General features: G+C 60.6%; 56 protein-coding genes (2 of these 56 running past the window's edge). 25 read left to right on the top strand and 31 right to left on the bottom strand.

Going from position 1 to position 57,305, the window contains the following annotated elements; all coding sequences use genetic code 11:
• Window positions 1-556, top strand: the 3' portion of a protein-coding gene (locus tag EL18_RS16415; RefSeq protein ID WP_280113670.1) for a LacI family DNA-binding transcriptional regulator. The gene continues 503 nt to the left of window position 1, outside the view; only the last 556 of its 1,059 coding nucleotides appear in the window; its start codon lies beyond the left edge, outside the window; it ends in the stop codon at window positions 554-556.
• Window positions 557-559: 3 nt separating this feature from the next.
• Here the strand turns inward: EL18_RS16415 and EL18_RS16410 are convergent, their stop codons facing one another.
• From EL18_RS16410 to EL18_RS16400, 3 genes are all read right to left on the bottom strand, one after another.
• On the bottom strand, window positions 560-1,162 hold the full coding sequence (locus tag EL18_RS16410; protein WP_036486792.1) for a pyridoxamine 5'-phosphate oxidase family protein: 603 nt from the start codon (window positions 1,160-1,162) through the stop codon (window positions 560-562).
• Between the two features lie 62 nt (window positions 1,163-1,224).
• Window positions 1,225-2,226, bottom strand: a complete 1,002-nt coding sequence (locus tag EL18_RS16405) for an NAD(P)H-dependent flavin oxidoreductase (protein WP_036486789.1) — start codon at window positions 2,224-2,226, stop codon at window positions 1,225-1,227.
• Between the two features lie 174 nt (window positions 2,227-2,400).
• Entirely contained in the window at window positions 2,401-3,102 is a 702-nt protein-coding gene (locus EL18_RS16400; RefSeq protein WP_036486786.1) for a GntR family transcriptional regulator, read from the bottom strand.
• Between the two features lie 87 nt (window positions 3,103-3,189).
• Here EL18_RS16400 and uxaC point away from each other — a divergent pair, with 87 nt between their 5' ends.
• The 7 genes from uxaC (at window position 3,190) to kduD (ending at window position 9,396) form a co-directional block, all read left to right on the top strand.
• On the top strand, window positions 3,190-4,596 hold the full coding sequence (gene uxaC, locus EL18_RS16395) for a glucuronate isomerase (protein WP_036486784.1): 1,407 nt from the start codon (window positions 3,190-3,192) through the stop codon (window positions 4,594-4,596).
• Between the two features lie 23 nt (window positions 4,597-4,619).
• Window positions 4,620-5,600 carry a TRAP transporter substrate-binding protein gene (locus EL18_RS16390; RefSeq protein WP_036486782.1) on the top strand — a complete coding sequence of 327 codons (981 nt, stop codon included), beginning with the start codon at window positions 4,620-4,622 and terminating at the stop codon, window positions 5,598-5,600.
• Between the two features lie 64 nt (window positions 5,601-5,664).
• The gene (locus EL18_RS16385; protein ID WP_036486779.1) at window positions 5,665-6,192 is read left to right on the top strand and encodes a TRAP transporter small permease; all 528 of its coding nucleotides are present in this window, start codon (window positions 5,665-5,667) and stop codon (window positions 6,190-6,192) included.
• A 3-nt stretch (window positions 6,193-6,195) separates the two neighbouring features.
• On the top strand, window positions 6,196-7,476 hold the full coding sequence (locus EL18_RS16380) for a TRAP transporter large permease (protein ID WP_036486777.1): 1,281 nt from the start codon (window positions 6,196-6,198) through the stop codon (window positions 7,474-7,476).
• A gap of 11 nt (window positions 7,477-7,487) precedes the next feature.
• The gene (locus tag EL18_RS16375) at window positions 7,488-7,808 is read left to right on the top strand and encodes a cupin domain-containing protein (RefSeq protein ID WP_036486775.1); all 321 of its coding nucleotides are present in this window, start codon (window positions 7,488-7,490) and stop codon (window positions 7,806-7,808) included.
• Window positions 7,809-7,831: 23 nt separating this feature from the next.
• On the top strand, window positions 7,832-8,653 hold the full coding sequence (kduI, locus tag EL18_RS16370) for a 5-dehydro-4-deoxy-D-glucuronate isomerase (RefSeq protein WP_036486774.1): 822 nt from the start codon (window positions 7,832-7,834) through the stop codon (window positions 8,651-8,653).
• The gene (gene kduD / locus EL18_RS16365; RefSeq protein ID WP_200875556.1) at window positions 8,650-9,396 is read left to right on the top strand and encodes a 2-dehydro-3-deoxy-D-gluconate 5-dehydrogenase KduD; all 747 of its coding nucleotides are present in this window, start codon (window positions 8,650-8,652) and stop codon (window positions 9,394-9,396) included. The genes kduI and kduD overlap by 4 nt, the downstream gene beginning before the upstream one ends.
• On the opposite strand, the gene EL18_RS16360 is transcribed toward kduD, so the two are convergent.
• Window positions 9,393-10,049, bottom strand: coding sequence for a TetR/AcrR family transcriptional regulator (locus EL18_RS16360; RefSeq protein WP_051914423.1), 657 nt, complete (start codon window positions 10,047-10,049; stop codon window positions 9,393-9,395). The two genes, kduD and EL18_RS16360, sit on opposite strands and share 4 nt — an antisense overlap.
• A gap of 75 nt (window positions 10,050-10,124) precedes the next feature.
• Between EL18_RS16360 and EL18_RS16355 the strand changes: the two genes are divergently transcribed.
• The 4 genes from EL18_RS16355 (at window position 10,125) to EL18_RS16340 (ending at window position 13,648) form a co-directional block, all read left to right on the top strand.
• Window positions 10,125-10,868, top strand: a complete 744-nt coding sequence (locus EL18_RS16355; RefSeq protein WP_036486772.1) for an SDR family NAD(P)-dependent oxidoreductase — start codon at window positions 10,125-10,127, stop codon at window positions 10,866-10,868.
• Window positions 10,869-10,877: 9 nt separating this feature from the next.
• Window positions 10,878-11,471, top strand: coding sequence for a class I SAM-dependent methyltransferase (locus EL18_RS16350; protein WP_036486770.1), 594 nt, complete (start codon window positions 10,878-10,880; stop codon window positions 11,469-11,471).
• A 43-nt stretch (window positions 11,472-11,514) separates the two neighbouring features.
• Window positions 11,515-12,717: a phospholipase D-like domain-containing protein gene (locus tag EL18_RS16345; protein ID WP_036486768.1), complete on the top strand. Its 1,203-nt coding sequence runs from the start codon at window positions 11,515-11,517 to the stop codon at window positions 12,715-12,717.
• Between the two features lie 94 nt (window positions 12,718-12,811).
• Complete coding sequence (locus EL18_RS16340) at window positions 12,812-13,648, top strand: lytic transglycosylase domain-containing protein (RefSeq protein WP_244444632.1); 837 nt, start codon at window positions 12,812-12,814, stop codon at window positions 13,646-13,648.
• 14 nt (window positions 13,649-13,662) lie between these two features.
• On the opposite strand, the gene EL18_RS16335 is transcribed toward EL18_RS16340, so the two are convergent.
• Together EL18_RS16335 and EL18_RS16330 are read right to left on the bottom strand one after the other, a co-directional pair.
• A complete protein-coding gene (locus EL18_RS16335) occupies window positions 13,663-14,451 on the bottom strand; it encodes a heparan-alpha-glucosaminide N-acetyltransferase (RefSeq protein WP_081871284.1) in 789 nt (262 codons plus the stop codon).
• A gap of 73 nt (window positions 14,452-14,524) precedes the next feature.
• Window positions 14,525-15,262 carry a DeoR/GlpR family DNA-binding transcription regulator gene (locus tag EL18_RS16330; RefSeq protein ID WP_051914419.1) on the bottom strand — a complete coding sequence of 246 codons (738 nt, stop codon included), beginning with the start codon at window positions 15,260-15,262 and terminating at the stop codon, window positions 14,525-14,527.
• A 221-nt stretch (window positions 15,263-15,483) separates the two neighbouring features.
• Here EL18_RS16330 and EL18_RS16325 point away from each other — a divergent pair, with 221 nt between their 5' ends.
• From EL18_RS16325 to EL18_RS16275, 11 genes are all read left to right on the top strand, one after another.
• Complete coding sequence (locus tag EL18_RS16325) at window positions 15,484-16,530, top strand: autoinducer 2 ABC transporter substrate-binding protein (protein ID WP_036486766.1); 1,047 nt, start codon at window positions 15,484-15,486, stop codon at window positions 16,528-16,530.
• Between the two features lie 107 nt (window positions 16,531-16,637).
• Window positions 16,638-18,134 carry a sugar ABC transporter ATP-binding protein gene (locus EL18_RS16320; protein WP_036487081.1) on the top strand — a complete coding sequence of 499 codons (1,497 nt, stop codon included), beginning with the start codon at window positions 16,638-16,640 and terminating at the stop codon, window positions 18,132-18,134.
• Between the two features lie 9 nt (window positions 18,135-18,143).
• Window positions 18,144-19,121 carry an ABC transporter permease gene (locus EL18_RS16315; protein ID WP_036486764.1) on the top strand — a complete coding sequence of 326 codons (978 nt, stop codon included), beginning with the start codon at window positions 18,144-18,146 and terminating at the stop codon, window positions 19,119-19,121.
• Window positions 19,122-19,135: 14 nt separating this feature from the next.
• A complete protein-coding gene (locus EL18_RS16310) occupies window positions 19,136-20,146 on the top strand; it encodes an ABC transporter permease (RefSeq protein WP_036486762.1) in 1,011 nt (336 codons plus the stop codon).
• Window positions 20,143-21,249, top strand: a complete 1,107-nt coding sequence (locus EL18_RS16305; RefSeq protein WP_036486761.1) for an aldose 1-epimerase family protein — start codon at window positions 20,143-20,145, stop codon at window positions 21,247-21,249. The genes EL18_RS16310 and EL18_RS16305 overlap by 4 nt, the downstream gene beginning before the upstream one ends.
• A 3-nt stretch (window positions 21,250-21,252) precedes the next feature.
• A complete protein-coding gene (gene rbsK, locus EL18_RS16300; RefSeq protein WP_036486760.1) occupies window positions 21,253-22,206 on the top strand; it encodes a ribokinase in 954 nt (317 codons plus the stop codon).
• 10 nt (window positions 22,207-22,216) lie between these two features.
• Window positions 22,217-23,176, top strand: a complete 960-nt coding sequence (deoC, locus tag EL18_RS16295; RefSeq protein ID WP_036486758.1) for a deoxyribose-phosphate aldolase — start codon at window positions 22,217-22,219, stop codon at window positions 23,174-23,176.
• Window positions 23,177-23,186: 10 nt separating this feature from the next.
• On the top strand, window positions 23,187-25,568 hold the full coding sequence (locus EL18_RS16290; RefSeq protein WP_036486756.1) for an aldehyde dehydrogenase family protein: 2,382 nt from the start codon (window positions 23,187-23,189) through the stop codon (window positions 25,566-25,568).
• Window positions 25,569-25,597: 29 nt separating this feature from the next.
• A complete protein-coding gene (locus tag EL18_RS16285; protein WP_036486754.1) occupies window positions 25,598-27,205 on the top strand; it encodes an FGGY-family carbohydrate kinase in 1,608 nt (535 codons plus the stop codon).
• An 89-nt stretch (window positions 27,206-27,294) separates the two neighbouring features.
• On the top strand, window positions 27,295-28,401 hold the full coding sequence (locus EL18_RS16280; RefSeq protein ID WP_036486752.1) for a mannitol dehydrogenase family protein: 1,107 nt from the start codon (window positions 27,295-27,297) through the stop codon (window positions 28,399-28,401).
• Window positions 28,398-29,378, top strand: a complete 981-nt coding sequence (locus EL18_RS16275) for an aldo/keto reductase (protein WP_036486750.1) — start codon at window positions 28,398-28,400, stop codon at window positions 29,376-29,378. Before EL18_RS16280 ends, EL18_RS16275 begins: the two co-directional genes overlap by 4 nt.
• Window positions 29,379-29,400: 22 nt before the next feature.
• On the opposite strand, the gene EL18_RS16270 is transcribed toward EL18_RS16275, so the two are convergent.
• Complete coding sequence (locus EL18_RS16270) at window positions 29,401-30,303, bottom strand: GntR family transcriptional regulator (protein WP_036486748.1); 903 nt, start codon at window positions 30,301-30,303, stop codon at window positions 29,401-29,403.
• A gap of 157 nt (window positions 30,304-30,460) precedes the next feature.
• Between EL18_RS16270 and EL18_RS16265 the strand changes: the two genes are divergently transcribed.
• Entirely contained in the window at window positions 30,461-31,471 is a 1,011-nt protein-coding gene (locus tag EL18_RS16265) for a zinc-binding alcohol dehydrogenase family protein (RefSeq protein ID WP_244444631.1), read from the top strand.
• 12 nt (window positions 31,472-31,483) lie between these two features.
• On the opposite strand, the gene EL18_RS16260 is transcribed toward EL18_RS16265, so the two are convergent.
• Window positions 31,484-32,278, bottom strand: a complete 795-nt coding sequence (locus EL18_RS16260; protein WP_036486746.1) for a glutathione S-transferase family protein — start codon at window positions 32,276-32,278, stop codon at window positions 31,484-31,486.
• Between the two features lie 7 nt (window positions 32,279-32,285).
• Window positions 32,286-32,735, bottom strand: coding sequence for a cupin domain-containing protein (locus EL18_RS16255; RefSeq protein ID WP_036486744.1), 450 nt, complete (start codon window positions 32,733-32,735; stop codon window positions 32,286-32,288).
• A gap of 116 nt (window positions 32,736-32,851) precedes the next feature.
• On the opposite strand from EL18_RS16255, the gene EL18_RS16250 reads away from it, so the two are divergent.
• Window positions 32,852-33,805 (top strand): LysR family transcriptional regulator, encoded by a 954-nt coding sequence (locus EL18_RS16250; protein WP_036486742.1) that lies wholly within the window; start codon window positions 32,852-32,854, stop codon window positions 33,803-33,805.
• A 234-nt stretch (window positions 33,806-34,039) separates the two neighbouring features.
• On the opposite strand, the gene EL18_RS16245 is transcribed toward EL18_RS16250, so the two are convergent.
• From EL18_RS16245 to EL18_RS16140, 22 genes are all read right to left on the bottom strand, one after another.
• Window positions 34,040-35,185: a M20 aminoacylase family protein gene (locus tag EL18_RS16245; protein WP_036486740.1), complete on the bottom strand. Its 1,146-nt coding sequence runs from the start codon at window positions 35,183-35,185 to the stop codon at window positions 34,040-34,042.
• 36 nt (window positions 35,186-35,221) lie between these two features.
• Window positions 35,222-36,220, bottom strand: a complete 999-nt coding sequence (locus tag EL18_RS16240; protein WP_036486738.1) for an ABC transporter ATP-binding protein — start codon at window positions 36,218-36,220, stop codon at window positions 35,222-35,224.
• A complete protein-coding gene (locus tag EL18_RS16235; RefSeq protein ID WP_152553079.1) occupies window positions 36,217-37,215 on the bottom strand; it encodes an ABC transporter ATP-binding protein in 999 nt (332 codons plus the stop codon). Before EL18_RS16235 ends, EL18_RS16240 begins: the two co-directional genes overlap by 4 nt.
• Complete coding sequence (locus tag EL18_RS16230; RefSeq protein WP_036486735.1) at window positions 37,199-38,761, bottom strand: gamma-glutamyltransferase; 1,563 nt, start codon at window positions 38,759-38,761, stop codon at window positions 37,199-37,201. The genes EL18_RS16235 and EL18_RS16230 overlap by 17 nt, the downstream gene beginning before the upstream one ends.
• Complete coding sequence (locus EL18_RS16225; RefSeq protein WP_036486733.1) at window positions 38,758-39,642, bottom strand: polysaccharide deacetylase family protein; 885 nt, start codon at window positions 39,640-39,642, stop codon at window positions 38,758-38,760. Before EL18_RS16225 ends, EL18_RS16230 begins: the two co-directional genes overlap by 4 nt.
• Before the next feature lie 2 nt (window positions 39,643-39,644).
• Entirely contained in the window at window positions 39,645-40,436 is a 792-nt protein-coding gene (locus EL18_RS16220) for an SDR family NAD(P)-dependent oxidoreductase (RefSeq protein WP_036486729.1), read from the bottom strand.
• A 5-nt stretch (window positions 40,437-40,441) separates the two neighbouring features.
• Window positions 40,442-41,305: an ABC transporter permease gene (locus EL18_RS16215; RefSeq protein ID WP_051914416.1), complete on the bottom strand. Its 864-nt coding sequence runs from the start codon at window positions 41,303-41,305 to the stop codon at window positions 40,442-40,444.
• Entirely contained in the window at window positions 41,302-42,231 is a 930-nt protein-coding gene (locus tag EL18_RS16210) for an ABC transporter permease (protein WP_036486728.1), read from the bottom strand. The genes EL18_RS16215 and EL18_RS16210 overlap by 4 nt, the downstream gene beginning before the upstream one ends.
• A gap of 3 nt (window positions 42,232-42,234) precedes the next feature.
• Entirely contained in the window at window positions 42,235-43,734 is a 1,500-nt protein-coding gene (locus EL18_RS16205) for an ABC transporter substrate-binding protein (RefSeq protein WP_036486720.1), read from the bottom strand.
• 69 nt (window positions 43,735-43,803) lie between these two features.
• Complete coding sequence (locus tag EL18_RS16200) at window positions 43,804-45,315, bottom strand: ABC transporter substrate-binding protein (protein ID WP_036486718.1); 1,512 nt, start codon at window positions 45,313-45,315, stop codon at window positions 43,804-43,806.
• Entirely contained in the window at window positions 45,296-46,102 is an 807-nt protein-coding gene (locus tag EL18_RS17410; protein WP_051914413.1) for a GntR family transcriptional regulator, read from the bottom strand. The genes EL18_RS16200 and EL18_RS17410 overlap by 20 nt, the downstream gene beginning before the upstream one ends.
• Before the next feature lie 192 nt (window positions 46,103-46,294).
• Window positions 46,295-47,083: an SDR family NAD(P)-dependent oxidoreductase gene (locus tag EL18_RS16190; RefSeq protein ID WP_036486716.1), complete on the bottom strand. Its 789-nt coding sequence runs from the start codon at window positions 47,081-47,083 to the stop codon at window positions 46,295-46,297.
• Window positions 47,084-47,114: 31 nt separating this feature from the next.
• On the bottom strand, window positions 47,115-48,596 hold the full coding sequence (locus EL18_RS16185; protein ID WP_036486714.1) for a mannitol dehydrogenase family protein: 1,482 nt from the start codon (window positions 48,594-48,596) through the stop codon (window positions 47,115-47,117).
• Window positions 48,584-49,357, bottom strand: coding sequence for an L-iditol 2-dehydrogenase (locus EL18_RS16180; protein WP_036486712.1), 774 nt, complete (start codon window positions 49,355-49,357; stop codon window positions 48,584-48,586). The genes EL18_RS16185 and EL18_RS16180 overlap by 13 nt, the downstream gene beginning before the upstream one ends.
• The gene (locus EL18_RS16175; protein ID WP_036486710.1) at window positions 49,354-50,358 is read right to left on the bottom strand and encodes an ABC transporter ATP-binding protein; all 1,005 of its coding nucleotides are present in this window, start codon (window positions 50,356-50,358) and stop codon (window positions 49,354-49,356) included. Before EL18_RS16175 ends, EL18_RS16180 begins: the two co-directional genes overlap by 4 nt.
• An 11-nt stretch (window positions 50,359-50,369) precedes the next feature.
• The gene (locus EL18_RS16170) at window positions 50,370-51,200 is read right to left on the bottom strand and encodes a carbohydrate ABC transporter permease (RefSeq protein ID WP_036486708.1); all 831 of its coding nucleotides are present in this window, start codon (window positions 51,198-51,200) and stop codon (window positions 50,370-50,372) included.
• Window positions 51,201-51,215: 15 nt separating this feature from the next.
• Complete coding sequence (locus EL18_RS16165) at window positions 51,216-52,082, bottom strand: carbohydrate ABC transporter permease (RefSeq protein ID WP_036486706.1); 867 nt, start codon at window positions 52,080-52,082, stop codon at window positions 51,216-51,218.
• Window positions 52,083-52,192: 110 nt separating this feature from the next.
• Window positions 52,193-53,497, bottom strand: coding sequence for an ABC transporter substrate-binding protein (locus EL18_RS16160; protein WP_036486703.1), 1,305 nt, complete (start codon window positions 53,495-53,497; stop codon window positions 52,193-52,195).
• 100 nt (window positions 53,498-53,597) lie between these two features.
• Window positions 53,598-54,602, bottom strand: coding sequence for a LacI family DNA-binding transcriptional regulator (locus EL18_RS16155; RefSeq protein WP_244444630.1), 1,005 nt, complete (start codon window positions 54,600-54,602; stop codon window positions 53,598-53,600).
• 152 nt (window positions 54,603-54,754) lie between these two features.
• Complete coding sequence (locus EL18_RS16150) at window positions 54,755-55,885, bottom strand: M20/M25/M40 family metallo-hydrolase (RefSeq protein ID WP_036486699.1); 1,131 nt, start codon at window positions 55,883-55,885, stop codon at window positions 54,755-54,757.
• A gap of 36 nt (window positions 55,886-55,921) precedes the next feature.
• Window positions 55,922-57,082 carry a M20 aminoacylase family protein gene (locus tag EL18_RS16145; RefSeq protein ID WP_036486697.1) on the bottom strand — a complete coding sequence of 387 codons (1,161 nt, stop codon included), beginning with the start codon at window positions 57,080-57,082 and terminating at the stop codon, window positions 55,922-55,924.
• Window positions 57,083-57,119: 37 nt separating this feature from the next.
• Window positions 57,120-57,305, bottom strand: partial view of an ABC transporter ATP-binding protein gene (locus EL18_RS16140; protein WP_036486695.1) — the final stretch only. Its footprint extends 1,476 nt past the window's final position; the window shows 186 of its 1,662 coding nt (coding positions 1,477-1,662); the start codon falls outside the window, past its right edge; it ends in the stop codon at window positions 57,120-57,122.

Raw genomic sequence — 57,305 nt, 5'->3', positions numbered from 1 at the left:
GGGCGCGCGGGTGGCGACCGAACATCTGATTGCGCAAGGGCATCGCCGCATTGCATTCATCGGTCGCTCCGCCTCGCGGTCCATCAATCAGATGCGCGAGGAGGGCTATCGCAAGGCATTGGCAGGGGCGGGGCTGGAGGTTGATCCAGCACTGATCATCGATTGCGACGGTTCAACCGAAAGCGGGCGGGCGGCGGCGGAACTTCTTTTCGTGCGCGACAGGCTGCCCACTGCCTTCATGTGCATCAATGATGCCGCGGCGCTTGGCGTGACGATAGCGTTGAACGCCCGTCGCTATGATCTGCCCCGTGACTTCTCTGTCATGGGCTTTGACGACATTTCCTTTGCCAGCTTCGTCACGCCCTCGCTGACCACCATGAAGCAGCCGCGCCTGAAGATCGGGGAGCGGGCGATGGATACGCTGCTCGCTCTTCTGGAAGGCCGCGATCCGCCGGAAAGGAAAGTTCTGTTGCGCGCGGAACTGATCGTGCGCAACTCGGTGGCTCCGCCGCTTCATCCCGCTTCAAGAGTGAAGCCCGGTCCCAGCCGGGGATAACGGCTACCACGTCAACGGCTTGGCATATTCGGGATAGTTGCGGTCATAGGCCTCGCCATCGAAAGTGGCATTCATCTCCTTGATGAAATCTCCGGCAGTGGGAAGCTGTGCACTCATGTCTTCACCCGACCAGAGGCGAGAGCGCATGATGGCCTTGGCGCATTGGAAATAGACTTCGCCGATGGTGACGACGGTGACCGTGGCAGGCGTCTTGCCGTTGCGTTCGAAGCCTTGGCGTGTTGCCTCATCGGCGGTGACGATGGCCGTGCCGTTCACCCGCACCACATTGTTGGAGCCCGGCACCATGAAGAGCAAGCTGACACGACCGTCAGCCACGATGTTGCGGAGGGAGTCGAGCCGGTTGTTGCCGCGCCAGTCCGGCAAAAGCAGGGTCTGGTCGTCGGCAATACGCACGACCGGCCCGTCATCGCCGCGCGGGCTTCCATCAGTGCCTTCCGGACCCACGGTGGCGAGGATCAGGAAGCGGGATGCGTCGATCCACTGGCGATAAAGGGGCGTGAGACGTGGCGTGACCTTGTCGCGGGCTGGCTGGCTGATGGTGCCATAGTGCGCTTCGAGTTCGGCTATATCCGCAATTGGCTGCATGTGCCCCATCCACCGGCAAGAGAGAGTTCGGGCGCGATCCTAGCGCTCGCGCCCGCAACCTTCTAGCTGGCAGATTCAAGCGCGTCGGCAATGATCTTGCGCTGCAACTCGCTCTGCGCCTCGCGATATTCGCGTTCAAGCTTGGCGACGTAGTCGCCGACCGAGAGCACCTCATCAACTGCGCCTATGCCCTGGCCCGATCCCCAGATCTCCTTCCAGCTCTTGGGCTTCTCGCCCTTGTCGGAAAAGTTCATGGTCGTGGGATCGCTCGAAGGCAGATTGTCCGGGTCCATGCCCGAAGCGGCGATGGACGGCTTGAGATAGTTGCCGTGAACCCCGGTGAAGTAGTTGGAATAGACGATATCGTCGGACGTGCCGTCGACGATCATCTGCTTGTAGGGCTCGACCGCATGGGCTTCCTTCGTGGCGATGAAGGCCGAGCCGATATAGGCAAGATCGGCGCCCATGGCCTGGGAAGCCAGAATGGCCTTGCCATTAGCGATGGAGCCGGAAAGTGCGAGCGGGCCGTCGAACCAGGAGCGGATTTCCTGCACCAGCGCAAAAGGCGAAATCGCGCCCGCATGGCCGCCCGCACCGGCTGCAACGGCAATCAACCCGTCCGCGCCCTTTTCGATCGCCTTCTTCGCAAATCGGTTGTTGATCACGTCATGGAGCGCGATACCACCACCGGCATGAGCAGCCTCGTTCAACTCAGGACGCGCGCCAAGTGAGGTGATCCAGATCGGCACCTTCCAGCGCATGCAGATCTCGATGTCGCGTTCCAGCCTTGCATTGGAGCGGTGGACGATCTGGTTGACCGCGAAGGGGGCTGCCGGTTGGTCGGGGTTCTCCTGATTGTGCCGGTCGAGTTCCTCGGTGATCCGTTTCAGCCACGCTTCGAGTTGTACCGGTTCGCCTTCCTTCTCGCGCGCATTGAGTGCGGGAAACGAGCCCACCACACCCGCCTTGCACTGGGCAATGACAAGCTCGGGACCGGAGACGATGAACATGGGTGAAGCAATCACCGGCAAGCGGAGATTGTTGAAGACTGCTGGTAGCGCCAAAGGTACCTCCCGTTTACGTTCACGTCAAAATACTGGTCCCGCGATCATTTGCAATGGAAGTTTTGGGCAGCGTGACATGCAGCAACGGGCAATTCCAGTCCGCAAGCGGAGGGAAGTTCCAATCCGCCAACGCCGCAACTGCGCTACCCTTGAGGGCAGCGCGGGAGGACCGGTCTACTCGTCATCATCGACGAAATAGTCGCGATGTTCGTCCTTCAGTCTTTCGATGACTGTCGCGATACGCGAGAGATGCTCGCGAATGATCTCCTGGATGGCGGTTTCGTCCTTGCGCTTCATCGCCTCCATCAGCGCGATATGATCATTGAGTGCGCGGTCGGCGCTGAAGGCAAGGCTGAGATAGCGCACACGGTCCATATGGGCCTTGAAGTCGCGGATCAGTTTCCAGGCATAGCCATGTCCCGCAACTTCGCAGATCTGCTTGTGGAACCGGTCGTCAAGTTCATGGAAGAGCACGCGGTTGCCGTCTTTTATGGCTTCGATCTGTTCGGCTACGAGCGCTTCCAGCTTAGCGCATTGTTTGCTGTCCATCGCAAGGGCAGCCGCCCGAACAGTCTCCAGCTCGATCGCGGTGCGCATGAAGGCTGCCTCACGCACGGCCTGCGGCGAGATATGAGTGACAACGGTTGCACGTTGCGGCCGGACCAGAAGAAAGCCGAGCTGTGACAGTCGGTAGAAGGCGTCGCGAACGGGTTGCCGGGAAACGCCCATCAGCTTCGAGACTTCCGCCTCGGAAATCTTTGTACCCGGCTCGATCCTCAACTCCACCACCTGCCGGTAAAGGGCGTCGAAAACAAGATCCGTGACCGATGGGCCGCGTGCTTCTTCTATGGGCCTCAAGGGCAGTTGGTCGAGCAACACACTCTCCGTTGACAGCATTCGCATACTAACATATTAGTTTATCAGAACAGCGCAAGTCTGGTGCACCTGGGGAGGAGCAGACAGTTGGCACTTCTGGATGAGGATAGGCTTTTTCCTGCGGAAGCGCGCAGCAGAGACATTGCGCGCAGCCTTTACTCGCATGTGCAGGACTTGCCGATCATCAGCCCTCACGGCCATACGGATCCGCGCTGGTATGCGGAAAACAAACCGTTTCCAGATCCCGCTGAATTGTTCGTGACACCTGATCACTACGTCTTCCGGATGTTGTTCTCGCAGGGGATCAACCTCGATGATCTTGGGGTACGGCGGGTGGACGGAACTGCTGGCGAGACCGATCCCCGTGCGGTCTGGCGCCTGTTTGCCCAGAACTATCACCTGTTTCGCGGAACGCCCAGCCGCTTGTGGCTGGATCACTCCTTTCAGGAGGTTTTCGGGCTTGAGGTTCCGCTGTCGGCAGCAACGGCGGATCACTACTATGATCATATCGCCGATTGTCTGAACAAACCGGAATTCCTGCCTCGCGCCCTGTTCGAGCGTTTCAATATCGAGGCCATCGCGACGACTGAAAGTCCACTCGACAATCTTGGATGGCATGAAATGATCGGCCAGTCCGGCTGGTCCGGCAAGGTTGTCACGACCTACCGGCCCGACGCGGTTGTCGATCCGGAATTCGAAAATTTTGCAGGCAATGTGACGGCGTTCGGCGAACTGACCGGATGCGACACGCAAAGCTGGAGCGGCTATCTCGAGGCGCACCGTCAGCGGCGCATCTTCTTCCGTCAGCACGGGGCGACGGCCAGCGACCATGGACATCCGACCGCTCGCACGGAAAATCTGCCTCCCAAGCAGGCCGAGCAGCTCTTCCTCAAGGCGCTTGCAGGCAACTGCAGCGCCGGGGAAGCTGACGCATTTCGTGGTCACATGCTGACCGAAATGGCACGAATGAGCCTTGATGACGGGCTCGTCATGCAGATCCATCCGGGCGCCCATCGCAATCATTCCATGCGGATGATGGCCCTTTATGGCCGGGACAAAGGCTTCGACATCCCCACCCGGACCGATTACGTGCAGGCACTCAAGCCGCTGCTTGACGCGGTGGGCACAGAGCCGAAGCTTTCGATCATCCTCTTTACCCTGGACGAGACCGCCTATGCGCGTGAACTGGCCCCGCTTGCCGGTGTCTATCCGGCGCTGAAGCTCGGCCCTGCCTGGTGGTTTCATGACAGTCCCGAAGGGATGATGCGCTTTCGCGAGATGACCACCGAAACCGCCGGTTTCTACAACACGGTCGGCTTCAATGACGACACACGTGCTTTTTGCTCGATTCCCGCCCGCCATGACGTGGCGCGGCGGGTGGATTGTGCCTTTCTGGCCAGGCTCGTCGCGGAGGGACGACTGGCGGAAGAAGAGGCGCATGAGGTCGCCCACGACCTCGCTTACCGGCTTGCCAAGCAGGCCTATCGGCTTTGATGCCAACTCAACGGGAGGAATCCATGAAGAATCTCAAGACATTCACCACCACGCTCCTTGCAGGTGTCGCCTTTGCAGGTGCTGCCGCGGCCTGTGAGATCACCCTGCGCTCGTCCGACACCCATCCCGAAGGCTATCCAACGGTGGCGGCCGTGGAGCATCTGGGCGAATTGGTGAAGGAGCGGACCGACGGTCGCGTATGCGTCGAGGTCTATCATTCCGCGCAGCTCGGCGAGGAAAAGGATACGATCGAGCAGACACAGTTCGGCGTGATCGACATGAACCGTGTCAGCATGGGGCCGTTCAACAACATCATCGAAGAGACGAAGGTCTTCTCGCTGCCCTATATCTTCCGCTCCACCGAACACATGCATCAGGTGCTTGATGGCGAGATCGGCCAGGATGTGCTGGCTGCGTTCGAGGATCACGATCTGATCGGTCTTGCCTATTACGATGCAGGCGCACGCTCCTTCTACAATTCGCAGAAGCCGGTGAAGACGCTGGAAGACCTCAAGGGCATGAAATTCCGCGTCATGCAGTCCGACGTTTTCGTGGACATGGTCAGTGCCCTTGGCGGCAACGCGACGCCCATGCCTTATGGCGAGGTCTACTCCTCGATCCAGACCGGCGTGATCGACGGCGCAGAGAACAACTGGCCGTCCTATGAGAGCTCCGGTCACTTCGAGGTGGCGAAATACTACACGCTCGACCAGCATCTGATGGTGCCGGAAGTGCTCGTCATGTCGAAGAAGAGCTGGGAAAAGCTGAGCGCCGAAGATCAGGAAGCACTGCGTGAAGCAGCACGCGAATCCGTGCCCTTCATGCGCAAGATGTGGGCCGAACGCGAGGAGGCTTCACGCGAGCAGGTGCTGAAGGCCGGTGCTGAGATCGTTGAAGAGGTCGACAAGACCGCATTCATCGACGCCATGAAGCCTGTCTACGAGAAGCACGTCACCTCCGACAATCTTAAGCAGATTGTCGAGCGCATCCAGGCGGTCAAGTAACGACCGGAAAAGGCGGGGGCGGAAGCCCCCGCCCATCCTTTCCTTCTTTCTCGGGAGACGCGCGTTGCGGTCCACCATGTTGCGTGCGGCGCATTTCACAGGTGCGCTGGCTACATTTTCACTCTGGGCATCCGGGATCGGTCTCGTCTTGATGACCGTTTTCATCACCTGGCAGGTCTTTGGCCGCTTCGTTTTGAACGACACGCCGACCTGGACCGAAAGCGTTTCGGTCATCATCATGGGATGGTTCATCTTTCTGGGTGCCGCAGTCGGCATCAGGGAAGGATATCACCTCAGCTTCGATGTGATGCTCCACATATTGCCGCGTCGCGTCCGAAAGATCCTGCACACGGTTTCGGACACGGTCGTGATTGCCTTTGGCGGCGGAATGGCGGGCTTTGGCCTGCAGCTTGCGCAACAGACATGGTCGAGCACGATCCCGAATGTCGGGTGGCCGGTGGGCGTGACCTATCTCGCGCTGGTTTTCGGCGGCTTCCTGATGGTTCTCTTCTCGATCGAGCGCGTCCTGCGCAGATTTGCAGGCCTTTCCACCGTCCGCTTTGCAGACATCGACAACACCGACGGCGACTGATCCATGGAACTCTATGTCCTTTTTGGCACCTTTACGGTGCTTCTGCTCATCGGCACGCCGGTCGCCTTCTGTCTCGGCACGGCTTCCTTCGCCACAATCGTCTATCTGGGCCTGCCGCCGGTGGTTGTGTTCCAACGCCTGAATTCCGGCGTCTCGGTCTTCGCGCTGATGGCCATCCCGTTCTTCATCTATGCCGGCGTCCTGATGGTGCGCGGCGACATCGCGCGCAGGCTTGTCGCACTGGCTGGAACCTGGGTCGGCAGTTTCCGCGGCGGGCTTGGACAGGTGAACATCGTCGCCTCCGTGCTTTTCGGAGGCGTGTCGGGTTCCGCAGCCGCTGACGCATCGGCCATCGGCGGTCTGATGATCCCGCAGATGCGCGACAAGGGATATGACGTCGACTATGCGGTGAATGTCACCGTGGTATCCTCGATCATCGCGCTGATGCTGCCGCCTTCACACAATCTCATCATCTATTCCATCTCCGGCGGCGGGCGCATCTCGATCGCCGATCTGTTCACCGCCGGCATCATTCCGGGCATCATCCTGGCCCTGTCGCTGATGACGGCAGCCTGGTTCGTCGCGAAGAAACACAATTATCCGACAGAGCCTTTCCCCGGCTTCCGGATCATGGGCTCGCTCTTCATCGGCGCGGTGCCGGGGCTGATCCTGATCGCGATCATTTTCGGTGGTGTGCGTTCGGGCGTATTTACCGCGTCGGAAAGCTCGTGCATCGCGGTTGTCTACGCCTTCCTCATCACTGCACTCGCCTATCGCACGCTGAGCTGGGAAGCCTTCACCGATGCGACTTTCGCGGCAGTGCGCACCACTGCGATGGTGCTGCTCGTCATCGGCTGTGCGGCGTCCTTCGGCTGGCTTCTGGCCTATCTGCGCGTGCCGGCGGAACTGGTGGTCTTCCTGCAGGGTCTCTCGGAAAACCCCTTCGTCATCCTGCTGATGATCAATATCGCGCTTCTGGTGCTGGGCACCTTCATGGACATGTCGCCGCTGATCGTCATCACGACGCCGATCTTCCTGCCGGTTGCCGTGGCCTTTGGCGTCGACCCGGTTCATTTCGGGATCATCATGATCCTCAATCTGGGGATCGGCCTTTGCACACCGCCTGTCGGTGCGGTGCTGTTCGTTGGCTGTGCGGTGGGCAATGTGCCTGTGTGGCAGGCCGTGCGCAGCATCTGGCCGTTCTACTTCGCTGCACTCGCCACGCTTCTGCTCGTCACCTACATCCCCGCGCTTTCGCTGTGGCTGCCCGCGCTCTTCCGTTGATGGAGAAAAGAATGCCCGAATATCTGAAAAGCTTTCCGGCGGTGGATGCCGGAAACAACGTCACCCGTCAGGTCCTCAGCGAGAATGAAGCGATGATGGTTGTCGCATTCACCTTCGCCGAAGGCGGCGTCGGTGCACTTCACTCTCATCCCCACATCCAGGCGACCTATGTCAAATCCGGACGCTTCGCCTTCACCATCGAAGGCGAGGAATTCGAAGTAGGCCCCGGCGACAGCTTCGTCATTCCTTCCAATGCCGAACATGGCTGCAAGGCGCTTGAACCGGGTGTCCTGATCGACAGCTTCACGCCGCGCCGCGACGACTTTCTCTGAAATTCATACCCAAGGAGTACCCCATGCTTTCCATCGAGAACCGCTATGCCATCGATCCGATGACCGCGCGCCGCTTCGACTCCGACGAGCTGCGCAAGAATTTCCATGTCGGCGGCATCTTTGCCGATGGTGAGATCAAGCTGATCTACACCCATTACGACCGGATGATTGTGGGCGGCGCGGTTCCTGCAGGTGGTGAACTTGTGCTGGACGAGGTCAAGCATTGCGGCACCGCAAGCATTTTGGACCGCCGCGAAATGGTTGTGGTCAATATCGGGGCTGAGGGCACCGTGAAAGCGGGCGAGACCTACGCCATGGCCAAGGGCGACATGCTATATCTGGGACGGGGAAGCGGACCGGTCACCTTCGCGGGCAATGGTCGCTTCTACATCCTGTCTGCACCGGCCCACAAAGAGCTGCCCTCGCGCCTGGTCAGGATCGAAGATGCCGCGCGTGTGGATCTCGGTTCCCAAGAAACCTCCAACGAGCGCACCATCCACCAGTTCGTGCATCCGGACGTGATGGAATCCTGCCAGCTCGTCGTGGGCATGACGAAGCTTCACAACGGCTCGGTCTGGAACACCATGCCCGCCCATGTGCACGACCGCCGCATGGAAGCCTATCTTTACATCGACCTGCCGGAAGACCAGATGGCGGTGCATCTGATGGGTGAACCAACGGAAACGCGCCACCTGATCGTGCGCAATGAGGAAGGGGCGATTTCTCCGCCCTGGTCCATTCACTCCGGTGCCGGCTCTGCCTCATATACATTCATCTGGGCGATGGCCGGTGACAATGTGAACTACAAGGATGTCGAGATGGTCGGCATGGGAGAAATCCGCTGATGAAAATGTTCTCGCTTGAAGGCAAGAGCGCGCTGGTGACGGGTGCCAATACCGGCATCGGCCGGGCGATCGCGCGGTGCATGGCAGAAGCCGGTGCCAGCGTGATTGCCGCAGGGCGCTCGCCCTGCGACGAAACCGTAGCCGAGATCAAGGCTGGCGGTGGTGATGCCCGGTACCTTCATCTGGATCTGTCGGAGCGTGATGCCCCCCGCAAGCTTTTCGCAGCCGAGAAGCACGTCGACATCCTCGTCAACAATGCCGGTATCATCCGGCGCGCGGATGCCGTCGATTATTCCGAGGAAGACTGGGACGCCGTGATCGATGTCAATCAGCGCGCCCTGTTCTTCATGTGCCAGGAATTTGCCAAGGCGGCTTTCGCGCGCGGGGCAGGGGGCGCAATCGTCAACATCGCCTCGCTTCTGTCCTTCCAGGGTGGAATACGCGTTCCGGCCTATACGGCGTCGAAGCACGCCGTCGCCGGGCTTACGAAACTTTTCGCCAATGAATGGGCGGCCAGGGGCATCAATGTGAATGCCATCGCGCCGGGCTATATCGCCACCAACAACACGCAGGCGCTGCGCGAAGATCCCGACCGCTCGAAAGCCATTCTCGACCGTATTCCGGCGGGACGCTGGGGTGATCCGGACGATATCGGCGGCACCGCCGTCTATCTGGCCTCGCCTGCGGCCAAATATGTCCATGGCGCAATTCTCAACGTGGATGGCGGCTGGTTGGCACGCTAGGTGCCGCAAATGGAAGGCTGGTCAGTCCCAGCCTTCTTTCGCACCTCGTTCAGATAGCCTTTGACGGCCATGAACACCCGTTCGGCAAGCGCATCCTCGTCCACTGCCGTTCCACCGCGCAGGGCCTGAAGCATGATGCCACGTGCCATGCCCGTGATGTCCTGTGCTGCAATCATCTGGGCATTGGCCGGCACATCAAGAGCGGTCAGAAAGCGCCCCACGCATGCGACGATGGACTTGTTGATCTCATGGGTCTGCTCGTGGAGCGGCAAGACCGCAGAGGCGTAATCGAGTGCCTGGGCGAGCGACAAGGTTCGCGGCTGATGAAGCAAGCCGGCATGCGCCAGATCCCGCAATGCCTGATCGGCACGCTTCTTCTCGACATCCGTGAAAGCCGCTTCAAGCGCGCTCAACACGTTCTTCTGCTTGCGCCGGAGCATCTCCGCCAGGATCGCCTCCTTTGAGGGGAAATACTGGTATAGAGAGCCGACGCTCACGCCGGCCACGCGGGCAACGCTGTTGGTGTTGAATCCCATCAGGCCCTCGGCGCTCAAAATGCGAGCAGCCGCTTCGAGAATGGCATCCACCGTTGCTTCCGCACGTGCCTGACGCGGCTTTTTTCTCGGGCGCACGCTGTCGGATTTCGGCGGCATGAAATGCGAGTTTCCCAATACGAGCAATTGCTCGATTATGCTCCTGAAAGCTTGAAACGGCAAGGGCATTGCAGGGTGAAACTTCTCGGACACACGATATTGGTAACGGGTGCCACGCGCGGCATTGGCAGTCGCTTCGCGCGTCTTGCCGGGGCACGCGGCGCGAAGGTGCTGTTGGTTGGACGCGATGAGCAGCGGCTGCGCGGGCAGGCGCGATTTATCGGCGAAAATGCAATTCCGATTACCTGTGATCTGGCTGATCCGGCTGCCCTGTCGGCTCTGATGGAAAGGATCGAGCAGGATCATCCACGCCTCTCCGTCATCGTGAACAACGCGGCCCTCCAGCAGGAGATGAATTTCATTCTAGATGATCGCGATGCGCTGATGACTGGCCTGCACAACGAGATCGCGACCAATCTTCTGGCGCCCATGATGCTGACGACGCGGCTGTTGCCTGTGCTTCTACGGCAGCCCGAGAGTGCCGTTTTGAATGTCACGAGCGCGCTTGTGCTCTCTCCCAAGGCCGCAGCACCGGTTTATTGTGCAAGCAAGGCCGCGCTTTCCAGTTTCAGCGCCGCATTGGCCAAGCAATGCGCAAGCGAAGCGCCGCATCTGCATATTCTCGAAGCTGTCATGCCGCTGGTTGAAACGGATATGACGCGCGGCCGTGGGAGAGGGAAGATTTCCGCCGAAAGGGCAGCCAAGGGGTTGCTGTCCGCCATAGAGGCTGAAAGGCCGCGTTACTGGATCGGCAAGTCCAGATTTCTTCCGATCATCAACCGCATTTCGCCTGCGCTTGTGCAGCGTATCCTGAGCTAGGAGCTTTTCATGACCTTCATCGAAGAACAATTGGGCACGCCGCCGCGGGGGCGTGACTGGATACGCTTTCTCAAGAGTTGGCTTCGCGCGCCGCTTCGCACCGGGGCGATAGCACCAAGCGGAGCAATGCTTTGCGATGCAATGGCCTTCAGCGCGGCGATCAAGCCGGGCGAGACCGTGATCGAACTCGGCCCTGGCACGGGCGTGGTCACGCAGGAGCTTCTGATGCGTGGCGTGTGGGAAGGCAATCTGGTTCTCGTTGAAGCCGATCCCGATCTCGCGCGCCTTCTCAGGCAACGCTTTCCTGAGGCCAGTGTCATCGAGGCCGATGCCTTTGCAATCATGTCGCGTTGGGCAGATAGCGGCATGACCGCCGGTGCCGTTGTGTCCAGTCTGCCCTTGTTCGTCTATCCCAGGCAGAAACGTCAGGAGCTTGCGAGAGCCGCGCTGCGCATAACCGGTCCTGCCGGACGCATGGTGCAGTTCACCTATGGGCCTGTTTCTCCGATCTCCCGACAGCCAGGCATGAGAGCCTATGCCTCGCGCCGTATCTGGCAGAACCTGCCGCCTGCGGTCGTATGGACTTATCAGGGGGAACCGTGAGAGTTCTGCTGGAACTGCTCTGTCCTTTGCGCATTGCATCTTCATGGCAACATCAAGCGTCAAGAAGTGCCAGATCGCCGAAGGGACGAGCGCGGCCACGCTCGACCGCTACAGGCATGGGCTTGAGACGGCGCTAGGCATCCCGTTTACCGCAGGCAACGCCATAGATGTCTACCGCAATGGCGATGAGATCTTTCCGCCAATGCTTGATGCCATCTCACGTTCCGAGGAAATGGTCGAGCTTCTGACCTTCATCTACTGGAAGGGCGACATTGCGGAGAAATTTGTGGAGGTTTTGTCCGAGCGCGCTCGCGCGGGCGTAACCGTCCGGGTGTTGCTCGACGGGTTCGGTGCACGCCCCATGCCGCAGCGGCTTGTCGAGCGGATGGAGGATGCCGGCGTGCAAGTGCGCTGGTTCCGGCCATTGCCGCAATGGAAGGTCTGGAATGTCGACAACCGCACCCATCGCAAGATCCTCGTTTGTGATGGTCAGACCGGCTTTACCGGCGGTGTCGGGATCGCGGCTGAGTGGGAAGGTCATGCACAGGATTCAGACCACTGGCGCGAAACGCATTTCCGTGTGCGCGGCCCTTCGGTCCCTGCCTTGCGTGCAGCCTTTTACCAAGACTGGGTGGAGGCCGAATATCGGGTGGATTGTGCGTTGGAGAGGGTCTGGCCCTCGCAGGAGGCAGGCGACACGCTTGTCCAGGTGCTGGCGTCCACCGCTTCTGTCGGCTTCACCGACATAGCAATCCTGCATGAGGCGTTGGTACTCCTGGCAAGGAAGCGCCTGCGGATCACCACACCCTATTTTGCTCCGCATGAACGTGACGTCGAGGTAATCGTGGACGCTGCCAGGCGCGGGGTGGATATCGAGATCATCCTGCCGGGTCCGCATATCGACAAGCGGGTATCCGAACTTGCGGCTTCGGATGATTTCGAGCCCTTGTTCGAAGCGGGCGTGAAGATCTGGCGCTACCAGCCCACCATGATCCACACGAAGCTCGTGACGGTGGATGGTATGCTTTCCTGCATCGGTTCGGCCAATTTCAATCAGCGTTCATCCAGCAAGGATGACGAGATCGCTCTGTGTGTGCTTGACCCGGCCTTTACCCAGACGATGGACAGCCACTTCGACGAAGACCGGCAAAACAGCGTCCTGACGACACTTGAAGACTGGAAAAGGCGCGGCATGGGCCGCAGGGCGCGCGAAACCGTGGCGCGCCTGATGAAGGGCGAGACCTGAGCGCCATCACCGTGCCATCTTTATGCTACAGTTCCTGAAGAGCGGGCGTGGGACAGCGCCCGGTTTGCAGGCGATATATGTGGACGGATACGGCATGAGCCCTTGGCGCAGCGCGCTACTAGCGGGCATCTTCCTGATGTTGGTTCCAAGCGCTCACGCGGCCAAGACCGCTCGCGACATGCTCCCACGCATCTGCCAACTCCTCGAGGAGCATGCGGATGCAAACGGCATCTCCCCCCATTTCTTTGCGCGGCTTATCTGGAAGGAAAGCCTGTTCAGGCCCGATGCGGTAAGCCACAAGGGCGCGCAGGGCATTGCACAATTCATACCCTCCACGGCCAGGTTGCGCGGCTTGAAGAATGCGTTCGACATTGAACAGGCAATACCTGCATCCGCCTCCTATCTCGCCGATCTCAAGCGCCAGTTCGGCAACAGCGCGCTAGCCGCCGCGGCCTATAATTCGGGTGAAAATCGGGTGGCGCGATGGATTCTGCGCGGCGGCAATCTTCCAGCGGAAACCGAGGATTATGTCTATTCGATCTTCGGCAAGCCCGCTGAGAGCTTCCGCAAACTGGAAGGCAGTGTCGATATCCCGCCCCTGAAGCCCGATCTGCCCTTCCAGAAAGCCTGCATGTTGATGCCGGTTTCCTCTGGCGCATTGCATGTGCAGGCGCCGCGCAAGCCGTGGGGCGTGCAAGTGGCCGGCCATTTCAATCGCGGCGTGGCGCTGAGGCTGTGGGAACAGACGCGGCGAAAGCTGCCCGCCAATCTGCGGAACATCTCGCCCAATGTCGATCGGGTGAAGTCGACGCGAGGCAGCAAGCGCATCTACGCAGTCCGGCTGGGCGCGGACAGCAGGGCAGAAGCGGAGCGCATGTGCACGCGCATGCGCCAGTCCGGTGGCGCCTGCATTGTCGTTCGAAACCGCTGATCCCTTCGGGGTCTCTAACGCAGCAGGTTTCCCAGCGGGATGAGCAGCCCCAGCAGAACCGGTTGATGGAGAAGATAGATCGCCAGACTGTGCCTGCCCATGAAGGTGAAGGCGCGCGAGAGCGGACTTGTGCCGGAAAAGCGCGACAGGGTCCGGTCCCAACTCTTTGCGAGTGCAGCCTTGGTCACGCCCATGCCAAGCAGCGTTACGCCCACCCAGGGGAAAACCGGCACAAGGTCGTTGCTCGGCGGGGAGATGGTGGAAAAGCCGATCCAGGCGAGCCACCGGCTGTTGAACATGTCGGCTGCATAAAGCTCCGGCGCGATGACGATGACGGTACCGGCGAGCGTGAGGAGAAGGGCCGGCAATGGCAGAAGCAGCGCGCCGAGCAAGCTTGCGAACACGATCGCATGCAGAATGCCGAAAAAGATGAAGGCTTGGGGAAAGGTGAAATAGGTCGCGACGGTGATCACAAGGGCCGCCAGACCGATCATGGCGATGCGCTTGCCAAAGGCCTTCCAGCGCACGCCGTTCGGGTGTGCCAGAACCAGGCTGACGCCGACCAGAAACATGAAGCTGGTGGCAAGCGAGCGACCGAAGAGAATCCACCAGGGATTGGAATTTGCGCCCTGCAGCGCAAGCCCCGTCAGTTCGAGATCCCAGACCAGATGAAAGATGACCACGCCTGCAATGGCCAGGCCCCGCACCAGATCGACGATCTGGAGCCGCGGCGCGCCTGCGCGTGCATGGGTTTGAGGATGGGCGCCGTCATCTCGTGAAGCCGCTGGGGCAAGGGTTGCCATGATACAGTCCTGAGTGATCTCGTGTCATGGCAATTCATCATAATTGTCTGGTCAGTACCAGTTCAGCAGTGACTTATGATCCGTGGTCCTGCGAAACCTGCTCCTGATCGCGACCTATCCAGAGTTCAAAATCCTGCAGATGTCCGAAGGTGGCGGGCCGCAGCTTGCCCCATTTGGTGGGGTCAGAGACGAGGAAGCGGCGCTGTGAACGCACGATTGCCGCCTTTTTCACCGCGATCTCGTGGAAATGGAAACAGGTTACGCCTTCGCTCTCGTGAATGCCGGCGGCGGAGAAGAAACCCTTTGTAATGTTAACTTCCTGCAGCATCTGCAGCGCGGTGTCGGACGAGAAACTGCCGCTTTCGGGATGATAGATGCCCGAGACCATCATCAGCGTCACGCCTTCCAGGCGCACGATCGATTCGGCGATATTCATGGCCTGCGTCACGACAGTGATGTTGGCGTTCTGCGGTACCAGCGGTGCCAGATGATGGAGCGTCGAGCCGGCATCGATGAAGACCGTGTCTTCCGGTTCGATCAGTTTTGCGGCTTCGGCGGCAATGCGTCGCTTGGCGGCGATGTTCGTGCTTTGCGCATGGGTGAGCGAGTAGCGCTCGCCCTTTTCCTCGGCCAGCATGATGTAGCCGCCAAGGCACAGGATCCCGCTTTCCCCGTCTCCCAGATCGCGGCGAATCGTGATCTCGGACGTCTCCAACTGCTGCGCAGCTTCCGTGATGTGGAGGATCGCTCCGCCTTCACAAAGCTTCTTCAGCGCCTTGATGCGCAATTCTCGTCCAGAGGGTCTGGCCACGTGTAATTTCTCTCCATGCGCGTGGTGTCCCACTGCTCATTGGACCTCTGGACCAACGATTTGCAAGTGCAAATCTTTTCCGGAGGGGTTGCGAGTTATGAAAGGAAATGATCATAATGTGCCGTGTCGATCAATATGGCATCGCGATATTGCATCGATTTTGTCACCAAGTGCCCAGCCTGCATCTCATTTCGCAGGTCGCCGGGCGAGGAGGAGTTAGTATGAAGACTTTGCTGACGGCAGCTTCGGTTGCCCTGTCCCTCATGGCGTCGTCTGCGCTTGCACAGCAGGTTGTCGACACCACCAATGTCAATGAAGACCTGATCGCGACCAAGGACGACAAGAAATACACCATCGCCACCGTGGTGAAGGTCGACGGCATTGCCTGGTTCGACCGCATGCGCGACGGCGTTGAGCAGTTCAAGGAAGACACCGGCCACGATGTGTGGATGGTGGGCCCGAGCCAGGCCGACGCTGCCGCTCAGGTGCAGATCATCGAGAACCTGATCGCGCAGGGCGTTGACGCAATTGCCGTCGTGCCGTTCTCCGTGGAAGCTGTCGAGCCGGTTCTGAAGAAGGCACGTGACCGCGGCATCGTCGTGATCTCGCACGAAGCCTCCAACCTGCAGAACACCGACTACGATCTGGAAGCCTTCGACAATCTCGCCTATGGCGCCAATCTCATGAAGGAGCTTGGCAAGTTCATGGGTGGTGAAGGCAAATATGTCACCACCGTCGGCTCGCTCACTTCCAAGAGCCAGATGGAGTGGATCGACGGTGCCGTCGCCTATCAGGAAGAGAACTTCCCGAACATGGAAATGGTTGGCGATCGTCTTGAAACCTATGACGATGCGGCAACCGACTACACCAAGCTGAAGGAAGCCATGACCACCTATCCGGACATCAAGGGCATTCTTGGTGCGCCCATGCCGACTTCGGCAGGTGCCGGCCGTCTGATCGCCGAGAGCGGTCTGAAGGACAAGGTCTTCTTCGCAGGTACGGGTCTGCCTTCCGTTGCCGGTGAGTATCTGGCCAATGGCGACATCCAGTACATCCAGTTCTGGGATCCGGCTGTTGCGGGTTACGCCATGAACATGCTTGCCGTTGCCGCACTTGAAGGCAAGGGCGACCAGATCAAGGCTGGCCTCAATCTCGGTCTCGAAGGTTACGACTCCCTCATCACGCCGGATGAGAGCCGCCCGAACCTGCTCTATGGTGCAGGCTGGGTCGGTGTGACCGCTGAAAACATGGACAAGTACGACTTCTGATCGTCCTGTCTGAACAAGCCGACGCCTGCCCTTCTTCACGGGCAGGCGTCAGCCCGATCTTGCGCGGCACCATGCCGGCGCATCAGCTTCAGCCTGCCGGGAAAATCATGTCCGAAAATCTGATCGAGCTGAAAAATATCAGCAAGCGCTTCGGTGGCGTGCGCGCTCTGGATGATGTTTCCATGAGCATCCGCCCCGGCGAGATCCACTGCCTTGCAGGCGAGAATGGATCGGGAAAATCGACCATCATCAAGGTCATGTCCGGTGTCTATACGCCGGAAGAAGGCCAGATCCTAATCGACGGCAAGCCGGTGTCGCATCTCGACCCGATCAAGGCCGTCCAGAAGGGCATTCAGGTCATCTGGCAGGACTTCTCCCTTTTCGGGAATCTGACAGTTGCCGAGAACCTGGCACTCAACACCTATATTCTCGAAGGCCGCAGCCGCATGGACTGGGCGCGGGCCCGCAGAATGGCGCGCGAAGTGCTGGCAAAGCTTGATGTCGAGATCGACATCGACGCCGATGTCGAGACGCTGCCGACTTCGGGCAAGCAGGTGGTGGCCATCGCGCGTGCCATTCTCGCCGAAGCACGCCTCATCATCATGGATGAGCCGACAACCGCGCTCACCGGTCACGAGGTGGATGCGCTCTTCAAGATCGTGCGCGACCTGCAGTCCCATGGCATCGCGGTTCTGTTCGTCTCCCACAAGATGCGCGAGATGCTCGAAATTTCCGAGCGTTTGACGGTTTTCCGCAATGGCAAGAAGGTTGCCGAGGGGCCGATGTCGGATTTCGACGAAGCTGCCATTACCCATGCGATGACCGGGCTGGAGCTTGAGGAAGAGCCTTTTATCGCCAACATCTCTGCCGATGCCGCACCGGCACTCGAGGTGAGAAATCTCAGCGTTCCCGGCATGGTCGAAGGCGTGGACCTGACGCTGCGTCCCGGCGAGATCGTCGGCATTTCCGGCCTGATCGGTTCGGGCCGCACGGAGCTCGCCCGCGCATTGTTCGGCATGGAGAATGCCACGGCGGATGTCTTCCGCATTGAAGGCCGGGACGTGTTCCCCCATTCGGTTCAGGACGCGGTCGATCTGGGCATTGCCTATGTGCCCGAGGACCGGTTGAGCGAAGGCTTGTTCCTGACACAGTCAATCGAGCGCAACATGGTGGTCTCCATCATGGACCGGCTGCGCAAGGGCATGTTCCTGGACCGCAAGGCCATGCGCTCGCGCACGGAAGAGATGTTCGCCAAGATGCAGATCGCAGCCCCCTCGGCCGACACGGCGGTGGGCAATCTGTCCGGCGGCAATGCGCAACGCGTGATGCTGGGCCGCTGGCTTCTGACCGGGGCAAAAATCCTCATCCTCAATGGCCCGACGGTTGGTGTGGATGTCGGCTCCAAGGCAAAGATCCACAAGATCATCCGCGATCTGGCGCAAAGCCAAGGTCTGGCCGTGATGATGATCTCCGACGACGTGCCGGAACTGACCGGCAACTGCAACCGCATCCACGTCATGCATGACGGGCGCTTCGTGGCTCACTTCGAGGGCACGCACATGAACGAAGACGCAATCAATGACAGCCTGAAGGCGCTGAAATAGGGCAGCCAGATGAAAAGGTTACAATCCACCGAAGCCATTATCGCCATTGTCCTGATCCTGGTCATGGTGCTGATCGGGCTGGTCAATCCCGCCTTCTGGGGCGTGGGCAATCTGTTCAGCCTCGCCAAGGCCAATGTCGTGATCGGCATCATGGCGCTTGGCGTGCTCCTGATCATGATTTCAGGCGGCATCGACGTGTCGTTTCCCGCGATCGCGGCTGCCGCCCTCTACATCACCGTGCGAACCATGGTGGCGTTGGACTATGACGGCGTGCTTCTGCCCTTCATCGCGGCTTGCGTGATCGGCGTGGCGCTTGGCGCCTTCAATGCCTTCATCATCGACCGGTTCAAGATGATACCGCTGATCGTGACACTGGGCACCGCCTCCATCGTGCGTGGTCTGGTGCTGGGGCTTCTTGGCACCTCAATCGTCAACATCAACAAGATGCCAGACGGGCTGATCGCATTCGGCAGCCAGAACATCGCCACCGCAACCGCATCCAACGGCGCGAATGTGGGCCTGACGGGCATGGTGCTTGTCTATGTGGCAATTGCCTTTGTCATCCACTTCATCCTGAAGCACACGATGACCGGCCGCTCCGTCTATGCCTATGGCGGCGATCCGGAAGCGGCACGCCGGGCGGGCGTGAACACGCGCCGCACGATCTTCTTCGTCTATTGCACGGCGGGGCTTCTGGCCGGTTTTGCGGGCCTCCTTCACTCCTCCATGATCTGGCAGGCCAATCCACGCGACTTCATCGGGCTTGAACTCGACGTGATCGCCGCGGTGGTTCTGGGCGGTGCGTCGATCTTTGGCGGACGGGGCTCGGTTCTTGGCACCATGATCGGCGTCTTCACGCTCGTCATGGTCAAGAACTCGCTGATCCTGATGAAGGTCGACACCACCTGGCAGCGCGTGGTCGTGGGCGCCATCATCATCATCGCAACGGCGATTACCGCCTGGCGCGATCGCAAGAAACTGGCTTGAGGGGAGGGAGCATCATGACCGCCAAGGCCGAACAAAAACCGCTCCTGCGCCGACTTCTGGGCGAAGACGCCTCGATCATCCAGCTTGCGATCATCACGCTCGTGATCTTCGCGTTGATGTCGGCGATGAACCCCGACAAGTTCCTGCGCTACTACAATTTCGAGTCCATCACCTATGTGATGCCCGAACTCGGCATTCTCTCCATCGCTATGATGGTGGCGATGCTGACGGGCGGCATCGACCTCTCGATCGTGGGCATCGCCAATCTGGCGGCCATCACGGCGGGCGTCTATTTCCGCCATCCGGCCGTGGCCGAAGCCATTGCCGCCGGTGGTGCGGGTGTCGTGCTGCACACGATCATGGGCGTTTTGATCGCGCTCACGGTTGGTCTGGCCGCAGGGCTTTTGAACGGACTTCTGATCGCGCGGCTGCGCATCATCCCGATCCTTGCAACCTTGGGCACGGGTCAGGTCTTTGCGGGTCTGGCGCTTGTCCTGACGGGTGGCCCGGCCATTGTCGGCTTTCCGCAGACATGGGGCTGGCTCGGAACGGGCAAGATGCTTGGCGTTGCGACACCCTTCTGGGTGCTGGTCTTCGTGGCGGTCGTGGTGGCGGTCCTGCTGCGCCGCACGCATCTGGGCGTCAATCTGATGCTGATCGGTACCAATGCGCGTGCGGCCGTCTTTGCCGGCATCAGAAGCTCGCGCATGATCCTCTATTCCTATGCGCTGACCGGCGTCATGGCTGCCATTGCAGGCATCCTTCTGTCCGGCCGCACCAATTCCGCCAAGGCCGATTTCGGTGCATCCTATCTCTTGCAGGCGGTGCTGATTGCCGTTCTGGGCGGCACCAATCCCGCAGGCGGCAAGGGCAAGGTGCTGGGCGTGCTTCTGGCGCTTGTCGCTCTCATGTTCCTGTCATCGGGCATGCAGATGATGCGTGCATCAAACTTCCTGATCGATGCGGTCTGGGGCGGGTTCCTCGTGCTTGTCATAGCCATCAACTATCTGAGGTCGCGCAAATGAGTGCTGCCACCAATGAAACCGTGCTTCACCTGACGCAGGACCTGTTTCCGGCCAATGGTGAGCGCTTGCTGATCGAAGGCCGCGGCTTTTCCGTTTCGGCCTTCCGCTATCCCTCTTCCGTCGAGGGTCTGCGCATCGAAAACGAGCGTGGCCATGTGGTCGTCCTGCCCTTCCTCGGCCAGATGATCTGGGAAGCCGTCTTTGACGGACGCAGCCTCGGCATGGGCAATGTCTTCCCCTATCCGCGCAACGGTGCCTCGATCCTGGAGACCTATGGCGCCTTTGCCTATCATGCAGGTGTCTTGCGCAATGGCACGCCGGGACCGGAAGACACGCATCCGCTGCATGGCGAAATGCCCGTGCAGCGTATGGACAGCGCCTATCTGGTGATTGGTGGCGTGGGCGAAGATGCCTGGCTGCGCATTGGCGGCCATGTCGAATATGTGATGGGCTTCGGCCCGCACTATGTCGCGCGCCCGAGCGTTACGGTGAAGCGGGACAGCGGGCTTCTGGATGTGGCGATGGAGGTTGAAAACCTCTCCGCTCACGAGATGGAGCTCATGTATATGCTCCACGCCAATTTCGATTTCGTCGCAGAGGCCACGATCCACCAGCCGGCGGACTATTCGCCGGAGCAGACCGTGGTGCGTCAGGCAATCCCCGGTCATGTGACACCATCGCCGGAATTTCTGGCGCTTCTTGAAGACCTCAAGACCAATCCGGTACGGATGCAGACGCTTTCGGAGCCGGATCTCTACAGCCCCGAGCAGGTCTTCTATATCCGCGGTCTGAAGCGCGACGAGAATGGCCGCACGCGACTTGCGATGGAGCTGCCCGAGGGCGGTGCCTTTTCGGTCGCCTATAGCCCCGACGACTTCCCCTATTGCGTGCGCTGGATCCTGAATGACGGGGATGCGCAGGTGGCTGCCTTCGCATTGCCATCGACCTGCGAGCCGGAGGGCTACTCGGCCGAAAAGGCGAAGGGGCATGTGCGTCTGCTTGCACCTGGCGAGAAGCAGTTCTTCCCCGTCACGATCGGCCTGCTCGACGCTGCGGAAGCGCAGTCGGCATTGTCCGCCATCAAGAATTTCAACAAGGACTGAACCATGGAAGATCAAAAGCGCATCGGCCGCATTGCCGTTGTCGGCTCGAACATGGTCGACCTGATCACCTATATCACCCGCATGCCGGCCCCCGGCGAAACGCTGGAAGCGCCCGATTTCGAGATCGGTTGCGGCGGCAAGGGGGCCAACCAGGCGGTTGCCGCGGCCAAGCTCGGCTCGCAGGTCTCCATGGTGACAAAGGTTGGCAGCGACCTGTTCGGTGACAACACGATTGCCAATTTCCAGCAGTTCGGCATCGATACGACCCATGTCGCGAAGGTCGAGGGCAAGTCTTCGGGCGTTGCACCCATTTTCGTGGAGGAGTCCGGCGAAAACTCCATCCTCATCGTGAAGGGTGCGAATGCCGATCTTTTGCCGGCTGATGTGGATGCCGCCGAAGAGACATTGCGCCAGGCCGATCTCATTCTCATGCAGCTTGAAGTGCCGCTGGAGACGGTGCGCCATACGGTCAGGCGCGCGGCGGAATGGGGTGTTCCGACCATTCTCAATCCCGCGCCTGCCACGCCCGAACTCAATGTCGGCGATCTGCGCAGCCTGAGCTTTCTCGTGCCTAATGAAAGCGAACTTGCGCTTCTGTCGGGCATGCCGACAGACAGCGAGGACGAGATCAACGCTGCTGCGCGCAGCCTGATTGCGCAGGGCATCGGCACGGTCATCGTAACGCTTGGGGGTCGCGGCGCGCGCCTGATCACCGCCGACAAGGTCACACCAATCGAGCCCGTGCGCGTGACGCCGGTCGACACGACCGGTGCGGGCGACGCCTTCATCGGCTCCTTTGCCCATTTCTTCGCAGCCAGTGGCAACACGGAAGAAGCGCTCAAACAGGCCGCCCGCTACGCCGCGCAGTCCGTTGGCAAGCGCGGAACCCAGAAATCCTATGCTTCGGCTGCGGAATTCGTGTCATTCTGCGAGGGGCTGGCCCCCTCTGCATCATAAGGGACACCCAATGTCTGAAACTCATGAACGCAATCCCGGCACCGCGCTAGAACGCGGCTGGTTCGAGGATGTGCAGGTCAACCGTTCCGCTTCCGAGCGCCGCGCCGCGACAATCGCTGCCGCGCGCACGGTGAAGAAGGAATATCAGGCGGCGTGGCTGCTGCGCGCGATCCAGTGCATCGACCTGACCACGCTTGCCGGTGACGATACGCCCGGTCGCGTGCGCCGGCTGTGCAACAAGGCCCGTAACCCTGTTCGCCAGGACATTCTGGACCGTATGGGCGTGGGCGATATCGGCCTGAAGACCGGTGCCGTATGTGTCTATCCCACCATGGTTCCCCATGCGGTGAAGGCTCTGACGGGTACCGGCATTCCCGTCGCGTCCGTCGCCACCGGCTTTCCCGCCGGCCTCACCCCGCTACCCCAGCGTCTGGCGGAAATCCGCTACGCGGTGGAAGAGGGTGCGGCCGAGATCGATATCGTTATCACCCGCGAATATGCGCTGCTCGGCGAATGGCAGAAGCTCTATGACGAGATCCGCGCCATGCGTGAGGCCTGTGGCGAGGCGCATATGAAGGCGATCCTTGCCACCGGTGAACTGGGCACGCTCACCAATGTCTATCGCGCCTCCATGGTGGCGATGCAGGCGGGGTCAGACTTCATCAAGACATCGACTGGCAAGGAGCCGGAAAATGCGACGCTTCCCGTTTCGCTGACCATGCTGCGCGCGCTTCGCGACTATCGCGATCTCACCGACCACAAGGTCGGCTTCAAGCCCGCCGGCGGCCTGAAGACCGCCAAGGATGCGATGAACTGGCTCGCGCTCATGAAGGAAGAGCTGGGTGGCCCATGGATGGAGCCTGATCTTTTCCGCATTGGCGCTTCGTCGCTTCTCGCCGATATCGAGCGTCAGCTCGAACATCATATCACCGGCCGCTATGCTAGCGCCGCGCACCACGCCTTAAGCTGAGGCCCGTCAGATGAACATCAAGGACATCATGCAAACCATGGATTACGGTCCGGCACCGGAGGCCACGACAGATGTGGTCGCTTGGCTGGAAGCGCGCGGACGCAGCTTCGGCCATTTCATCAATGGCAGCTTCACCGATGCGAAGAAGGCCGGTATCGCGGTCGAAAATCCTGCCAATGGCGAAGTGCTCGCCCATATTCCCGCCGCAGGCGAGGACGAGGTGAATGCAGCCGTTGCCGCCGCGGCAAAGGCGTTTCCCGCCTGGTCGAAACTTTCGGGCTTCGAGCGCAGCCGCTATCTCTACGCCATCGCCCGTCAACTGCAGAAGCGTGAGCGCTTCTTCTCGGTTCTGGAAAGCCTCGACAATGGCAAGGCGATCCGCGAGAGCCGCACGGCGGACATCCCCCTGGTCATTCGCCATTTCTACCACCATGCAGGCTGGGCAGCGGCTTCCGAGACCGAATTTGCCGATCACGAGGCGCTTGGCGTTTGCGGGCAGATCATCCCGTGGAATTTCCCGCTTCTGATGCTTGCATGGAAGATCGCACCCGCCCTTGCGGCCGGCAATACGGTTGTTCTCAAACCTGCCGACCTGACACCACTGACGGCCATCGCCTTTGCCGAGCTTCTGGTCGAGATCGGCCTGCCCAAGGGCGTGGTGAATATCGTTCATGGTGGTGCGGAAACCGGCTCGCTGATCGTGCGCCATCCGGATATTGCGAAGATTGCCTTCACCGGCTCCACGGCTGTCGGTCGCGAGATCCGTCGTGCCACGGCAGGTTCGGGCAAGAAGCTTTCGCTCGAGCTTGGCGGCAAGTCGCCCTTCATCATCTGTGCCGATGCCGATCTCGATGCTGCGGTTGAAGGCGTTGTCGATGGCGTCTGGTTCAACCAGGGCGAAGTCTGCTGCGCCGGCTCGCGTCTGCTGGTACAGGAAGGCATTGCCGACCGCTTCCTTGCGAAGCTGCGCGAGCGCATGAGCCGTATCCGCGTCGGCGACCCGCTCGACAAGACCACGGATATGGGTGCGATCGTATCTGCCGGTCAGAAAGCGCGCATCGAGGGACTGCTGCAGGGGGCGACTGCGGAAGGCTATCAGCTTGAACAGTCGTCCTGCCCGCTGCCCGATACCGGCCACTATATCGCGCCGGGCTTCTTTGCCGAGGCCGATCCGGCAGCAACCGTCTCGCAGGTGGAAATCTTTGGCCCCATCGCGGTCACGACCACCTTCCGCACCGTGGATGAGGCGGTCGAGCTTGCCAATAACACGGCATATGGTCTTTCCGCTTCGATCTGGTCGGAAAACATCAATGCCGCGACCGAGCTCGCCGCGCGGGTGAAGGCCGGTGTTGTCTGGGTCAACGCCACCAACATGTTCGACGCCAATGCTCCCTTTGGCGGCATGAAGGAAAGCGGCTATGGCCGTGAAGGCGCGCGCGAAGGCATGGGCGGCTATCTGAAGCGCAAGGCCGGGAAGCCGGGCAAGCCGGGCAAGCCCTCCGAAATCGACTTCACCGCGGCAACCGCCACGGATGGTTCTTCCGCCGATCTCGTCGATCGCACCATGAAGAACTATGTCGGGGGCAAGCAGGCGCGGCCCGATGGCGGCGCAAGCTATATCGTGCGCGGTCCGAAGGGTGACGTTCTGGGTCTTGCGCCGCTCTCCAACCGCAAGGATGTGCGCAATGCGGTCGAAGCCGCACTCAAGGCTTCAAGCTGGGCCGCCAACCCGCATGGCCGCGCGCAGGTGATCTATTTCATCGCGGAAAACATCTCCGCGCGTGCCGACGAGCTTTCCGCACAGCTGCAGACGTTGACAGGTGTCTCCAAGAGCCAGGCAGAACGCGAAGTGCGCCAGACCATCGAGCGCTGCTTTTACTATGCCGGTCTTGCCGACAAGGATGACGGCGCGATCCACGCCACCAAGCCGCGCCATCTGACGCTTTCGCTGAAGGAGCCGATCGGCGTGATGGGCGTGCTTGCACCCGATGAAGCACCGCTTCTGGGGCTGATGTCCATGATCCTGCCGCTGATCGCCACCGGCAACCGCGTCGTGGCCGTGCCTTCAGGCGCGCATGCGCTGATCGCCCAGCCGCTGTTCCAGGTCTTCGACACCTCCGATCTGCCGGGCGGTGTGGTGAATTTGGTCACCGGCGAGCGCGACGTGCTGGCCAAGACCCTTGGCGAACATGCCGCCGTTGACGGCATCTGGTACTACGGCACCGCAGAAGGTGCGGCAGCAGTCGAGACCATGTCGGCGGGCAATCTCAAGCAGGTCTGGACCAATGGCGGACGCCTCATCGACTGGAGCGACGATGCGGCAGCGCGTGGCCGCGACTTCATGGAGCGTGCAACGCAGGTCAAGACGATCTGGGTGCCGTACGGCGCCTGATCGGCTGAACGGCAATATGGGGTGACGGCTTGTATTATATCGGCGTTGATGTCGGCACGGGCAGTGCGCGTGCAGGTGTGTTCGATCGCGAGGGGCAGCTCTTGGGCGCTGTCTCTCACCCCATCCGCATGTGGCGCGAAAAGGCGTTGCATGTGGAGCAATCGAGCGACGATATATGGGCTGCCGTCACCTCCTGCATCCGGCAGGCGGTGAGCGAGGCCGGTGTCCGGGCGGATGAAATCGCCGGGATAGGATTCGATGCCACCTGTTCGATGGTCGTGCTTGACCGCGAGGGCAAGCCACTTGCCGTCAATGCGCAAGGCGAGAACCAGCGCAACATCATTGTCTGGATGGACCACCGCGCGACGCCTCAGGCCAGGCGCATCAATGATACCAAGGCGAGCGTTCTCGACTATGTCGGCGGGCGCATTTCGCCCGAAATGCAGACACCGAAACTGCTCTGGCTTGCCGAGGAACTGCCCGAGACCTTCGCGCGGGCCGCGCACTTTCTGGACCTCACCGATTTCCTGACATGGCGGGCGACGGGAAGCCTGTGGCGCTCCACCTGCACCGTAACGTGCAAATGGACCTATCTTGCCCATGAGGACCGGTGGGACCCTTACTATTTCCGCCAGATCGGACTGGGTCAGCTTGCAGATGAAGATTTCGTCCGCATCGGCCATGAGATCTGCCCGCCGGGCACGGCCATTCCCGGGGGCTTGAGCGAAAAGGCTGCGCAAGAGCTTGGGCTGAAGCCCGGCACGGCGGTCGCCATGGGGCTGATCGATGCCCATGCCGGTGCGCTCGGCACGCTTGGTGCGCAGGGGCTTGATGGTTCGCTCGACCAGCGGCTGGCATACGTCTTCGGAACCTCGGCCTGCACGCTGAATGTGGGTGAGGAGCCCGCTTTCGTGCCCGGTGTCTGGGGACCGTATCATTCAGCACTCATTCCAGGCCTGTGGCTCAGCGAAGGCGGACAGTCTGCCGCCGGTGCAGCCATCGACCACCTCGTGCGCCAGCATGGGCTGGCCGGTGAGGCGGAAGCAAAGGCCAAGGCAGAAGGCAAGAGCCTGACCGCCTGGTTCGATGAGCGCGCGGGCGCGCTCCTGCAGTCGGAAAGCTTTGGCGAGATTGTCGGCGGTCTTCACGTCGTTGCCGAGTTCCTCGGCAATCGCGCGCCCTTTGCCGATCCCGACGCCCGCGCGATTGTTGCAGGCCTCGACATGGCGCAGGACGAGAGGAGCCTTGTGCGGCTTTACCTCGCCGGTGTCGCCTCCATCGGCTACGGCCTGCGGCAGATCGTGGAGACGCTTCGTGCCAAGGGGGCCGACCTGACACAGGTCGTTGTTTCCGGCGGTGCGGGCAAGAGTCCACTTGTACGCCAGGTGCTGGCGGATGCCACCGGCCTTTCTATTGCCACCTGCAGCTCACCCGAGCCCGTTCTGCTCGGTTCGGCCATGGCGGCGGCGGTTGCGGCAGGCACGCAGCCTGATCTTGCGACGGCGATGAAGACGCTTTCGCGCGTCGCCGAAGCCGCCAAGCCGAATGAGGCGCAAAGTGCGCTCCATGATCGCCGTTACGCGGCATTTGTCTCGCTTCAGGAAATGGGCCGCAGTCTGCGCGACAACGCGGCCTGACGCTTGAGCGGAACTGTTCACCCGGTCGGCAGACCTTGCAGCTCAGTTTTGTACATAATAATAACGTACAGAACTAAGGGAGGAGTTTGATGGTGAAAACACCCATCGTGCAGTTCGGCACGAGCCGGTTTCTGCAGGCGCATGTGGACCTGTTCGTTTCCGAAGCGCTGGAGCGTGGTGAGGCCATCGGCCCGATCACGGTGGTTCAGACGAGCGGTGACGCTTCGCGGGCGCGTCGCCTTGCAGCTCTTTCCGATGGCTTCGATGTAAAGGTGCGGGGCCTGCGTGACGGTGCGCGGCTAGACGAGACGCGGCGAGTGACCAGTGTTGCGCGCGCCATGTCTCTGGCTGCCGATCTCGATGCCGTGCGTGACACCATTGTCGAGGAGGCGGAGATCATTCTCTCCAATACGGCCGATGCCGGTTTCAAGCCACAGGCCGCCGATATCGCGACCGGGTTCGACCACGCAATGTCATATCCGGCAAAGCTGACACATCTGCTTCATGCGCGTTTCAAGGCCAATGCGCGCCCGATCCAGATCATGCCGACCGAACTCGTGCAGGACAATGGCAGGGTGCTGCGCGGCCTCGTGCTTGAAGTCGCTTCAAAGATGGAGCCGGAATTTCGCGAATGGCTTTCAACGCAAGTGCGCTGGGTCAATTCGCTGGTCGACCGGATCGTGTCGGAGCCGCTCGAACCGGCAGGAGCGGTCGCCGAACCCTATGCGCTCTGGGCCATCGAGGACTGTCCCGGGCTCGTCATGCCGTGCCAGCACGCGGATGTGCAGCGGGTGAAGGATCTCGGCGTCATCGAACGTCGCAAGCTTTTCATCCTCAATCTCGGCCACACCTGGATGGTCTCGCGATGGCTTGCGAATGATCGCAAGGGCGCGGTCTTTGTTCGTGACGTGATGGGGGATCCGGATTTTTCCGCGCGTCTGCGCGCTGTTTATGGAGAGGAAGTGCTGCCCACCTTCAAGGCGGCCGGGGAGGGCGACGGCGTTGAGGATTACATTGCCGCGACGCTGGAGCGTTTTGCCAATCCCTTCCTCGATCATCGACTCGAGGATATCGCGCAAAACCATGGCGAGAAGCTCGAACGGCGCATCGGCGCCTTTCTCGACTGGGCGCGCGAAAATGGCGATCAAGCGCAAAAGTCGAAACTGGGACATGCAATGGGGAGGGCTGGCGCATGAGGACGCGCAAGATCGGCAAGACCGAGGTCGAGGTGAGCGAAATCGCCTTTGGCTGTGCCGGGATCGGCAATCTCTATCGCGAAGTGTCCGATGAGGACGTGCAATCGGTATTGAAAACCGCCTGGGATGCGGGCATTCGCTATTTTGACACAGCGCCGCACTATGGTCGCGGGCTATCCGAAATGCGTCTTGGCCAATTCCTTGAAGGACGGAACGGTTTCCAGATTTCCACCAAGGTGGGGCGTGTCCTCAGTCCGGCGCAATCCCCAATCGCAGAGGCCGACGGCTTCATAAATCCCGCCCAGAACGATGTGCGCTACGACTATTCCGGTGATGGCATCGAGGAAAGTCTCGAGCAGAGTTTCGAGCGGCTGGGTGTCACCCGCGCCGACATCATCTTCGTGCATGACATAGGCGAATATACCCACGGCACGGCCAATGCGGACCATATGGACGCCTTTTTCGGCTCCGGCTATGAGCGGCTGTTGCGGCTGAAGGAAAAGGGGCGGATCGGCGCCTTCGGCCTTGGCGTGAACGAGTGCCAGGTCTGCCTGGATGTGATGGATCACGGCCCCATCGACGTCATCCTTCTGGCCGGCCGGCTGTCATTGCTCGACCGCTCCGGTGAAGAAGCCCTTGTGCCGCGATGCCTGGAGGAAGGCACCAGCCTGGTTCTTGGCGGCATCTTCAACTCGGGCATTCTTGCAACCGGACCCGTACCGGGTGCGACCTATGATTATGGTCCGGCACCACAGGATGTGCTTGAACGGGTGGGCGAGTTGAAGGCGGTTGCCGAAGCGCACGATGTTGCGCTGCCGACGGCTGCCATCCATTTCGCACGCGAGCATCCCGCAGCCGCAGCCGTGCTCCTGGGGACGGCCAAGCCATCCTCGCTAACGCGCAATCTCAAGGCGCTCGAGGTGAGCGTGCCGCTGGAGGCAAAGAAGGCATTGGGCTTCAGAAGCCCGGATTGGTGAAAACCCCGCTTTACGCGTCTGCCTAACCAAGTTCGTGATAGCGCAACGAGGACAGAAGCGTGGTCTTCGAGGTGCGCAGATGCGCGCGTGCCGCCTTCATGGCGGCATCCTCGTCGCGCGCTTCCAGTGCGTCGATGATCGCCAGATGCTCTTGGATCGCCGCCAGGTTCCGCTCCTTCTCCTCCGCCTTGTTCCACAGATAGTGGTAGTGGAAGATCAGCGAGATGACCTTCTGGAACTCGCGGGTGAAGCGGTTGGCGACAACCGAATTGACCGCGCGGTGAAAGGCTTCGTCCAGCTTGGAAAATTCGTGAAAGTCGGCATCGATGCGGCGGGCGAGATCGACATGTTGCGCGCGTAGCTGCTCGAGCTGTTTCCAGATCGGGTGATCCACCGGCGCTTCCAGAAGTTGAGCGATGGCGTTCAGCTCCAGCACCGAACGGAAATCGGAAAGCTCGACCGCGAAATCCTTGGTGAAACCGCGCAACATCCAGCCGCCCTGGCGCCGACGGGTGACAAGACCGAAGCGGCTGAGGCCGGCAAGGAACTCCTTAAGCTCATGCTGGGGGACATTGAATGTTCGCGACAGTTCCGCCACCGAAAGCGGTGTGTCGGCAGCAACGTCGAAGCGCAGGATCCAGTCAAAGAAGCGCTGCTCGAGATCATCGGAAGACAATCCTCCGTCGATCTCGTCCAGCCGGTCGCCTTCTTGCGGAAGGCGCAGAAGGCGCTTGTCGCGCCCTTCCCAGGAGATCAGGCCGATCTCCGCAAATCCGCTGAGGCAGCGACGCACGACGGTGCGGCTGACGGAAATTTCCTCGCCTAGCGCTTTCTCGGATGGAATGGCGTCACCTACGGTCAGACGCGCGCAATAGTCGAGCAGATGGTTATGGGCTTCCCTGTAACGCCTGTCGCTGCGCGCCATAATCACACTTTCCCGCCGAAAGGTCGCGGTTGTGTCCGCAAGCCATGTACGGAATCATAAAAAACATTTGACCCGGCGTCACCTGCCACGTAACCGTATTTAATAATAAAAGTACAAGCGCATGGTGCGGTTGATCCGCTCCGCGCGGCAGCGAGCAATGACAGGGAGTTCTGCTTCGATGATGCAATGCGTGGTGTGTGACGAGCCGGGCAAGATTTCCATCCATGAGCGCGATCTGCCTCTTGAAGCGCGCGAGGGCTGGGTGCTGGTGGACATCGCGGCTGCGGGCATATGCGGTACGGACTACCACATCTTCGAAGGCAAGCATCCATTCCTGCAATATCCGCGGATGATCGGGCATGAGCTATCCGGACATGTCGCATCCGGACCCGACCAGGGCCGGCTCGTCGTGATCAATCCCTATATCTCCTGCGGCACCTGCCGCGCCTGCCGCCGCGGCAAGCCCAATTGCTGCACGCGGATCGAGGTTCTCGGCGTTCATCGTGACGGTGGCATGTGCCAGCGCATCGCGGTGCCAGCGGAAAACCTCTATCCGGCCGACGGACTAACGCCGCAGCAGGCGGCCATGGTCGAGTTCCTGGCCATTGGTGCTCATGCTGTCCAGCGCTCCGGCACGGGGCCGGGTGATCTCGTTCTGGTGACGGGTGCAGGACCCATCGGGATCGGCGCAGCACTGTTCGCGCGCATTGCCGGAGCCGAGGTTCACCTGATGGATCTCAGCGATGCGCGGCTGGATCTGGCACGCTCCCACTTCGGTTTCGACAAGAACCACAAGCCCGGTGACGACATCCTGCAGGGCGATCGCGCCGAAGGTTTCGACGTGGTTTTCGATGCAACAGGCAATGCCAAGGCAATCGAAGCCGGTTTCCCGCTCGTCGCGCATGGCGGCTCGACCGTGCTGGTGAGCGTGGTGAAGGACGACATTTCTTTCACCGACAGCGAGTTTCATAAGCGCGAGGCGCGGATCATCGGTTCGCGCAACGCTCTGAAGGACGATTTCGAGCGCGTCATGAAGGCTATCCGCGACGGCCATATTCCCACCGACGCCATCGCCTCCCGAACGATCGCGCTGCCGGACCTGCCAAAGCAATTTCCGGCTCTTGTTGAAGACCGCGAGAAGCTTGTGAAGGTTCTGGTCACGCCTTAGGGCGAAGCAGGATCAGACGAGGCCAAGTGCCTTATCTGATGCGGTTGGTCCGTATTTTTCCCTCGGCGGCCAGGGCCGCTCGCGCCAATGCGGTTCAAACGCAAAGCTTGAGCGCTTGCGCCCCTCGGGCAGCGCACCATTGCCCGCGCCCAGAGCGTAATCGTAGTAGAGCTTCACGACCTCCTCGCGGCTCACCTGCTGGGCAGCTTCATGCGCCAGGCAGGCTTCACGCCATACATGGACGCGGTCGAATTCGGCGCGGCGCGGCAGCTCAAATCCCTCGTAATATTCAAGGAACCAGAAGCGCATGAAGACCGGCGTGAACACCGCTTCCGCAAGGCCGAAGTCGTCGAAGAGAAAGATTCCGTGAGGATTGTGGAAGCGCAGGAAATCATCAAGCTCTGCGTAGAGCGCGACGAGCTTGTCCGTCATCTGGTCACGCGCCTTTTCTTTCTGGTTCATCACAAGCGAATAGCCTGCGGCGGTGAACGCGCCTTCCTTCACAATCAGCATGCGTTCAATGGCGTGCTGCAACGGGTCGGAGCGGCGGATGAGCGGTCCGGGCAGTGCCTCGTCAAGATAATCGAGGATAACAAGGCTTTCCTTGATGATCTTCCCGTCGGGCGTCTCCAGAACGGGCAGCGCAGTGGTGCCTCGCGTCTTTTCCAAAAGAGCCGGGTCGCGCGGCCTGGTTATGTCCACGACTTCGAAGGATACGGCCTCCCGTTGCCCCTTGAGTTCCAGAAGGATCTCGAGCCTTTGGGAGAAAGGGCAGACCGGGATGTGGTAGACGGTTGATTTCTGCATCTGCGCTTCATTCAGCTCCCAGTGGCGGGCCGGTGAAACGCAGATTGTGCCGCGCAGCTGCCTCTTCGACATCGCCCATGTCTTCGGGTATGCGGAATGCGCCCGCAGCCATATCCGCGAAGAAATTCTCAAAGCCCGAGGGCGTGAGGATGAGCAGGTGCCGACACGGCTCGTCACCGACGACCTGAAAAGTGTGTTCCTTTCCCCGCGGCACGAAGACAGCCGCGCCCGCGCCCCGTTCGAAGGTCTCACCCTCCATCCAGAAGCGGCAGCGGCCGGTCAATAGGACGAAGGCTTCGTCCTCGGCATCGTGAATATGACGGGGAGGCCCGAAACCGGGTGGCGAGATGCTGTCCACGATGGACATTGCACCACCACTGCCCAAACCATCGAGCAGTGTCTTGTACGTGACCCCGTTCCAGCTGATGGGCTGGGTTTCCTTCAGAAGTTGTTCCATTGTCACCGCCTCCAGGCTGGGTTCCCATGGGGAACGGGAGCACTTTCGCGGGGACGACGATAGCCGAGGCTGCGGTATGTGAAAAATCGCTAGTTTCGATATAGACTATCAGCGCCATGAATTTTTTGACCCTCGATCTCAATCTTCTGCGCGTGCTCGATGCACTGCTGCATGAGGGCTCCACGGTGAAAGCCGGAGAGCGGCTGGGCATGTCGCAGTCGGCTGTCTCGGGAGCGCTGTCGCGGCTGCGCCATGCGCTTGGCGATCCGCTTTTCGTGCGTCACGGGCAGGGGCTGCGTGCAACAGACTACGCTGCGTCACTGGCCACGCCGCTGCGCGTGGAACTGGACCGGCTGGAGGAACTGCTGTGCGGGGGCGAACGCTTTGTTCCCCATGAAGCGGAATTGTCCTTCAAGATCGCGGGCAGCGATTTCTTCGCCGAGATGCTGATGCCGCGGCTGGCGACCGATCTGCGCCGGAAGGCACCGGGTATCAGGGTGCAGCTCGTCGACCTCGTGCCATACAGCTATGTCGAAACGCTGGAACGCTACGAGGCCGACCTTGCCCTTCTGCCGGACACGCAGGTGCCCGATTGGGTGGAAAAACGCGCGCTCTTCCGCTCAAGCTTCGTGGCGATCGCCGCAAGGGGCAATCCACGGATCGCCGCAGCAGGAATCAAAGCCGGCGAAATGCTTCCGATGGATCTCTTCTGCGACCTTGGCCATGTACTGTTCTCGCCCGAAGGCAAGACCAGTGCGATGGGAGATGCCGCGCTGGCACGGGTGGGAAGGCAGAGGCGGGTGGTCATGACCATGCCAGTCTTCTCGGGCGTGTGTCGGGCCGTCAGCGTCAGCGATCTGATCGCACTCGTACCGCGCCAGCTTGCCGAGCAACTCTCCGACCAGCTGGCGCTGTCGATCCATCCCCCGCCCATGCCGATTGACCCGCCGTTGATCATCAGCGCATGGCACCGCCGCTCCTCGGCCAATCCCGCCCACCGCTTCATGCGGGAAGAGATTGCGCAGGTGCTTTCATCGCTGAACGAGGGCGGCGAGCTGCCTCTGCCGTGAGAGTGGAATCCGGGTTGATCATCCAGCCTCACTCCATGTGAAATTCGGCAGTCCCGAAACACCCGGACACGGGGGCCGGGTGCTCGTCAAACGACACCCCCGGCGCCACTGCAACTTCTTTTCCCGCCCGGCCGCACGCAGCCCCGCCGCGTGAAGATGTTGGCTGACCATCTGACAAACGTGCTCGGACAGAAACCGTTGTCCGCCGACTGACGGCGCCGGCGACTGTCTGGTTCAGGCGGCCGTTCGTTTGCGTGCGAGGCTTGCGAGCAGCCCGATACCGCGCTCCAGGATGTCGTCGTTGAAGTCGTATTTGGGATTGTGCAGCGGGGCAGTGTCGCCAGAGCCCAGGAAGATATAGGCGCCGGGCTTTTTCGCCAGCATGTAGCTGAAATCTTCCGTGCCCATCTTTGGCGCGACTTCCTCGTCCACGGCGTCGGCTCCGAAAGTATCGCGGGCGATCTGCAATGCCGCATCCACCTGTGCCGCATGGTTGACCGTGACGGGATAGCCTTCATGGATGTCCAGCTCGATCTCGCAGCCCTTGGCGATGGCAAGGCCCTTCGCAAGTTGGCGCATCTTGTCCATGACCATTGCCATGGATTCGTTGCTCAAGGTGCGGATCGTGCCGCCGACCTTCACCACTTCGGGTACCACATTGTAGTTGGTGCCGGCATGGATCTGCGTTGGCGAGATGACGACTGCCTCGACCGGGTCGGTCTCGCGCGCGACGATGGTGTTGCAGCCGCTGGTGAAGTCATGGGCGATGGCGATGCCGTCGATGCCCGTATGCGGCCAGCCTGCGTGAGCGCCTTTGCCACGGATGATGAGGTCCCAGCTGCGCGCGGCCGCCATGACCGGGCCTGCAAGGGCCGCGACCTGACCTGCCTTCACGCCCGGCATGTTGTGAATGGCGTAGACTTCGTCGACCGGGAACTTCTCGAACAAGCCGTCCTCGATCATCTTGTTGCCGCCACCGCCGAATTCTTCGGCGGGCTGGAAGATAACCGTGACGGTCCCGCCAAAGTCGCGGTTCTCGCTCAGGCTGCGCGCAGCGCCAAGCAGCATGGACATATGCCCGTCATGTCCACAGGCATGCATCGCGCCTTCATTGCGCGAGGAATATTCCACATTTGTCTGTTCCTCGATCGGAAGGGCGTCGAGCTCGCAGCGCAGTGCAATGTTCTTGCCTGGACCTTTGCCATCTATGACCGCAACAACGCCGGTGCCACCCATGCCGCGATGTACCTCAAGCCCGAAGGAGGCGAGTTTCTCCGCGACGAAATCGGCGGTCTTGTGCTCGACAAATTGCAGTTCGGGCATCTGGTGCAGATGACGGCGCCATTGGCGTGCATCATTGACGATCGGTGCGAGATCCATATTTCAGGCCTCCTGTAGAAGTTGGCGTGTCGGGCGCTAGACGTTCACGGGCACTGCCCGCGCTTCGACGAGGCAGGCGAAGTGATGGGTGGGCGAAGTCGGATCGGGCGTCAGCTCCGGCCTGATCGTGCTGCATGCTTCTTCGCGCAGCGGACAACGCGTGACGAACGGACATCCGGCGGGCGGGTTCAGCGGGCTTGGCAGTTCGCCCTGCAAGGGGATGGGCTTCTTTGCACGCTGGACGACGGGGTCGGGCTCCGGAATGGCGCTCAACAGTGCGCGCGTATAGGGATGGCGCGGATTTGTGAAGAGCTCGTCCGTTTGCGCTTCCTCGACGATCGTGCCGAGATACATCACGATCACGCGGTCTGCGAGATGGCGGACCACTGACAGGTCGTGCGAGATGAAGAGATAGGAAAGCCCCAGCCGCTCCTGGAGCTCCATCAGCAGATTGAGGATCTGCGACTGGATGGAGACGTCGAGGGCGGAAACAGGCTCGTCGCAGATGACCAGCTTCGGATTGAGCGCAAGCGCGCGCGCTATGACGACGCGCTGGCGCTGACCGCCGGAAAGCTCGTTGGGATAGCGGTCGCGCTGGCTCTGGTTCAGGCCTACGAGCGCCACCAGTTCGTCCACCCGCGCGTCCTGTTCCTTGCGGCTGTAGCCGTTGATCGCCAGCGGTTCGGCGATGGATTGCGCGATGGTCCGTTTCGGATTGAGCGCGGAGACCGGGTCCTGAAAGACAACCTGAAGATCACGCCACAGCGTCTTGCGCTCGGCAGGCTTCATGCGGGCAATGTCCTGACCGTTGAAATGCACTTCACCTGCGGTGATGGGCGCGAGGCTCAGGATCGCGTTGCCCGTGGTTGACTTGCCGCAACCGGACTCGCCGACAACGGCAACCGTCTCGCCTGCCTGGACATCAAAGCTGACGCCATCGACTGCCTTCACCGTGCCGGAGGGGCGGTTGATGCCACCCTTGACCGGAAAATGAACCTTCAGATTGCGGACGGAGAGAATTGTTTCGCGGCTCATGCGAGTTCCTCCAGCCTGTCCATGTGCCAGCATGCGGATCGGTGATCGCCTTCGCCATTCACGGGCAGGAAGGGCGGCCGCTCGGCGCATTTCTCGTCCGCCAGCGGGCAGCGCGTGCGAAAGCGGCAACCTTCCGGCCAGGAATTCAGATCGGGCACGGTGCCCTTGATCGAGAACAGCGCTTCCTTGCGCGCCCCGCCGAGCTTGGGGATCGTTGAAAGGAGGAGCTTCGTGTAGGGGTGCGAGGGATTGCGGAATATCTCGTAGACCTCCGCCTGTTCAACGATGCGCCCGCCATACATGACACAGACCTTGTCGGCGAGGGCGGCAACAACACCCATATCGTGCGTGATGATGAGAACGGATGTACCGGTCTCGTCGCGAAGGCGCTTCATCAGTTCCAGGATCTGCGCCTGAATGGTCACGTCCAGTGCAGTCGTCGGCTCATCGGCGATCAGCAGGCGAGGGCGGGCGATGAGGGCCGAAGCGATCATGACACGCTGGCACATGCCGCCGGAGAGTTCCGCGGGAAACTGGCGCGCGCGGCGTTCCGGTTCCGGGATGCCGACATCGGCCAGCATCTTCACCGCCTTGTCCCAGGCCTCGTCCTTCGAGGCATGGCCGTGGACCACAAGGCTTTCCGACACCTGTTCACCGACACTCATCAGCGGATTGAGAGAGGCCACCGGTTCCTGGAAAATCATGGACATGGCATCGCCGCGAAGATGGCGCATCCGGGCATCGCCATAGGTCTCGATGGCCTCGTCGCCGAGCCTGATCGATTTTGCTGAACGTTCCAGATTTCCAGCCAGGAGCCCCATGATCGAAAGGGCACTCAGGCTTTTGCCCGAGCCGCTCTCACCGACCAGGGCCACGATCTCGCCCTGTCCGACTTCAAGATCCACGCCATCGACGACCATCTTGCCGCCGATCGAGACCTTCAGATCCTCGACCTGAAGTGCGGTGGCTGCTTCGTTCTCAACCGCTGCTGCCATCATCGCCCTCCCCGGCCACGCCGGCCCATGGATTGCTTGGGTGGCTCATGCCGTGATGCATGCCCTCCGCGTCGCGCAGAACAGCCGAGGGGATTGCGAAATTCACCGGATGAAGCGTATTCGACACGATCTTCACCGGGAAGTCCTCAGCGATTGCCGCTGCCACATCGGTCTGCGCCATGCGGTCGACCAGAATGGTCGGCGTGCTGGCGTCTATGCGAGGCTCGTGGAAGGCATTTTCGAGATTCATGCCATAGTCGATGACATAGGATGAAAGCTGAACGAGGGCAGGGAAGATCTGCCGTCCGCCGGCTGCACCTATAGCCAGATATGGCTTGCCGTTCTTGCGGAAGAGAACGGGACACATATTGGCGAGCGGCTGTGCTGCGGGTGCAATCGCATTGGCCGCACCCGGACGCGGGTCGAACCACATCATGCCGTTGTTCATCAGCATGCCGGTCTGTGGCAGCGTCACCTTGGAGCCGAAGCGCGAGAGCAGCGTGTTGGTCAGCGACACCATGTTGCCCTCGGAATCCACCACCGACATGTGGCTGGTGCAGTCCTCGCGCCTGGCGGCATGTCCCATGTTCTGCAGGCGGTACTCGTAGGCACGGCGTATCGCCTGCGCATAGAGCCGGGAAGCGGCAGCATCCGGGCGCTTCGTCACATCAAGCTTGGCTTCCACTTCTGCCATGGCGTGGATGAAGCTCGGACCGCCGGAGAGGTCCGCGATCACATTTATCTCGGTGTCGCGGTAACTCGCCGTTGCGGGCTTTGCCCAGCGTGATGAGAAGCCTGCCAGGTCTTGTGCGTCGATCACATTGCCGCCTGCTTTGAGATCTTCCACGATCTGACTTGCAGTCTGGCCTTCATAGAAGTCGCGGGGACCGGCTTCGGCAAGCCGCTTCAGCATTCTAGCCTTGGCGGGCATCGGCAGATATTCCGCGCCACCGGACGCGGGAGTGCGGATCGGCATTCCGTCTTCAAGGAAGAGTTCTGCGGAATGCTCGTAGCGGGCAAGGCCGCGTGCATCGATGGCGAAGCACAAGGCGGTGAACCAGTCGACGATCATGCCGCGCTCGGCAAGTTCTATGGCAGGCTGGACGGCTTCTGCGAAGCTGATCGTGCCGTATTTCTCAAGCGCCTGCGCCAGGCCATCGACGGCACCGGGAATGCAGATGGATTCGTAGCCGATAATGTTACGGTCATCCTTGACCGCCGGCCAGTTGAACCATTCGCCGTCATTGCCTTCAACGAGCGGATATCGTGCGGGATCGATATTGCGCGAGGCGCGGACATTGAAGTCGAGCGTGTCGACTTCACCCGTCTTGCCATCGCCGTAAAGCAGGAAGCCGCCACCGCCGACACCGCTCAGCCAGGGCTCGACCACGGAGAGTGCGAGCGCGCAGGTGACAGCCGCGTCCATCGCATTGCCACCGCGGGCCAGCACGTCGGCTGCCGCGCGGGCTGCCTCGAAATGCTGGGCTGCGACAACACCCTTGTCGCTGGAAAGCTGGCCCTTCTTGATCTGCCAGGTTTGCATCATTCACCTTTCCAGGCTGGGTGGTCGAACATGGGGGCGGGAATGTCGATGCCGACCTCATTCGCGCCCTTGTTCTCCGCTTCATGGTGGGCAGCCACTTCACCGACCGTCGCGACCCAGAGATCGGAGCGCGAGAGCACGTCCTGAAGCAGCTTCTCGACCATGACGGTGCGCGGCGCGCGGCCGGAGATCCAGTCGTGGATGGTCAGCATGAAGAGCGCGCCCGCGTCATGAAGCGCGTCAAGTTCGTCCGTCCATGCGGCGAGCACACGGTCGGTGCCGACCGGCGGCCACATGTCGAAGCCCGCACCGCCCAGAAATTTGAAGAAGATCGCGTCATCCGTGCTCCAGTTGACGGGCACCTCGGTCACCTGATCGACTTCATAAGGCGTGTCGTAGCCCATGAGCGAGCTATCATAGAAGCCGTGCTTCCTGATCTCGGCCACCATATGCGGGGTCATTTCCCAGGCAGGAGAACGGAAGCCTGCAGGCTTGAAGCCGACCTGTTTTTCAAACAGCGCGATGGAGGCTTCGAGCATGCGCGTAAATTCCTCGTCGCTCGTTTGGTTTACGAGCTCGTGGAAATAGCCGTGCAGGCCTATTTCGTGGCCCCCTTCGACGAGCGAAGGCAGCATGTCGGGATATTTCTCGGCGACGGCGGCAGGGACGAAGAAGCTGCCCTTGACGCCAAGCCTGTCCAGCATCTCGACAATGCGTGGCAGTCCGACGCGCGGGCCAAAATGGCGCTGCTCGAGATGGGAGAGAAGCTGCGGCTGGTCGTTGCGGTTGTTCCACATCCACGGTGAATGGGCGTCCACGTCGACGCTGAAGCAAAAGGCCGCCTTCTTGCCTTCGGGCCACTTGTAGGGAGCGGGCATCTTCATGGTCAAAGCGGCCTCTTCTTGTCTTGGTATACATCCATTGAGCCAAGCGAATTGCCGCCGTCCACGGTCATCGTGGCGCCGGTGACATAGGCTGCGAAGTCCGATGCCAGATAGAGTGCTGCCGGACCGATATCTTCTATGGAGGAAGCACGGCCAAGAGGCACTGCCGCAGTTGCCCGCTTGATGTGTTCGTCTGAAAGATGGCTGACGGTGCTGCCGGCAGAGAAGCCGGGCTCGAGCGAATTGACGCGGATGCCGAACTGCGCGAGTTCCTGCGCCCAACCCTTGGTGAGGCGGTCGAGCGAGGATTTCGAGATGCAGTAGGGGGCAACGGTGAGACGCATCTTTCGCGAGGCGCCTGAGCCGATATTGATGAAGTTGCCCTTCACGCCCTGATCGATCATCTGGCGCGAGAACTGCCGCGTGAGAAAATAGGGCGCGCGCAGATTGATGTTCATCATTCGATCCCAGTCTTCGAGCTCGATGTCGAGCATGAAGCCGGAGGGGTAGATCGCCGCATTGTTGATGACGATGTCTGCAGCACCCCACTTCTCGCCAACCGCATCGACAAGGGCCTGCATGGAGTCCTTCTCGGTCAGTTCGGCCGCATGGGCGAAGCTTCCTGCCGGAGCCTCGATCTCGCCGAGTACCTTCTCGACATCCTGCTGGTTGCGGTCCGTGAGGCAGAGTTTTGCGCCATGTGCTGCAAAGACCTTGGCAAGACCGCTGCCGAAAAGACCTGCAGCACCGGTCAGGACCACGCGACGGCCCTCGAAATGATTGCCGAATTCCATAGGTATCACCGTGATTTCGGGTTGAGATATTCGCTCAGCCGGTCACCGATCAGGTTGACCGAAAGCACGAGCATGAAAAGACAGAGGCCGGGAAAGGTGGCGATCCACCAGGCGTTGGAGACGTAATTGCGTCCCACCGAAAGCATCGCGCCCCAGCTTGCGGTTGGCGGTTGAACACCGAGGCCAAGGAAGGACAAACCCGCTTCGAAAAGCACCATCAGGCCGAATTCCAGCGTCGCGACGACCGAGAGCGGAGCGATGATGTTCGGCAGGATGTGCAGAAGCAGAATGCGACCCCAACTGGCACCCATTGCCCGCGCCAGGCGCACATAGGGCTGCCCTGCGACCGAGAGTGTCTGGCCATAGGCAACACGGGCATAGCGCGGCCAGCGGGTCAGTGCGAGCACGAGGATCACATTGACGAAGCCAGGTCCCAGAACCGCGACCGTGATGATCGCAAGGAGGATCGCCGGGACCGACAGGAAGATGTCGACCAGGCGCATGATGACGGTTTCGACCCAGCCCCGCCGATAACCGGCCAGCATGCCGAGCAGGATGCCCACACAGCCCGAGAGGATGACCGAAAGAAACGCTACCGACAGCGAGATGCGGGCCCCATAGATGAGCCGGCTTAGCAGATCGCGGCCAAGCTCATCCGAGCCCAGGACATAGAGGACGTTGCGCGCTTCTGTGCCCGGTGCCTTCAGACGCCCAAGCAGGTTCTGCGCATTGGGGTCATAAGGCGCGATCCAGGGGGCAAAGATCGCGACAATCACCATCAGTGCGACCACACCGATAAAGAAGCCGGTTGGAACGCCGCTGCCTGACGACAGGAAGATCGGGCGGATGCGGTTGATGAGTGTCGTCATTGGCCCGCTCCGTCCAGCCTGATGCGCGGATCGACCACGCTGTAGAGTATGTCGGCGATGAAGTTCACCGCGATGGTGACGAAGGCACCCAGAAGCACCACGCCCTGGACGACGACGAAGTCGCGAGCGACGACGGACTGGACGGTCAGCAGCCCCAGGCCGGGCCAGGCGAACACCGTCTCGACGATCACCGCGCCAGCCAGAAGCTGGGAGATTTCAAGAGCCGTGATGGAGATAACGGGTATGACCGAGTTGCGCAGGAGGTGGCGGCGCACGAGGCGGCCCTGCGGCACGCCGCGGGCTCGCGCGGAGCGCACATAATCCTTGGAGAGTTCATCAAGAACGGAAGAGCGCGCGATGCGGGCATAGGTCGCCATGGACAGCAGCCCGAGCGCAATCGACGGCATGATCAGATGCGCAAATGTTCCCGAACCGGACGGCGGAAGCCAGCCGAGCCAGACGCCGAACACCATGATCATCAATATGCCGCTCCAGAAGGTCGGCAGGCTTTGGGCGGCAAGCACGACACCCATCAGGATGTTGGAGCTCTTGTATTTGCGCGCCAGCGCCAGGATCAGGCCGATCGGCAGCCCGATCACGAAGGCGACGAACAGCGCACCACCGGCAAGCTGCAACGTATAGGGCAGGCGCGAGGCGACGATATCCGTCACGGGGATGTTCTGGATGAAGGAGCGCCCGAGGTCGAAGCGGACGATGTCTGCCAGAAAGGACAGATACTGAACCAGCAGGGGACGGTCGAGGCCAAGCGACTGACGCATGGCCTCGATGTCTTCCTGAGTGGCGGTTTCAGGCACCAGCAGATAGGTCGGATCGCCGGTCAGACGCTGGATGAAGAACACCAGCGTCATGACCCCGAAAATCGCGACCAGTGCCTGGCCCGCTCTTTTTGCTAGGAAGACGACCACGCCTTATTCCTGTTCTTTCCAGCTCATGCGGTTGAGGAAGAGGCTCTCATTCGCCGTCGGTTCCCATTCCAGTTCTGCAGCACCACCGTAAAGTGCGGCTGCCTGGTAGAGCGGCAGGATGAGCGTCTCGTCGTGGACCAGCTGATGCACGGTCTTGTATGCGTCCAGGCGCTCCTGCTCATCGAGTGAGGAACGACCGGTTTCAAGTGCCTCGTCGATCGTCTCGCTGGAAACGCGCGACCAGTTGGAACCGGAATGCAGAAGCGGGAAGAGTACGCCGTCAACATCCTGACAGGCGCAGGACCAGCGACCGAAGGAGAGGTAGGGGCGGCTTCCCTGTTCGGGCTGCTGCACCGTCTTCAGATAGGTTGCCATGTCCGACATGTTGATCTCGACATTGAAGCCGACATCATTGAGCATCTGCTGGATGGCTTGGACGATACGCTGATCGAAGACCGGAGCCGTGGCAAATTCCATCTTGGTCTTGGCCGCATCACCTGCGGCCTCGACAATCTGCTTTGCCTGCTCGGGATCGTAAGGGATCGGCTCGATGCCTTCGACATAACCGAAATGCGCCGAGGTCGCCATCTGCGAAACAACCTTCTCGCCGCCGCCCAGAATGCCTTCCACGATACCTTCACGGTCGATCGCCATGGCGAGCGCCTTGCGAAGCTCCGGGTCGTCCAGCGGCTCGCGGGTTGTGTTGATGCCCATGAAGCCGACGCGTTCTGTCAGAGCGGTCAGAAGCTGAACCTGCGGGTCGTTTTCAAGCTGGAGCGCCAGATCGGAATCGAGGCTCACGACGAGGTCCGACGTACCGGCCTTCAGATTGGCAACGCGTGTTGCCGCATCGGGAACCGCGCGGAAGACGGCTTCCTCGAACTCGCCCTTCTCGCCCCAATAGTCGTCGTTGCGCACGAGCGTGACCGACACGCCGCGCTGCTGTTCGCCGAACTTGTAGGGGCCGGAACCCACCGGATTGGCATTGAAGCCATCCTTGCCGGCTTCCTCGACAACGGCCTTTGGCACCACCGACAGCTTCACGAGCTGTGCGAGCAGCGCCGGGTAAGGACCATCGGTTACGAGAACGACCTTGTTGTCACCTTCGACGCGTGCGTCCGTGATCTTGTTGAACTGACCAAGCTGGGGGCTTGCGAATTCGGGGTCGATGATGCGCTTCACCGAGAAAGCGACATCCTCAGCCGTCAAGTCCGAACCGTCGTGGAACTTGATGCCTTCGCGGATCGTCAGAGCGAGTTCCGTATCGGAAATCTGCTCCCAGCTTTCGGCCACCTGCGGCACGATCTTGCCATCATTGTCGCGGGTGACGATGTTGTCGAAAATGTTCCGGTAGACATAGTAGCTGTCCGGATTCCACTGCATGTGCGGGTCAAGCGTGGTCGGCTCGTTGACGAGATCGATCGTCAGAAGTTCCTTCGCGCCGAGCGGCTGAGCGAAAATCATCGCACAGGTAGCGGCCAGCAAAGCGGTGCGGATACGCATGGATATACTCCTTGGCTGGATTGCGTGTGCCAGTTTCATGGCACACGCGCGCTTTTCAAGCGTGGCAGATTATTCCGCCCAGCCCATACGGTTGAGGAACAGGCTTTCATTCGAGGTGGGCTGCCATTCAAGCGCTTCTGCGCCACCATAGATGATTGCGGCCTGGTAGAGGGGCAGGATCGCTACCTTGTCGATCACGAGATCGTGCAGATCCGCGTAGAGCTGCTGGCGCTTCTCGACATCCAGCTCACTGCGTGCGTCATCGAGCAGCTTGTCGATTTCGCCGTCATTGAAGCGTGACCAGGCACTCGATGAGTGAAGCAGCGGATACATGATGCCGTCCGCATCCTGACAGGCGCAGGACCAGCGGCTGAAAGTGAGCATCGGCGCCTGGTCCGGCGTCGTCTGCTGGTCCTTCAGCCAGGTGGCCATATCGGTGGTCTCGATCTCGACGCTCAAGCCCACATCGGTGAGCATCTGCTGGATGGCCTGGACGACGCGCTGATCAAATACCGGCGAAGTCGCCAGCTTCATAGTCTGCTTTGCATCCTCGCCCAGACCGGAGATGATCTCCTTTGCCTGATCGGGATCGTAGCTGAAGCCTTCAACGCCATCGACCCAGCCGAAATGTGCGGGAGAGACGAGCTCGTCCACCACCTTCGGGTAGCCGCCAAGCAGGCCTTCCACGATGCCTTCGCGGTCGATTGCATAGCCGATCGCCTTGCGCAGCTCCATGTTGTCGAGCGGCTCAAGCGCGCTGTTCATGGCGAAATAGGCAACGCGCTCGGTGTTGACCGTCATGACCTTGCCGCGGCCGCTGGCTTCAAGCTGCTGTGCCAGATCGGCGTTCAGCGTCACGACGAGGTCGGCGGTGCCTGCCTGCAGATTGGCCAGACGGGTCGAAGCATCCGGCACGCCACGGAAGACCGCACTTTCGAAAACGCCCTTCTCGCCCCAATATTCGTCGTTGCGCTCAAGCTTCACGTCGACGCCGCGGTTCCAGCTCGCGAATTTGTAGGGCCCGCTGCCAACCGGATTGGCATTGAACGCATCATCGCCAACTTCCGTGACCACATGTTCCGGCACGATGGACAGCTTCACGAGCTGCGCCAGAAGTGCGGGGTAAGGTCCGTCCGTCGTCAGCTTGACCTTGTTGCCTTCCATCACCTCGGCTTCGACGATCTTGTCGAACTGGCCGAGCTGCGGGCTGGCAAAAGCCGGGTCGGTGATGCGCTTGACCGTGAAGACCACGTCTTCAGGCGTCAGTTTTTCACCATCGTGAAACATCACGTCGTCGCGGATTGTGAAGACGACTTCCGTGTCGGAGATCTGGTCCCACTCGGTGGCGATCTGCGGCATGATTTCGCCAGCATCATCACGAGTGACGAGATTGTCGAAAATGTTGCGGTATACGTAGTAGCTGTCCGGATTCCACTGCTTGTGCGGGTCCAGCGTGGCAGGCTCATTGACGAGATCGATCGTCAGAACCTCTTTCGCCTCGGCCATGCCGGGCAGTGCGGTGCTCAGTGACAGCGCGAGCGCAAGCGCGCCAAGAATCCTGCTATTCGAAGTATTTGTCATCTCCGGTCTCCCATTTTTCGCTTATGTTCCCAGTTGAAGTTTTCTTGGGCTCGGCATTATCAGCCGGCCGATTGTTTTGTTTTGTCGAGGATGCCGCAATTGCCGTGTCGTCGCGGAACAGGCACGCGGTCATATGGCGTTCGAAGCGGTCGATGTCGCTCTTGCGCTGCATCAGGATCGCAGCCGGATCACGGGCAAGAAGCGCCTCCAGCAACGGACCTGCATCCACCACCGCAAAAGTCTTGCTGCCTTTGAGTTCGAGGAAGCGCACGATGCGCTCGCTCTGGTCCCAAAGCTCTCCCAGAAGATTTCCGACAAGCGGATTGACGCCGGCTCGCACCAGCTCGAGAACCTCGCGGCCATATTCCTGGGAGGCGGTCTGTGCCGCACCATGATCACCGGACTGTACGAGCGCAGAGATCACGCTTTGCATCTCGCGTGCCCGCAGAACCTGTTCGGGCGAGAGCTCGACCTTGGCCATGGCCGGCTCGACGAGACGGCGTGCATCAATGACATTGCCGATCAAGGCGCCGCTGATCGGCTGAATACGCCAGCCTGCACGCGGCACCGCCTCGACCATGCCGGTCACGGCAAGTTTGGCAAGCGCCGCGCGCACACCGGCACGCCCCAACCCGAAACGCTCAACCAGATCCTGTTCACCCACCATTTCACCGGGCAGAAGCTCGCACCACTGAACCGCGGCGCGCAGCCGCTCTTCCGCAAAATCAGCCTTCTGTGAGGGCTTGAACGGCGTGGCGCTGGTGAATGGCGAAGAAGGATCGTACATGGCTGCTCCTTTGGGTAAGATGCTAACCATTCATATTGAGATGTCAACAAGTAGGAATTAAAATCTCAGGAAACCGGAGCCAACGCGAATCGTCCGGCCGTAACGGCGCGGTTCAATCTGATAAATCAACTGCCTGGCCAGAGCCGCAGGTGCAGGGGAGGGCGGGAAATCAGTTCGAAGGGCGTGCTGCGCTTATCCCAGACCGACCAGTTCCTTGATCGCTTCCATGACATTGGCGCTCGCATTCACGTCCAGTGCAGCGGGATGCGGTTCGGAGAAGCCGCCGCCATCATTGTCGTAATATTCGCCTGAACGATCCGCGAAATCATCGGACAAGGCAGCTTCCGTGATGATATCGCCGCCGATATTCACATCGCTACCGTCAATGCCGAATCCTTCGCGCACCATCTTGGTGGCCAGCAGGGAGCCGGGATTGAGCGCGATGAAGGTGGGGCCGTCCGGATGTTCTGCGGCGAGTGCCTTTGTCCAGATGATCAGCGCCAGCTTGCTTTGTGCATAGGCGTCCATGTCGCCAAGCTGGTGATTGCCTTTCAGGGCACGGATATCAACAGGCTCCTGTGCGGCCGAGGAGAGCGAGACGACCCGCCCATCCTTTGGCATCGAGGGCAGCAAGAGGCGCGTCAAAAGATAAGGGGCGAGCGTGTTGACCGCAAAGCGGATGTCGAGACCCTCGGGGGTGATGGCTTCATCAGCCTTGAAGACACCTGCATTGTTGATCAGCACGTCGATCTTGCCGGCGCGGGCAGCAGCCTTGTCGGCGAGCGCGTTGACTTCCGTCATGTTGGACAGATCCGCAATGAGCGTCTCTGCCTCTCCCGAGATCTCGGCCTTAGCAGCTTCCAGCTTTTCCTGGTCGCGACCGTGAAGAAAGAGGCGATGGCCCTTGGCGGCCAGCTTCTTCGCAGCGGCGAGACCGAGCCCGTCGGTGGCGCCGGTGACAAGGATGGTTTTCGTGGACATGAAGGAGCACTCACCTTGGAGACAGGTACTCCTAGATCGTCCCTTTTGCGAAGGTTTCAAGGGTGCGGCGGGTGCCGATCTCCTGCAACATCACGAAGCATCGCACGAATGTCGACGCAAAGTCCGCAGCCCCTGCAAGGTCCCCATAGAATTGCTCCTGTTCGATCCATGCGCGGGGACGGATCTCTGCTTCGAGAGCGGCCTTTCGAAGTAATTCCCAATGGGGATCATTGGGCTCGATTGTCGTGCCGTCGTCGCGGCGGCCAGTGCACATGCGCGCCCACAGCGCCTCGGCGAGTGCCAGCCCATGGACGGATTTCTCCCTGCCGAGTCGCTCACGAAGCACGGGGTGGAGAAAGCCCGGGTGACGTGAGGAGCCGTCGAAGGCAACGCGGCGTGTCGTATCGACAATGGCAGGATTGGCGAAGCGCTTCTCGATCAGCTCCACATAGGAAGCAGGCGACATGCCCGGCACTGCCGAAACATGCGGGGCAATCTCCTCGTCTTCAACCTTGCGGAAGAATGCCCGGATGGCGGGGTCCAGCATGCATTCCGAGATCGTTTCGATCGACAGGAGTTCGCCCGCATTGGCCAGGAGCTGATGGCCGCCATTAAGCAGCCGGATCTTCATGGTTTCATAGGCATGCACATGGTCGGAGAAGGTCGCGCCCACGCGATCCCAGTCGGGTCGGCCACGGCAGAAGCGGTCCTCGATCACCCATTGGCGGAAATGTTCATGCGTAACCGGTGCGCGGTCACCGATGCCGAACTTGTGCGCAAGCGCCAGTTCCTTTTCGCCCGTCGCAGGCACGATGCAGTCGACCATGGAGTTCGGGAAGGTGCAGTTGGCGTCGATCCATGCGGCGAGCCGTGCATCGACCAAACGGGCAAGCGAGACCATGGTATCGTGCAGGATCGCGCCATTACCCTGGAGATTGTCGCAGCTAAGACCGGTGAAGGGACCGGTTCCTGCCTCGCGTCTGACCCTCAACGCAGCGATCATCGCGCCGAAGGCCGTGCGCGGCTTGTCGGGATTGGCAGCATCATGAACGATGTCAGGGTGACTCTCGTCAAACCCGCCCGCGGCGTTGCGGTAGTAGCCGCCTTCCGTCACGGTCAGCGAGACGATGCGGATTGCCGGATCGGTCATCTGCGCGATCAGGGCGGCATTGTCCGGCTCAACGGGAACGAAGTCGATCATGGAGCCGGTGATTTCTGCGGAAACAGCGTCCGGTTGAAGCTCTATGAGCGTTGTCAGGCAGTCCTGCGCCTTAAGCCGCTCGCGCTGAACGGAATCGGCAGGGCGGACACCCGCGCCGATGATGGCCCAGTCACTGGCCAGCCCCAGTTCCATCAGCCTGTGAAGATACCAGGCCTGGTGTGCGCGGTGGAAGTTGCCAAGCCCGATATGCACGATCCCCGGCGTCAGGCCGCTGCGGTCGTAGCGCGGTATGCGCACATGGTCGGCAAGCCGAGGCAGCGTCTCGTTGCAGAGGGGCGTCAGCTCATCCATTGTCCGCCGTCCACATTGTAGCATTGGGCCACCACATAATTTGCTTCTTCACTGGCGAGGAAGATCGCCATGCCCGTCAAGTCTTCGGGCGTTCCCATGCGCCCATAGGGTACGGCCTCGCCGACTTCCTGCTTTTTCTGCCCCGGTGCCTTGCCTTCGTATCTGGCGAAGAATGCATCCACCCCGTCCCAGTGCTCGCCATCAACCACACCGGGCGCGATGGCGTTCACGTTTATGCCGTGGCGGATGAGGTTCAGCCCCGCGGACTGGGTGAGGCTGATGACGGCTGCCTTGGACGCGCAATAGACCGCGACCAGCGACTCGCCGCGTCGTCCCGCCTGGCTTGCCATATTGATGATCTTGCCGCCCTTGCCGCGCTCGATCATGTGGCGCGCCACTGCCTGCATGGTGAAGAGCACTCCCGCGACATTGATGTTGAAGACGCGCGAATAGTCCGCCCGCTCGATCTCGACGATGGGCGCGGCGGTGAAAAGCGCTGCATTGTTGACGAGAATGTCGATGCCGCCGAAGCTTCTTGCGACTTGCGCAACGGCCTCGTCGATGCTCGTCTGGTTGGTGACATCCATCTTCACCGCGATAGCAGCCTCGCCGATCTCGGCAGCGGTCGCTTTCGCGCGCTTAATGTCGATGTCGGCAATGGCAACACGCGCGCCTTCACGCATATAGGCTTCGGCAAAGGCACGCCCGATTCCACGCGCTGCGCCCGTGATGAGCGCCGTTTTCCCGTCGAGCCGTTTCATGCGATGCGCAGGCCCTGTGCGTCAAAACGGTGGATCATGTCGGCGCGTGGCACGAGTCCGATCGGATCACCGTGGCGCAGACTGATTTCGCCATCCGCGCGGATAGTCAGCGTTTCGGCAAGGCCGGTGCCATGGACATGGAAAAAGGTGTCGGAGCCCAGATGCTCGGCCACCCCGACCGTGCCGTTCCAGATGGCTCCTTCCGAGAGGACATCGATGTGTTCGGGACGAATGCCGATCGTATGCGCGCCGTGTTTCTCCGCTTCCGGACCTTCGATCAGGTTCATCTTTGGCGAACCGATGAAGCCTGCGACAAAGACATTGCGCGGTTCGCGGTAGAGCTCCAGCGGCGAACCGACCTGCTCGATATTGCCCGCCTGCAGCACCACGATCTTGTCGGCCATGGTCATGGCTTCCACCTGATCGTGGGTCACATAGATCATGGTGGTGGCAAGGCGCTTGTGCAGCTCGCTGATTTCAAGACGCATGCCCACACGCAGCGCCGCATCGAGATTGGAGAGCGGTTCGTCAAAGAGGAAGGCCGAAGGCTCGCGCACGATGGCACGGCCGATTGCAACGCGCTGACGCTGACCGCCGGAAAGCTGGCCGGGCCTGCGGTCAAGATAGTCGGTGAGGTTCAGGACCGAGGCTGCCTGTTCCACGCGCCTGTCCTGCTCCTCCTTCGGCAGCTTTGCCATGCGCAGCGGGAAGGCGATGTTCTTGCGCACGCTCATATGCGGATAAAGCGCATAGGACTGGAACACCATGGCCAGACCCCGCTTTGCGGGCGGAACGGCGGTTGCATCCTGACCATCGATCAGGATCGTCCCGCTGGTCACATCCTCAAGGCCGGCAATGAGGCGCAGCAGAGTGGACTTGCCGCAGCCGGAGGGGCCGACAAAGACGGTGAACTCGCCATCTTCGATGGTCAGGTCCAGTGGTGGAATGACCTGCACATTGCCGAAGGTCTTTACCACCTTTTGAAGCGTGATCTTTCCCATGAGTTTCGTCCTTACTTGACCGCGCCGAAGGTGAGACCGCGCACGAGCTGCTTCTGGCTGAACCAGCCAAGAATGAGGATCGGTGCAATGGCCATGGTCGAGGCGGCGGAAAGCTTTGCGTAGAAGAGGCCTTCGGGGCTGGAATAGCTGGCGATAAAGGCCGTCAGCGGTGCGGCTTGCGCTGCCGTGAGGTTGAGTGTCCAGAACGCTTCGTTCCAGGCGAGAATGAAATTGAGCAGAATGGTGGAGGCGATGCCCGGCACGGCCATGGGTGTGAGCACATAGAGGATTTCTTCGCGCAGTGAAGCGCCATCCATCCGTGCTGCCTCAAGGATCTCGCCGGGGATCTCGCGGAAATAGGTGTAGAGCATCCACACGATGATCGGCAAATTGATCAGCATCAATACGATGGTCAGGCCGAAACGCGTGTCGAGCAGGCCAAGCTTGATGAAGATCAGATAGATCGGATAAAGCACGCCCACCGCCGGAAGCATCTTGGTGGACAGCATCCACAGCAGTATGTCCTTGGTGCGCTTCGAGGGCACGAAAGCCATGGACCATGCAGCCGGCACGCCGATGATCACGCCCAGGAGCGTCGAGCCGCCGGCAATGAAGATCGAGTTCCACAGGAAGCGCATATAGTCGGAGCGCTCCTGCACGACCGCGTAATTCTCCAGCGTCCAGTCGAAGAACAGGAAGACGGGCGGATCGGCGATGGCCGTGGCCTCTGTCTTGAAGCTGGTCAGGATCGTCCAGAGAATGGGGAAGAAGATCAGAAGACCTACACCCCAGGCCAGGGCGGTGTTGAGTGCCTTGCGGCGGGTGGTGACAGCACGTGCCATGATCGTTCTCCCTCCTCAGGCGTCCAGGTTCTTGCCGACAATGCGCATCAGGAAGATGGCGACGATATTGGCAAGGATGACCGCATAGATGCCGCCGGCCGAGCCAAGGCCCACATTCTGGCTTTCAAGCACACGCTGGAAAATCAGATAGGTAAGCGTGCGGGTGCCGAAGGAGCCCTGGGTGGTGACGAAGATTTCCGCGAAGATTGACAGAAGGAAAATCGTCTGGATCAGCACCACGATGGTGATGGCGCGCGCCAGATGCGGCAGAATGATTTCGGTGAAGCGGGAGAGCGGCGGTGCGCCGTCCATCTCGGCTGCTTCAAGCTGCTCGCTGTCGAGCGACTGGATGGCCGTCAGCAGGATCAGCGTTGCGAATGGCAGCCACTGCCATGAGACGATCAGAATGATCGAGAAGAGCGAGGCTTCGGAAAGCCATGACACCGGTTCGGCTCCGAAAAAGCGCCATAAATGCGCAAACAGGCCGTTCACCGGGTCCATGAACATGTTCTTCCACACCAGCGCGGAAACCGTTGGCATGACGAAGAACGGTGCAATGACGAGAATGCGCACCACGCCCTGACCCCAGATGGGCTGGTCGAGCAGCATGGCGAGCAACACGCCGAGCACGACCGTGATGGCCAGAACACCGCCTACGATGATGAGGGTCGCCTGAACGGAGGGCCAGAAGGCGCTGGAAGTGACGAAGCGCACATAATTCTCGAAACCGACCCAGCCCTGATCACCGCCACGCAGCGGCAGATAGCGCTTGAAGGAGAAATAGAGCGTCATGACCAGCGGCACGAGCATCCAGCCCAGGAGCAGCACCACGGCCGGTGCCATCATGAAGCGGGCTGCTGTTCTGGAGCTTTGAGTAGCCATGACGGTTCTCCCCGCAGAATTTCTTCTGCGTCGAATATGCCACAAGAGGTGTTTGGGTGTTTCCCCGCTATGGGGGCAGCGCTAGCTGCCCCCGTCCGGGAGGAGCGGACTTAGTAGCCTGCGGCTTCCATTTCGTCGGTGGTCAGGGCCTGAGCCTTCTCAAGCGCTTCGTCGACCGACTGCTGGCCAGCAAGTGCGGCGGAAAATTCCTGGCCGACCTGCGTTGCGATGCCTGCGAATTCCGGAATCGCGACAAACTGCACGCCGGTATAGGGCACCGGGTCAACCGTTGGTTCGGTCGGGTCAGCCTCGTTGATGGAACGCAGCGTCATCTCCGCGAAGGGCACATTTTTGTACTCTTCGTTCTCATAAAGCGAGGTGCGGGTGCCGGGGGGCACGTTGGCCCAGCCTTCCTTCTCGGCCACGAGCGCGGTGTATTCCTTCGAGGTTGCCCATGCGACGAACTTCTTGGCAGCGTCGGTCGCATCCGAGCCTGCCGGAATGGCCAGCGACCATGCCCAAAGCCAGTTGCCGCGCTTGCCCATGCCATTGTCAGGGGCTAGAGCGAAGCCGACCTGATCGGCGACGGTGGAGTCATTCGGGTTTGTCACGAAGGATGCTGCAACCGTGGCGTCGATCCACATGCCGCACTTGCCCTGCTGGAACAGCGACAGGTTTTCATTGAAGCCGTTGGTGGAGGCTCCGGGCGGACCGTAATTGGTCATCAGGTCCATGTAGAAGTTCAGCGTGTTCTTCCACTCTTCGCTATCGAACTGGGCCTGCCAGTTCTCGTCGAACCAGCGTGCGCCGAAGGAGTTGGACATGGCAGTCAGGAAGGCCATGTTCTCGCCCCAGCCGGCCTTGCCGCGAAGGCAGATGCCATAGACCTCGTTTTCCTTGTCGGTCATGGCTTCGGCGGCCTGCTTGATGAACTCCCAGGTCGGAGCCTCGGGCATCTCAAGACCGGCCTTCTCCATCAGGTCCTTGCGGTACATGACCATGGAGGATTCGCCATAGAAGGGGGCAGCGTAAAGCTCGCCTTCAACGGTCAGGCCGTTGCGGATGGCGGGCAGAATGTCATCCGCATCCCACTCGGCCGGCAGATCGTTGAGCGAAACAAGCCAGTCGTTCTTGGCCCAGATCGGAACCTCATAGGTGCCGATGGTCATGACGTCAAACTGGCCGCCATTGGTGGCAATATCCTGGGTCACGCGCTGACGCAGCACGTTTTCCTCAAGGGTTACCCATTCGAGCGTGATGTCGGGATTCTTCTCCGTGAAGTCTTCGGTCAGACCCTGCATGCGGATCATGTCGCCATTGTTCACGGTTGCGATTGTAACGGTGGTTTGTGCGAAGGCAGCGCCGGAAATGAGCGTAAGCGCGGTCGCCGCACCGAATGCGGTCTTCAGGTTCATCACTTTCCTCCCTGGTAAGATGAGTTACCTGGGGTGAAGTGAAGCGCAAAGCTTAACTCGCGTCAACAAATATTTTACGCGCGTAAAATATTGAGCGGGATCAGGCAGATGCACGCAGCACGAGCTTCCCCTCATACACGGTCTCGCGGCGTTCGCTGGCGCGTTCCCCGCTTTCAATCAACTTGAACAAGGTCTCTACGCTTGTCTGCGCAATGGACGCATAGTCCTGCGCGACCGTGGTCAGGGTCGGTGAAGTGAAGCGCGAGAACGGGTGATCGTCGTGCCCGGCGATCCTCACGGCACAACCTGCGCCATTGCCCACCCGGTAGCCTTTTTCATAGGCAGCGGCGAGGAGACCTATGGCCAGGCGGTCATTGCTGCAGAAGATCGTGTCGGAATTGAACCGCTTCTGCTCGAATGCCTTCTTGCCCTCGGCAAAACCGATATCCTCGAAATTCCAGCTGTCGCCTTCCACACGAACCACATTGGGCGCCAGGCCCCGCTGCTCCATGGCTTCCACATAGGCGTTGTGGCGCTTGTTGGCGTTCGGGTTCAGCGGTGTCATCTCGAAGAAGCAGGGGGCCTCGCCCGTGCGGCAGAGATAGTCCACCATCATCGGCACGGACTGGAAATTGTTCGAGCCGATGAAGGCTTCACCCACGCCTTCGATATTGCTGTCGAAAAGCACGGTCGGGATATCGCGACTGAATTTCTCGATCGCCCCACGGTCGGAACTGCGTCCGAGAGGAGCAAACAACACACCGGCGGGCTTGAGCGAGCGCAGCGTGTCCAGGATGTCCCGCTCAAGATCCGGCTGGCCATGTGCGCTGAAAAGCGTGGGCGAAAAGCCGGCTGCAATGCAACGCTGCTCGATATTGCGTGCGATCTCGGCGAAGAACGGATCGGCGAGATAAGGCACGACCACGCCGATATTCTTCGTCAGCCGCCGGTTCTGGTTGATGGCATAGATGTTCGGCCGATAGTCATACCGCTCCAGCGCCTCCTCGATGCGCGCTCTCGTGGAGGCACGCACGCTGTCGGGGTCGTTGAAATATTTCGAGATCGTCGGTCGTGAAATCCCGCTGACGCTCGCGAATTCTTCCATATTCCTGATGCGGGGCGGAGACATGACAGACCTTTGCAGAACTCGCACGAAACTTTCCGCGCGAAAAGCAAAGTAGCGGTCAACAGGTATTGCCGCAAGCAACAAAGCCCCTTCGAGAAGGGGCTTTGTAAAAATTCGGAAAGTTGAAAACTCTATTTCAGCTTCAGCAGCATCCCCGCGATCAGCCTGGCGCGTTCTTCCAGACTGTCGAGCTCGATATACTCGCCCAGCGTATGCAGACCTGCTCCACGTACGCCGATGGAGTCGAGTGTGGGTATGCCCATCGCTCCGGTGAAGTTGCCATCCGAGCCACCGCCGGCGGAGCCGTGGGTGAGGTCGAAGCCGATTTCCTTGCCGATGTCTCTTGCGAGCTCATACATGGCGATGACGCCGTCATCGGGCTCCCAGACCGGTCGAGTAACGCCCCGGGTGACTTCCACGACAACGTCGTTTTCCTCGCCGTTCAGCGCGAGCATGGCTTCCACACCCTTGTCGAGGTCTTCCTGGCGCTTGGCCATGGAAAGCACCTCTGCCTCGCAGGATGAGGAGACACAATTGACCCAGGTGCCGGCGTGCACCACGCCAACCGAGAAGGTGCAGTCTTCGGTGGTCATTGCCTCGATTTCGAGGATCTTGCGCGCCATTGCGGCAATGGCTGAACGTCCGTCCTTCAGTGCCCAGCCCGCGTGGCTCGGACGACCTCTGGTCCTCACGTTGAAGCGGGCGATGGCAAAACGGCCGGTCACCGCACCGCCATCCGGCTTGGCGGGTTCGGGCACCAGAACATATTTGTTCTTGCGCGCTTCCATCTCGATCAGCTCACGGGTGGAGGGCGTGCCTACTTCCTCGTCGGGTGTGAAGAGAACCGTCACCGGAAGCGGCGTCTCAAGGCCTGCCAGCGCGATCTGGCGGATCGCCTCGATAGAGACATAGTTGCCGCCCTTCATATCCTGGATACCGGGGCCATAGACCTTGTTGCCCTCGATGCGCCAGGGATTCACCTCCAGCGTCCCCACGGGGTGGACCGTGTCGAGATGGCCGGAGATCAGGATGCCCGGCTTGCCGAAGTCCTTGTGCGGAAAGCGCGCGCGAACAGATCCGCCAAAGCCCATGCGCCCGGGAATGCGCTCGATTTCCGCACCGGCTGCGGCCAGATCATAGGCCGCAAGGTCCATCATGCGATCGACGGCAGCGGCATCAAATGTCGGGCTTTCGCACTCGATCCAGGGCTTCAGGCCCTTCAGCATCTCATCCGTGTCGAAGGGCAGGCTCATATGATCCATGGGTCAAATATCCGATTTTGATGGAGGTGAGGGCGGTCAGCTGGCAAGGCGCTTTTCGACGATACGTGCCATGATGCTGGAACCCACGGGAAGCATGTCGTCATCGAGAATGAAGCCGGGATTGTGCACCGGTACCGTGCCCTTGTGGCCAAGCGTGCAGTAGGCACCGGGCACGACCTTCAACATGTCGGCGAAATCCTCGCTGCCGGTCGCAACCTCCCTCGTTTCCTCGACATTCTCCGCGCCCACGATCTCGCGTGCCGCATCAAGATAGGCTTCGCTCAGGGCCGGGTCGTTCATCAACACATCGAAGATGTTGCGCAGATCCACATCGATGGAAATTTCGTAGGCCTGTGCCATGCCATTGCACAGCGACCGGACGCGATGATGGATTAGCTCCATCACCTCATCCTTGAAATAGCGGATCGTGCCCGAGATCACCGCCTTGTCCGGCACGACATTGTAGGCCGAGCCGGAATGAACCTGCGTGACCGACAGTACAGCCGTATCGACTGCCGGGACATTGCGGCTGACGATGGACTGGAGGCTCTGGACGAGTGCGGAGGCGATGACGATGGGGTCCTTCGAGTGATGCGGCATTGCGCCGTGGCTGCCCACACCGTTGATCGTGATGTCGAAGAAGGAAGCACCTGCCATGGCCGCACCCGGCTTCACGCCAACCTTGTTCGGTTCGGCCAACGGGTTGTTGTGCATGCCGTAGATTTCGTCACAGGGGAACTTGTCGAAAAGACCGTCCTTCAGCATGGTCCGCGCGCCGCCAAGTCCTTCCTCGGCAGGCTGGAAGATGAAGACGGCAGTGCCGGAAAAATCGCGTGTTTCAGCCAGATAGCGCGCAGCTCCCAGGAGCATGGTCGTGTGGCTGTCATGCCCGCAACCATGGAAGCGGCCGGGGTTCTTCGAGGCATAGGGCAGGTTGGTCTGCTCATCCATGGGAAGTGCGTCCATATCGGCGCGCAGGCCGACCGTTTTCGATCCTTCCCCCTTGCCCTTGAGCACGCCCACGACGCCGGTCCTGGCAAGTCCTGTATGGACTTCGATGCCCCAGCCCTTGAGCTTCTCGGCCACGATGCCGGAGGTGCGAACTTCTTCGAAACCGATTTCCGGGTGCTGGTGGAAATCCCGGCGGATTGCCGTCAGCTCATCTGCATATTCGGCAATTTTCGGCAATACGGGCATTCATGATCCTCCTCGAAAAATCTGGGGCGCTGGAAAGTCAGGCTGCTGGCAATTCGCGGAAATTGGCAAAGTCCCAGAAGCGGCCGGGAGCCGCTTCGATCAGGGTTTTGGTGTAGGCGTGCTGCGGATCGGAAAGCACCTTTTCCGCCGTGTCATGTTCGACAATGCGACCATGCTGCATCACCACGACCTCGTCGCAGATCTGGGCTGCGACGCGCAGGTC

Origin of the sequence: Nitratireductor basaltis (assembly GCF_000733725.1) — a bacterium.
GTDB classification, from domain to species: Bacteria; Pseudomonadota; Alphaproteobacteria; order Rhizobiales; family Rhizobiaceae; genus Chelativorans; species Chelativorans basaltis.
The sequence above is the reverse complement of the archived record's forward strand: the minus strand, read 5'-3'. Positions and strand labels throughout refer to the sequence as shown.

Coding starts and splice junctions, on each gene's coding strand:
- EL18_RS16410 (WP_036486792.1), bottom strand. CDS start 1,162: ATGCAGCCAATTGCGGATATAGCCGAACTCGAAGCGCACTATGGCACC.
- EL18_RS16390 (WP_036486782.1), top strand. CDS start 4,620: ATGAAGAATCTCAAGACATTCACCACCACGCTCCTTGCAGGTGTCGCC.
- EL18_RS16380 (WP_036486777.1), top strand. CDS start 6,196: ATGGAACTCTATGTCCTTTTTGGCACCTTTACGGTGCTTCTGCTCATC.
- EL18_RS16375 (WP_036486775.1), top strand. CDS start 7,488: ATGCCCGAATATCTGAAAAGCTTTCCGGCGGTGGATGCCGGAAACAAC.
- kduI (WP_036486774.1), top strand. CDS start 7,832: ATGCTTTCCATCGAGAACCGCTATGCCATCGATCCGATGACCGCGCGC.
- EL18_RS16360 (WP_051914423.1), bottom strand. CDS start 10,049: ATGCCGCCGAAATCCGACAGCGTGCGCCCGAGAAAAAAGCCGCGTCAG.
- EL18_RS16350 (WP_036486770.1), top strand. CDS start 10,878: ATGACCTTCATCGAAGAACAATTGGGCACGCCGCCGCGGGGGCGTGAC.
- EL18_RS16345 (WP_036486768.1), top strand. CDS start 11,515: ATGGCAACATCAAGCGTCAAGAAGTGCCAGATCGCCGAAGGGACGAGC.
- EL18_RS16340 (WP_244444632.1), top strand. CDS start 12,812: ATGAGCCCTTGGCGCAGCGCGCTACTAGCGGGCATCTTCCTGATGTTG.
- EL18_RS16335 (WP_081871284.1), bottom strand. CDS start 14,451: ATGGCAACCCTTGCCCCAGCGGCTTCACGAGATGACGGCGCCCATCCT.
- EL18_RS16325 (WP_036486766.1), top strand. CDS start 15,484: ATGAAGACTTTGCTGACGGCAGCTTCGGTTGCCCTGTCCCTCATGGCG.
- EL18_RS16320 (WP_036487081.1), top strand. CDS start 16,638: ATGTCCGAAAATCTGATCGAGCTGAAAAATATCAGCAAGCGCTTCGGT.
- EL18_RS16315 (WP_036486764.1), top strand. CDS start 18,144: ATGAAAAGGTTACAATCCACCGAAGCCATTATCGCCATTGTCCTGATC.
- EL18_RS16310 (WP_036486762.1), top strand. CDS start 19,136: ATGACCGCCAAGGCCGAACAAAAACCGCTCCTGCGCCGACTTCTGGGC.
- EL18_RS16305 (WP_036486761.1), top strand. CDS start 20,143: ATGAGTGCTGCCACCAATGAAACCGTGCTTCACCTGACGCAGGACCTG.
- rbsK (WP_036486760.1), top strand. CDS start 21,253: ATGGAAGATCAAAAGCGCATCGGCCGCATTGCCGTTGTCGGCTCGAAC.
- deoC (WP_036486758.1), top strand. CDS start 22,217: ATGTCTGAAACTCATGAACGCAATCCCGGCACCGCGCTAGAACGCGGC.
- EL18_RS16290 (WP_036486756.1), top strand. CDS start 23,187: ATGAACATCAAGGACATCATGCAAACCATGGATTACGGTCCGGCACCG.
- EL18_RS16280 (WP_036486752.1), top strand. CDS start 27,295: ATGGTGAAAACACCCATCGTGCAGTTCGGCACGAGCCGGTTTCTGCAG.
- EL18_RS16275 (WP_036486750.1), top strand. CDS start 28,398: ATGAGGACGCGCAAGATCGGCAAGACCGAGGTCGAGGTGAGCGAAATC.
- EL18_RS16270 (WP_036486748.1), bottom strand. CDS start 30,303: ATGGCGCGCAGCGACAGGCGTTACAGGGAAGCCCATAACCATCTGCTC.
- EL18_RS16265 (WP_244444631.1), top strand. CDS start 30,461: ATGACAGGGAGTTCTGCTTCGATGATGCAATGCGTGGTGTGTGACGAG.
- EL18_RS16260 (WP_036486746.1), bottom strand. CDS start 32,278: ATGCAGAAATCAACCGTCTACCACATCCCGGTCTGCCCTTTCTCCCAA.
- EL18_RS16255 (WP_036486744.1), bottom strand. CDS start 32,735: ATGGAACAACTTCTGAAGGAAACCCAGCCCATCAGCTGGAACGGGGTC.
- EL18_RS16250 (WP_036486742.1), top strand. CDS start 32,852: ATGAATTTTTTGACCCTCGATCTCAATCTTCTGCGCGTGCTCGATGCA.
- EL18_RS16245 (WP_036486740.1), bottom strand. CDS start 35,185: ATGGATCTCGCACCGATCGTCAATGATGCACGCCAATGGCGCCGTCAT.
- EL18_RS16240 (WP_036486738.1), bottom strand. CDS start 36,220: ATGAGCCGCGAAACAATTCTCTCCGTCCGCAATCTGAAGGTTCATTTT.
- EL18_RS16235 (WP_152553079.1), bottom strand. CDS start 37,215: ATGGCAGCAGCGGTTGAGAACGAAGCAGCCACCGCACTTCAGGTCGAG.
- EL18_RS16230 (WP_036486735.1), bottom strand. CDS start 38,761: ATGATGCAAACCTGGCAGATCAAGAAGGGCCAGCTTTCCAGCGACAAG.
- EL18_RS16225 (WP_036486733.1), bottom strand. CDS start 39,642: ATGAAGATGCCCGCTCCCTACAAGTGGCCCGAAGGCAAGAAGGCGGCC.
- EL18_RS16220 (WP_036486729.1), bottom strand. CDS start 40,436: ATGGAATTCGGCAATCATTTCGAGGGCCGTCGCGTGGTCCTGACCGGT.
- EL18_RS16215 (WP_051914416.1), bottom strand. CDS start 41,305: ATGACGACACTCATCAACCGCATCCGCCCGATCTTCCTGTCGTCAGGC.
- EL18_RS16205 (WP_036486720.1), bottom strand. CDS start 43,734: ATGCGTATCCGCACCGCTTTGCTGGCCGCTACCTGTGCGATGATTTTC.
- EL18_RS16200 (WP_036486718.1), bottom strand. CDS start 45,315: ATGACAAATACTTCGAATAGCAGGATTCTTGGCGCGCTTGCGCTCGCG.
- EL18_RS17410 (WP_051914413.1), bottom strand. CDS start 46,102: ATGTACGATCCTTCTTCGCCATTCACCAGCGCCACGCCGTTCAAGCCC.
- EL18_RS16190 (WP_036486716.1), bottom strand. CDS start 47,083: ATGTCCACGAAAACCATCCTTGTCACCGGCGCCACCGACGGGCTCGGT.
- EL18_RS16185 (WP_036486714.1), bottom strand. CDS start 48,596: ATGGATGAGCTGACGCCCCTCTGCAACGAGACGCTGCCTCGGCTTGCC.
- EL18_RS16180 (WP_036486712.1), bottom strand. CDS start 49,357: ATGAAACGGCTCGACGGGAAAACGGCGCTCATCACGGGCGCAGCGCGT.
- EL18_RS16175 (WP_036486710.1), bottom strand. CDS start 50,358: ATGGGAAAGATCACGCTTCAAAAGGTGGTAAAGACCTTCGGCAATGTG.
- EL18_RS16170 (WP_036486708.1), bottom strand. CDS start 51,200: ATGGCACGTGCTGTCACCACCCGCCGCAAGGCACTCAACACCGCCCTG.
- EL18_RS16165 (WP_036486706.1), bottom strand. CDS start 52,082: ATGGCTACTCAAAGCTCCAGAACAGCAGCCCGCTTCATGATGGCACCG.
- EL18_RS16160 (WP_036486703.1), bottom strand. CDS start 53,497: ATGAACCTGAAGACCGCATTCGGTGCGGCGACCGCGCTTACGCTCATT.
- EL18_RS16155 (WP_244444630.1), bottom strand. CDS start 54,602: ATGGAAGAATTCGCGAGCGTCAGCGGGATTTCACGACCGACGATCTCG.
- EL18_RS16150 (WP_036486699.1), bottom strand. CDS start 55,885: ATGGATCATATGAGCCTGCCCTTCGACACGGATGAGATGCTGAAGGGC.
- EL18_RS16145 (WP_036486697.1), bottom strand. CDS start 57,082: ATGCCCGTATTGCCGAAAATTGCCGAATATGCAGATGAGCTGACGGCA.